Below are 57,214 nucleotides of genomic sequence, written 5' to 3'. Positions count from 1 at the left end.
CTCCAGGGCTGTCCCCCCGCCGGCGGGGCGGGGGACAGCCCTGGTCCGTACGACAGCCGGTCACGCGCTCTGGCGGGAACCGGTGGTCTCCGGCCGCCAGGTGGCCCGTACCAACGCCCGCTCGACGCCCGCCAGATAGACGGCCGCGGCGAGCCACGCCCGTGCGTACCGGTCCGGGTCGGCCTCGCCGGTGCGGCCGAAGACGTCGCGGGTGCGCCGGTCGGCCTCCGCGGTCAGGTCGGCCGCCACGTCCGCGGCCGTGTGGAATCCGCTGCGTCGCAAGGCCGCACCGGCTCCGCTCCGGTCGCCGTCACGCGCGGGTTCGGCGACGGCTCTGCGGCCACCCGACACGGCGACCTCGATCAGCCGCCGCAGCCGCCACAGGGGGGCCTCCGTCAGCGGGTCCGCCGGGACATTGCTCGGGCCGTCCAGCGCGGGCGCGGCCGGCATGGCGTCGAGCGGCGGGAGATGCGCGCCCTCCAGGCGGTCGTAGCCCAGGTCGGCGTGGCCGTGCCAGCCCGCGGGCAGTCGCAGCGTCGCCTCGGTGTCCGGCAGCGGGGCTACCGCCAGCGGGCGGAGTGTGGCCGCGCGGTCGGGGTCCAGACGGCCGATCACCCGGAGCCGTAGACCCGGCCGGGAAGCGAGCCGACGGAAGTTGGCCGTGTGGGCGAGGCCGGGATGACCGTTGGACGGGGCCAGGCGGATCAGGAGACCTTCCGCGTCCGGCTGCCCGGGCGTGAGTTCCCGGGCGATCAGCTGCTCACCGGCCGCCCCGACGAGCACGAGGTCGCAGCCGACCAGCTCCTGCGTCGCCTGCTCGGCCTGTTCCGGGTCGGCACCCGGAGCCACGGCGAGCCGTTCGGCGACGGCCTCGGCGAGCGGGCGGGCGAACAGGGCGGCGAGCGGGCCGGACGTCCACGACTGACCGGCGACCGGGGTTGCCCGTACCCCCTTGCCGGAGCCGAGGCGGCCGTCCGAGGAGACCGTGGCACCGGAGATCAGCAGCCCGCCACGGGCGAGTTGGGCGTGATCGAGGCTCCCCGAGCCGAGCGCGACGGTGGCTGTGCCCGCGCCCTGGGCGCGGGCCGGGCCGCCGGGCTTGACGTCGGCGACCGAGAACCAGCGTCCGTCCTCGGAGACGAGATGGGTGACGACACCGCCGTAGCCGGTGGCCGCGATCACCGGTTCCCGGCACACCCCGTGGACCCGCAGGCTGCCGCCCGGCCGATAGGCGCGGCGGGCGGTGCCGACCAGAGCCTGCTCCGGGTCGGCCGCGGCCAGCAGGACGGTGGTGAGCAGCAGTTCCCGTACGTTCGCGACCAGGTCGGCCAGCCGGTGGCCGTCGTGGCGGGCGCGGGCGCCACGCAGCCCGCGTACGACGCGCAACGCGGCCGCCTCGGCACGGTGCAGCCCGGCGAGCCGGGCGGTGTGCGCGGCCCGGAGCAACTCCGCCTGGGGGACCGCGCCCGCGGCGGGCACTCCGGCGGCGAGCACGGTCGCCGCGGCCGTCCACAGCTCGGCCGCGGCGGTCACCTGGGCATCGGTGAGCGGGACGGTCTCCCCGGGCGGCTCTGCGAGAGTCGCCCTGGGTTCTGCGACAGCCTTCCCTGGTTCCGTGACGGCCTCCTCGGGTGCTGCGACGGCCGCCTCGGCGAGCGGGGCTCCGGAGCTGGTGCCGGTCTGCGCGTCTGCTGCCGTGCCCACCGCGGCCGGGGAGCTCTCCTCCGGTGTGCTGCCGTCCTCGACGGCATCCTCGGCGGCGGTGTCGGCCAGCGGGCAGGCGGCGAGGACGGCGGCCCGGTGCAGACACCGGGGGGCGAGCAGGCAACTGCACACCGCCTGGCCCGCGTCCGTGACGGTGCCGGAGGGATCGGGTGTGAGCGTGACCTCGGCGTCCTCTCCGCACCGCACGCGCCGGACGGGTCCGTCGGAGACGACCGGCAGGGCCGCGTACGACTCGATCGAGGCGTCCAGTCTCTTGCGCAGCCGGGAGGTGAGACTCTCGACGGCGGAGGCAACCACATCGGGCGCCACCGGGGGCAGTTCGGGGTTCATGAGGTCTCTCCGCGGAGGCGGTCGCCCACCCAGCGGGCGAGGGCGAGGGGACTGAGCGCGGCCACGGGCATGCCGGCCGCGACGAGCTGCTGGGCGACGGGCACCGAATAGCGGGGGGTACCGGTGTCGTCCAGGGCGGCGCATCCCATCAGGTGCACCCCGGAGCTCGCCAGGGCCCGTACCTCGCCGAGAAGTCCGCCCAGCGGGTAGCCCTCCTCGAAGTCGCTCACGACCACCACGAGGGTCCGGCTGGGCACGGTGACCAGGGAGCGGGCGTGGGCGAGCCCGGCCGCGATGTGGGTGCCGCCGCCGACCCGTACCTCCAGGAGCAGTGACAGCGGGTCGTCGACCCGGTCCGTCAGGTCGATCACGTCCGTCGAGAAGGCGAGGAAGTGCGTGGACAGGGTGGGGACGCCGCCGAGGACGGCCGCGGTCAGGGCCGACCAGATGACGGAGGCCTCCATCGACCCGGACACGTCGACCACCAGGATCAGCCGCCAGTCCGCCTCCTTGCGCGAGCGGGTGCTGAACACCGGCCGCTCCGGTACGACCACGGTCCGCCCGTCGGCGGTTCGGCGCGTGTGGGCGAGGTTGGCCCGCAGGGTGCGCTGCAGGTCGAGCCGCCCTCCGGGACGCCGAGTGGGACGCGGAGTGGCGAGTCCGGTGAGGGCAGGGCGCATCCGGGTGGCGAGCTCCTTGGCCAGTTCGTCGACGAGACGGCGAACGAGCGGGCGCAGCCCGGCCAGTTGCTGCTCGGGCATTCCGCCCGCCAGGGACAGGACGGAGGCCAGCAGGTCGACCGACGGGCGGACCGCCTTGGGGTCGAGCTCGGCCAGTACGTCGCTTCGGCCTTGGTCGGCGGCGCGTGCCAGGACCTCCTCGCGGACCTCCGCTCCGAACAACGACTCCAGTTCCTCGGCCCATTCACGGGCGGTCGGGAAGGACGCGTCCCGGCCGCCGCCCTGCCCCTGGGCGCCGCCTTCCCGGCCGAGGTCCGAGGAGCCCTCGCCGCGGCCGGTGCCGTACAACTCGTCGAGCGCGTGCGCGTATCGCCGTGCGCTCTGCGGGAGTTTCTCGGTCTCCCGGCCGAGGAGCAGTCGCCAGCGGTCCGTGGGGGTGATGCGGAGCGCGGCGGACGGGGCCGGGGAGGCGAGCGCCGGTACGGAGCGCGGAGCGGCCGAGGCCACGGATACGGGTTGCTCGGTCCCGGCGGTGACCGCACGCATCCCGGAGTCCGTGGGCGCCGCCCCGTTCCCGCCGGTCGGCAGACGCAGGGCGCGGAGGGCGGCGAGGCCCGCCGCGTCCGCGGCCGTCCACAGAGCGAGGAGGTGCGGCGAGGCCGTGAGCGACAGGTCGAGACGGTCGCCGAGCCGTTCGGTCACCGTGTGCAGGAGGCGGTCGCGGCCCGCCGGGCTGAGCGTGTCGAAGCCTCCGCGCAGGGCGGGCAGCCGGTCCAGGAAGCCCTGGTCGGTGAGCGTGTCGATCCGGTCGAGCAGGGGGTCCAGCGCTGTCGGCGCCGACTGCAGCAGGGCGGCGGCACCGCTGAGCAGTCCACCGAGCCGACGGCCCAGCGCCTGCCGGGCGTCCGGACCGGTGGCCGTGTCGATCCAGCCGGCGGAACGCGCGCCTAGGGTGTCCGCGTCGTCGAGGTCGAGCAGGACCCGGGCGGCCAGGGCCGCGCCCTGGATGAGCGGGGAGCCCTCGCGGGCGAGGGTGCCGAGCGCGTCGTCCATGCGCAGTCCGAGACGGTGTTCACCGGCCCGCGAGGCAAGCTCGATGAGCGCGGCCGTGTCCTCCGGCCGGTCACTGCCCGCCAGCCCGGGAAGGGTCCGGACCGCCGACTCCAGGAGGTCGGTGGTCAGTTCGGCGGCGACCTGTCGGCTCTCCGCTGTGGTGCCGGGCAGATGGCCACGGCACAGGGCCTCCAACAGATCGAGCGCGGTGAGGAGTTCGGGCAGCGTGGCGGTGGCGGGGAGCACGCCGGCGGCATCGGCCAGGCGCTCCGACACCAGCGCGGGGAGATCGCAGCGGGCGGCCGCACCGAGCGCCGTGAGGACGTGGGCGCAGGTGGGCCCGCCGTCCGCCGACTGCCTGCGGAAGTCGTCCCGCAGGGTGCCTTCGGCGGCCAGGGCCGCGGTCACGCCTCGTACGCCAGCCAGGTCCAGCCGTACGGGGACGGCCGGAGTCCACGACACTCGCCACCGCGTGGTCAGAGCGGCGGCGTCGCCCGTACCGGCCACCGCGACGGCCTCGCCGTAGCCCGCGCCGCACACGGCGAGGCGCTGGAGCAGGATCTCGCGGCGGCCGTCGAGGGCCGAACGGAGCGGGTCGAGCCGTACCTCCCGCGCTGCCGGGTCGTCCGGGCCGGGCAGCCGCAGCGCGGCGACCTCCGCTTCCCCCCACGGGCCGAGACCGGAACGGGGTGTGCCCGCCGCGATCCGGCCCCGGCCGGTGCCGACCAGGACCACTTCGAGTGCGCGCGCGAGGGCTCGGCCGCGGCCGAGCGGTTCACCCTGGCCCATCACGGTCGTCAGCGCTTCGATCACCTCGCCCCGCCCCGGCGCCGCGAGCCCGCGCACCCTGGCCAGGTCGCAGGCCATCCGCAGGGTCTCGGCGGCCTCGCCCGTTCCGGCGGCGTGCCCCGCCGCTCGGAGCTCCCGGCACACATCGGTGACCGCTCGCGCGGCGGCGCCCCGCACCCGCTCGGGATCACCGCCGGCCTCGAACACCGACTGCTGCCAGCGCGGGTCCCGGATGCCCGCCGGGTAGCCGGAACGGGAGTCCAGCAGGTCGAACGCGTAGGGGACGAGCGAGGTGACGACGCTCGGGTGCTCTCCCGCGCTGCTGTGATCGACGGCTGTCGGCACGGGCGCGCTGTCACCCGGACCCTGATCCCTGGCCGGACCCGCACCCGGAACCGAATCGGGTGACAGGGCGGCGGTCGTCAGCGCCGGGGCGTGGAACGCGCCGACGACGGCCGCGACCCGGCGTCCGTCACCCGTGGCGCGGGCGATCGCCCCACGCATGTGGGCCTCGCGGGCGAGGTCCACCGCGGGTATCCCGGCCGAGGCCGCGGCGTCGCTGCGCAGTGCCCATCCGACGCCGAGGGCGGCGCGGCGGATCGCCTCGGGAGCGGATCCGGGGGCGTGGACCTCGACACAGCGGTCCCACAGATCGTCGTCGTCACGGCCGGTCCCGGACGCGGCGAGCGCGTTCCCGAAGGAGACGGGCGCGGCCGCGGAGACCACGTCGGCGACCGCGGTCCGCGTGTCACCCGACGGCAACGGCTCGTCCGCGTTCCACCGCGGGTCGGACATCGGCAGATCGCAGCAGACGACGTCCGCTCCGCGGTCCCGTGCCCAGCGGACCGCTGCCAGCTCCGGGGAGAAGTCGGCGAACGGATAGAAGCCGAGCCGCCCGTTCTCGCGCGCCCCGGCGAGGGCGACCGGGGCGACGGTGCCCGGCGCGGCCAGATGCGTGAGCCACGGCTGGAAGTCGGCGGGCAGCTCCACGCACACGACCTCCGCCCCGGAGGCGTCGAGCAGAGCGGGTACCGCCGCGGCGAGCGCCGGGCTGTGGTGCCGTACGCCCAGCAGGTACGGCGCCACGGAACCGGCGAGGGCGGAGACGGCCGCCCGTGGATCCTGGGTGTGCGTCACCGAAGGTTCTCCCGCAGGTCCCAGAGACGGCGCCACAGGGCGGAACCGTCTTCGGCGCGGCGGCGCACCGGACCGTCCCAGTAGCCGAGCAGACGCGCGTGGTCGGCCGGGTCGTCCTTGCGGACCACGCCCAGGAGGTGGCCGGGCACCAGATCGAGGGAGTCGGCGCCGGGAAGGTACGCGGCGGCCACCCCGAGGGAGACGGCGACCTGCACGGCCTCGGCCGTCGACATCACCGTGCCGGGTCGTTCCACGTCCCAGCCCTCCGCGGACCGCCCGGCCCGCAGGTCACGGAACACGGTGACCAGTACGTCCAGCACCGCGTCGTCGACGCCGAAGGCGGCGCCCGCCCGCTCGACGGCCGCCACGGCCTGCCGCCGCACGAGCGCGGTCTCGGCGTCGACGTCGGCGATCGGGTGCACCGTCTCGAAGTTGAAGCGGCGCTTGAGCGCCGCGGACATCTCCGAGACACCGCGGTCGCGGAGGTTGGCGGTGGCGATGACGGTGAATCCGGGGGCGGCCGAGACCTGGGCGTCGTCCGTGCCGGCCAGCTCGGGCACGCTCATCCGACGGTCGGACAGGATCGACACCAGGGCGTCCTGCACTTCGGGCAGACAGCGGGTGATCTCCTCGACGCGGGCCACCCGGCCGGCGCGCATGGCGTTCAGCACCGGCGAGTCGACCAGCGCCTGCGGGGTGGGGCCCTGGGCGAGCAGCAGGGCGTAGTTCCACCCGTAGCGCATGGCGTCCTCGGTGGTGCCCGCGGTGCCCTGCACCGTCAGCGCGCTGGTGCCGCAGACGGCGGCGGACAGCAGTTCGGAGAGCATCGACTTGGCCGTGCCCGGCTCGCCGACCAGCAGGAGGCCGCGCTCTCCGGCGAGGGTGACTACGCACCGTTCCACCAGGGCGCGTTCGCCGACGAACTTGGGGGTGATGATTAGGCGGTCCGGCAGCGCGCCGTGCGGCTCGGGGAGCTTGAGGGTCTCGCCGCCGCTGCCGCAGACGAAGGTGATCACGGAACGCGGTGTCAGCCGCCAGCCGGGCGGGCGGGGGCCCGCGTCGTGGGCGGCGAGGAAGGCGAGTTCGGTGGCGTGGCGCTCTTCGGCGGGCAGGGTCTGCCGGGCCGGAAGGGCCGTCGCCGTGTCGGTCGGGGGCATGCGTGTCCTTGTTCGGTAGGTCGGTCTGTCGTCGTTGCGGGGAGGTGCCGGGGCGCCCGCCGGTCGTGGCCGGCGCCCCGGAGATACGTCAGCGCCGGCGTCCCCGCCGCACCTTGAGCTCCTCGAACCGGGGGCCGCCGCTCTCCCGGACCCGCTGCCAGGCCCTGCGGTACAGCTCGGCGGCCGGTTCGGCCGGCACGATCACACCCAGCAGAGCCTCCTCGCCGCTCAGCAGGTCGCCGAACAGCGGCAGCTTCCACCGCTCCAGCGGAACGCGCGGAGCCTTCGGGTCGATCCATCCACCGGGCAGGAAGAGCGAACGTCCGGCCCTGGTGCGGGTGGCCTCCACCACCAGGTCGGTGCCGGCCAGTTCGGCACGGGCCGCCTTGAGCCGGGCCGGCTTCCAGCCCGTCCACCGGGCCGTCATGCGATCGGTCGGGTCGGGCATGGCGAGCAGCATGAGATAGAGCGTCGCGGCGTCCTCGCCGACGCCGTACTCCTTGGCGGCCTCGGTCACCAGATCCGGCACCGAGCGGCCCGGGTCCTGCGGCCACCAGGTGCCGTCCTTGCCCCGCTCACCCGCCAGCGGGTCGCCCGGATCGGCGAGGAGGGCCGCGAACTCGGGGGAGCGGGCCAGGCGCATCGCCACTTCGGCCGCATTGGGGCGTTGGCCGTCCTCGCGGAGCGCGGGCAGATACGGGTCCTGGCCCGCCTCGTCGAGCAGGGCGACCTGGATGCCGGGGGAGGGCTGGTCGTCGTGGGTGGCGAGGATGACGGCGCCGTAGCGCTCGAAGCCCTTGCCGACCTCGGTCGGTGCGCCCGCGGTCTTCCGGAAGGTGGGGAGATGGACGTACTCGTCGAGGTCGAGCACCAGTCCGGGGTGGGCCAGCCGGTCACGTACGGCACCGAGCGCGGTCGGCAGCGTGGCGCGGACCGGGTCGCCGGCGGGCAGCCGGTGGGCGAGCCAGGCGGCGAGGCCGATGGAACCGACCAGCGTCTGTCCGGTGAATCCGACCGTCTCCTTGCCGACGGGCTTGACCCGGTCGCCGTCGACCGCCCACTCCAGGTCCCGGGTGAGCCGGGGCTCGCCGGCCGGGTGCAACAGCGCGGGCAGTGCCTGGCGGACCTCCCATCCCCGGCGCTTGAACGTGCGTACCGCGTCGCTGAGCAACTCCTCGGGTACGGCGGTCCGGCGGCCCATCCGGTTGTTCCAGACCTCGGCCGCGGCGGCCCAGTCCGGTCCCTCGGTCCACAGACGGGCGGGCTCGGCGGGCAGCAGCGCGGCCACGACCGCGGCACGGGTCGCGGGAACGACATCGCGCAGCTCGTCCTTCGCGACGGCCGCCGGGGCCGCCTTCACACCGATGACATCGCGTGCCTGCGTGGTCAGGAACGTCCGCTCGTAGACGTCGACTTGGGGCAGACCGGCCACGATCAGCCGGGCCATGGTCTCGGTGACGCCGGTGAGCCGGGCGAACTCCTCTGCGGCCTGCGGGAACCAGGGCGCCGGTCCGCGCGCGGCCAGCTCGGTGAGGAACGCGCCGAGGCGACCGGCGGGGCCGTCCTCGCCGAGCGGGGCCGACGCCCGGAGCGTGTAGGGCTTCGGCGTCTCGAAGCGCCCGGCCGGATCGTGGAAGTATCCGGTGAACACACAGCCGTCGTCATCCTGCGAGGTGCGTTCCACGACGGCGATGAAGGCACCGCCGTCCAGCGGCAGCAGCCCGTTCCACGCGCCCTCGCGCCAGTCGCCCGACGGGGTGCGCAGCGGGCCGGCATCGAGGTGCAGGTCAACCTTGCGCCAGTGCGCGGGCTCGGCGGCGGGCACCAGGCCCAGCGCGTCGAACTCGGCGAGCAGCGCGTGGAGCGCCTCCCGGTGGTCCTCGGAGGTGGTGGAGGCGGCTGTCCGGAAGGCCACGGCGCTGACGCGGTCGAGCAGCGTGTCCAGGCCGGGTTGGCCGACGGGAAGCCGGCGTCCGTCGAGGTGGAGGCGAGCGGTGGGTCCCTCCACCGGGGCGACGTCGCGGAGTTGGGCCGCCCGCTTCATCTCGCGCAGGGCGCGGAACACGGTGTCGGCCTCCTTGTCACGGTTCCACCAGTAGCCGGTGGATCCGTAGAGACCGCTCATCGCGTCGAGGAGCACGGCGTCCGCCGGTCCGGCCTGGCCCTCGTCCTGCAGGCCGCCGTCGAGAGCGCGCGTGAGCCGGGCGGCCACCGCGTCCAGGACGGCCTGCTGGCCGGCCGCGTGGCGCACGACTCCGGCGATGCCCGCCACCAACGCGGAGTGGCTGACCGGGAGGAGGGAAAGGATCGCGTCGGGCAGCACCTCCTTGTCCTCGTGGGCCGCGGCGGTCAGCAGGGCCGCCGCCGTGCCGCGGTCGATGTGCCGCAACGCCTCGGAGCCCTCCGGGTCGCGGGCCGTCAGGCACTCCCAGTACTGCACCGGCGGCAGCAGCAGCGAGCCCTCGCCGAAGACACCGGGCGCGCGGTCGGTCTTGGCCACCGAGGTGACGACGCCGTCCGTGTCCACGATGGCGAGCTGCCAGCTGTTGCGGACGACCGCGCTCGCCCCGTCGGCGCCGGGGAAGACCACGAGAGTGGAGGGCCGGCCGGCGTCCGCGGGCAGGGTGACGCTGTGTCCGGCGAGATCCTGGGCGCGCACGGACCCGTCGGGCAGCTTCACCAGGCGCAGACCGACCAGGCCGTCCACGGGCGCGGAGGCCGGCGCGACCCCGACTGTCGGCGAGGGGAGCAGCCGGCCGCCCTCGAAGCCGCTGCCCTCGGGGGCGTCGCGCAGCGCGTCGGCGAGGAAGGCGGGCCTGCTCATGCGGCCCCGCTCACCCGTCACCGGGTCGTACTCGTACCAGCCGTGCGCCTTGTCGTCCTCGTCCTCCGCGTGCCACACCCAGTACGAGACGCCGTCGCAGAGCACCTGCCGCTCCGCGGGCAGAGTGGTGTCACCGGCGTGCAGAACGCCGCCGCCGGTGGTCCGGCCGCCGCCGGGCAGGGGCAGCGTGACCGGCATGTTGGCCTGGTACCAGTCCATCTGGGTGCCCCGGGTGTTCCGGGCGCCCTCCAGGGACTGAGGACGATCGGCGCGGGTGTGCCAGTAGCCGCGCAGGCCGTCGTTGCGGTCGTTCCAGTAGACGAGGAGCTCACCGTCCACGTGGTGGAAGCCGGGATCGCCCCAGGCTCCGTTCGCCGGGATCCTCAGGTCGTGGGTGAGGACCGTGCCCTCGGCGCCGATGACCCGGGCCTGGGCGGCGCCCGCCACGATGAGGTGGGGCCAGGCGTCGGCCACGATCACGTCCTCGATGTCCGCCTTGGGGACGAGGGCGGCGACCGCCTCCTCCCAGGCGGGCCAGCCGAGTTCGTCGAAGAGCCCGGCCCGCAGGGTGCGCTGCAGCACCGGTGCGAGGTCGGTGCCCGCGGCAGCACGGACCTCGTCCTCGGCCAGCGCCAGGGCCTCGGCGGGCAGCCACTTCAGCCGGGCCAGCGCGTCGGGGAGCTGGGGCAGGCCGACCGCGGTGAACCGTCGTACGACGGTGCGCACCCAGTCCGCGAGCAGCGGGCCGCCTCCGGGCGACGCGGCCAGCAGCCGGATCGCCCGCAGGACGTGGTCGTCGTTGCCGAACCGGTCGGCGCCTCGCCGGAACGCCTCGTGGAAGCGGGTGTCGGCGGCCAGCGACAGCAGGTCACGGTGTCCCTCGCCCGGGGCCCACTGCGTCAGCAGGAGAGCCTCGTCCTTCTGCGGGGCGGCCACCGGAACGTCCAGGTACAGCAGCAGGTCGATCAGGTCCAGGTCGTGCAGGACCTTCAACCCACCTCCGGACGCGGCGAGTTCGGACCGGAGCCGGTCCGCCGTCCGCTCCACCAGCGGATACAGCTCAGGCATGCGACTGGAGTCGCGCCACGACCGGGCCCGCTCCCGGTAAGCCAGGAACCGCCCCAGCCAGCCCGCCGCACCGTCCCGAGGCCGCTGCTCCTCGGGCAGGGACGCGTCCCACAGGCCGGCCGTGGCACCGGAGGCCTCCAGCAGCCCCAGCCACATCGCGGGCATCTCGTTCTCGTGGCCGGCAGGGATCAGGTCGAGCAGGGTGCCCCGGACGCGCGGCTCACGCGCGGCCAGCGCCACCAGCGCCGTACGGTGCCCCTTCCACCAGCCGGCCGCCGCGCGCAGGGTGGCCGGCAGACCGAGGAGTTCGGCCAGGTACTCCTGCTCGGTGAGGTTCGCGTCCTGGCCCGCGGCCCGGGCCAGCTTGCGCAGGTCGTTCGCCATCTGCGCCGACGGCGGCAGCCCGCCCGCCGTACGGCGCAGACACAGGCGGGTGAAGCGCCGCAGCGCCTCCTCGGCGGGCACCCGCGCCGCCAGTTCCCTCGCGTAGGCGGACAGCACCTTCACGGGCAGGGCACCGGCCAGCGCGAACTCCAGGAACACGGCGTCCAGCCGCTCCTCCTGGACCGTCAGCCCGTGCTCCGCCTCGGCCTTGCGGGCGCGGGTGAACAACTGGGCGGCGTACGTGGCGTTCTCCTCCGCCAGGAACACGCGCCCGGCCTGTTCGTAGAACGTCGGCAGGAAGTGCGGCACCGAGGCCGCCAGCCGGTCTCCGAGTTCCACGAAGGCGTCCAGCGCGGTCTTCGGACGGGACTTGGCCTGCCGGGCCGCCCGCTCCAGATCCGGCACGACGCCCAGCGCGTGATGTCCGTCCTCGGGGTGATGCACGAGTACCCACTCGGGAAAACCCAGCGACTGACGCAGCCCGAACCCGACCACGGCCGGCTCGGCGTCCTGCTCCAGGCCGAGGAATCCGGCGGCCAGATCCTCAGCCGCCCCCAGTTCGCCGGCGACCAGCCGCACCACCACCCGGTCGTCGAGCCCCGGGTGACGGTACGTCCGCGCCGTCAGCGGCACCCCCCGCTCACCGACCTCTTTCGCGTCGGGCGGCAGCACCGCCCCCGCCGTCAGCAGTTCCTCGTACGACACCTGCGTCCCCCCGCTCATGCGTTCTTGCCCTCCTCGATGACGCGGCCGGCGTACAGTGCCGCGGCCATCCGCATCCCCTCCGACCAGGCGACCGGTCCCACCTCGCGCAGCGGCAGGGCGCGCCCGTCCTGGTCCTGCCAGGTGAGGGCGCCGGTCTCGACCGAGTCCTCCCAGTACGGCTCGCCGATCCAGACGCAGGCCTCGACGGTGCGTCCGCCGTCCCGCACCCGGGCGGTGGCGTACCCACCGGACACGCGGTATCCCAGCGAACTGGCGCGCGCGGCGAGTGCGAAGCGGGAGCGGAACGAGCCCCCGGTGAAGTCCCGCACCTCGGTGGCCTTGGCGTCGAGGCCCTCCGGCCGCCGCCACATCGCCCGGTGGATCTGCTCGACGCGCTGCACTATGCCCAGTTCGGCCGCGAACTCACGCAGGTCGTCGAGGTCCGGCAGCAGCACCGGATGCGGCAGCGTCACCGTGCGCGGGGCCATCCGGACGGTCTCGCCGTCCAGGTTCACCAGCCGCAGCTCACCGGCTTCGGTGGCACCCCGCAGGAAGCCCACCTCATCAGGGTCGTCGCCGACCACGGCCAGATCGCGCAGCGCAGACTGCCAGGCTTCGTCGGGCCACACGCGGGCCAGCAGCCCGGTCGGTACGGGAAGCGACGACACCATCCACGCGTCGACCTGCGCGACACACGCCGCGGCATGCCGGTCCAGCCACTCCGCGAACCGTCGCAGCCGGTCCACCTCCGGGTGGTCCTTGAGCGCGCGCGGCAGTGACTTCAACTGCCGTCCCGCCGCCCGGCCCGAGGTGGCACGCGCCGCCACCCGCCCCTCCACAAGGGCGACTTCATACCCGTCGCCCGCCGACAGCCAACCCACGCGCCACAGCCTTCCGCGTCAAGAACCAAGATGGGAGCACAGTTCGGCCAGGGAGTCCGTCCCTGGCCGAGTGCGACTATGCGCGGAACGCTAGCGTCGACCACTGACAACGAGCCTTCGGCCCCAGGGCGCGGGTACGCCTGCGAGGCCCGAGACGCTCGCAGTGTTCGAGCAGCAGCTTCGCCCGGGCACGGGCGGCATACCCTGAGCCCTGTCCGCACTATCTGGGAGAGTCATGACAAGTAGGTTCACCGAGTTGGCCGTTGACTGCCACGATCCGGAGAGGCTCGCGGCCTTCTGGTGCGAGGTCCTGGACTTCAAGGTGATCGACCGGAGCGAGGGCAAGGTCGAGATCGGCTCCTGGGTGCCGACGGTCGAGGATGTTCGGGCCCGTCAGATGTCGCCCTCTCTGACGTTCATCCAGGTGCCCGAGAGCAAGACCGTGAAGAACCGGCTGCACCTCGACGTTAGCCCGATCGACGGCAGCACCGAGGACGAGGTGACCAGACTGCTCGGCCTCGGCGCCACCAAGACGGATGTGGGCCAGGGCTCGGATCGAACCTGGGTGGTCATGGCAGACCCCGAGGGCAACGAGTTCGACGTCCTGCGCAGCCTGGCACCGCAGAACTAGGCCGCGAGCGGGCACCGGCACCTCGTCACACACTGCAACCGTGACATCGCCGAGAAGACCTCAATCGGTCCCACGGACTGTGGACGGGTCACGTCCCCGCCGGTCCATGGCCGGAGCCCGTCCCCACCTTCGCCTGGGAGCGCCGGCGAGACTCCTCGCGCTGTGTCGGGGGAGGCCCCCAGTACTGGTGCGGCCTCAGCCGCCTCAGCCGCCTGCGCGGCGTGGGGTTGTCGGCGGGCAGCCAGGAGCCCGGCCGGCGATCAGATGACGCGGGCCGCGATGGCTCGCGCGCACGCCAGGGACTCGGTATGTGTCGTGTCCACCTCCAGGTCATAGAAGACGCCCTGGTGAACCACCTCCGCCTGCAACGCCGCCATGCCCTGAACGCGATCTCCTCGCGCCACCTCCCGGCCCGCGGCGACCGAACTCTCACATCGGACGCCGACCCACAACACGCCCAGTCCGCCGAGAGCCGTCCGCCACCGCCGCTGGGAAGCCGTTCCGCCGAGGAAGACGTCATCGATGATGACCCTGGCGCCTGCACGAGCCATGGCCACGATGCCCTCCGTCCAGGCCACCTCCAGGGCCCGGAACTCCGCTCCGACGCTCACCCCGCCGTCCGCCGCGACATCGATCCCTCCGTCCGATCCCTGCATCCTGGCGGGCATGGAGTCGACGAAGGAGTCGCACCCGAACGCCAGCCACGGATCGGGCAGTTCGGCCTGCAGGCACCGTACGATCCCGGATTTCCCCGAACTGGATCCGCCGTTGAGAATGATCATCTGAGTCGTCACCGCGCCACGGTAAGGCGCTTCTCGCACGGCACGAAACCCATTTCGGCCCAGGCCGCTCCACGGCTCCTCCCCGCACGCGCATCGGCATCCGCCGTACGAAGGGCATCTGCGCGCGGGGAGCCCCACATGCTCAGCGGGGAGCGCAAGAAGACGGCTCTCGCGCGGGACTCCCGGCGGAGACGGGATCGGCGGGTGTCTGACCCTTGCCGCGCGGGCCGTTGCGCGCGGGGCGGCCGAGCACGACCCCGGCCAGGACCAGGATCAGTCCGCCCAGCTGCTGAACGGTCAGCACCTCGGCCGCGACCACGGTGCCGAGCAGCACGCCCGTGACGGGGTTGAGCAGTCCGATCAGGCCTACGCTCCCTGCGGGCAGATGGTGCAGCCCGGTGAACCAGGCGGTGAAGGCCAGCGCGGTGGCGACCAGGGTGACATAGCCGAACGCGAGCAGCGCCGGGGTGGAGAAGGCCGGGGGAGCGCCCTCCACGGCCATGGCGGCCGGGAGGAGGAAGAGGCTTCCGGCGATGAGCTGCCACGCGGTCGAGGCGAGCACATCGGTGTCGGCGCTCCACCGTTTGGCCAGCACGTGACCCAAGGACGACACGAGCACGGCGGCGGTCGCGGCGAGAACACCGGGCCAGCTCACCCGCTGCGCACCGGTGAGCAGCATGAGGCACACCCCGGCGAGCCCGATGGCGGCACCGGCCAGGTGGGCGGTCCGGGGCCGCTCGGCCACCAGAGGCCAGGCTATGAGCATCATCGTCAGCGGGGACACGGCCATGACGGTCGAGGCGACGCTCGTCGGCAGCAGCTGGGAGGCGACGTAGACGAGGACGAAGAACACGCTCACGTTCAGTAGCCCGAGCACCGCCGACCGCCACCACCAGGCGCCGCGCGGCCGCTGCCTGCACAGGGCCAGCAGGACCAAGCCGGCGGGCAGGGCCCGCACGGCGGCGCCGTAGAACGGGCTGTCGGCGGGGAGGTACGCGTGCGTGACGAAGTAGTTGGTCCCCCAGGCCACCGGTGCGATCGCGGTCACCGCCACCCATCGTGCATTAGCTTCCATGGAAGATAATATAGCTTCTGTGGAAGCTATCCTGGTGTTCATGGAAGACCGGCAACCACGGGACCGTGTGGCCCGCATCCAGGCGGACTGGCGCCGCGAGCGGCCCGACCTCGACGTATCCCCGCAGGGGGTGATCGGCCGACTGCACCGCCTGGCGGGCCGGCTCACCGAAGAACTCTGCCTCGTCTACGGTCGCTACGGCCTGAGCGAGGGAGAGTTCGACGTCCTGTGCGCACTGCGTCGCGCCGGTGAGCCCTACGAACGGGCACCCGGCGAGCTGGCCGCGCACACCATGGTCACCACGGGCGCGATGACGAAGAGGATCGACCGTCTGGAGCGAGCCGGACTCGTCACGCGCCGCCGCTCGGACGACGATCAGCGTGGCCGGATCGTCGCCCTCACCGGGCCTGGACTCGAACTCATCGACCAGGCGTTCACCGACCACATCCGCAATGAACACCAGCTCCTGGATCTGCTGACTCGCGCCGAGGCGCAGGCGCTCGAAACGCTGCTCACGACCTGGCTCTCCCGAATGGACCAGCCGCGCGCCCCGGGCGGCGGATGATCCGTCCTCGGTGGTCGCGCCACGGTCTGCTCCGGCGGAGCGGCCGGACCGACCGGGCAACACGGTGCCGTACGGCCGTTTGCCCGCCCTCCCGGACGCGATCCGTGTGAAGATCCTCCGGGGCATCGGGCCCGAGCCGGACGGTATGACGCCCGCCTTTGGCGTAGTTCCGTCCGGCCGAGGCCGTCGGCGCGAGGGGCTGTCCCTCGGCCCGAGCAGGTCGTACGAGGATCGGGAGCAGGACACCGGATGAGCGCACGTTTCGAGGAGATCGACTGGCGGCCGACGCCCATGGGCGAGATCAGCCTGCGTCGTCGGCGAGATCCGTTGTCGGGCGACGACGTGTACGAGGTGAAGCTCGGGGACGAGTACCTGATGTCCAGTCTCTTCACCACCGGGGAGGTCGAGTTGACCAGACTCGGCCTGGCGGAGCTGCCCCCCGAGGGCGGGCTCGACGTCGCCGTGGGCGGACTCGGCCTCGGGTACACGGCCCGGACGGCGCTGGACGATCCGCGCGTGCGCTCGCTCGTCGTCGTCGACGCGCTGGCCGAGGTGATCGACTGGCACCGGCGCGGGCTCGTACCGCTGGGCGCGGGACTGTCGTCGGACCCCCGGTGCCGGCTGGTGCGCGGGGACTTCTTCGCGATGGTCGCCGGGAGCGCGACGGCGGGCGGAACACCGTCCGCGGAGGATACGAGAACGGACGCTCCGGGGGCCGTGGAGGACAAGGCCGGTGACGCCGGCGCGACGCCGCGCGGTCTGGACCCCGAAACTCCTGGACGCCGTTTCCACGCGATCCTCCTGGACGTCGACCACTCGCCGCGGCACGTCCTGCATCCCAGTCACGCCGGGCTCTATCGACCGGCCGGCCTGGCGGCGCTGGCCGAACTGCTCTATCCAGGCGGAGTATTCGCGCTGTGGTCGAACGACCCACCGGACGAGGAGTTCATCTCGGTATTCGCGGGGGTCTTCGCGGAGACCGCCGCACACGTGGTGGATTTCGACAACCCGCTTCAAGGCGGGACCGCGGCCAACACCGTCTATGTCGGCCGAAGGCGCGATGGCTGAGGACCTGGCGAGGACCGGCGGTGGCGTGCGGCGGCCGATCCGAGTCCGGTAGATGCCTGGGGCCCACTGTCAGCGACCGCCTGCGGCGGTCATGCTTCCGACGCGAGGAGATCGAGCAGATCCCGGCCGGCGGCGCTGTCGCGTTGAGCGAGCATGGCGTCGGGGAGCGCGGCCGCACGCGCGCCGTCGGGTACGAGGGCCAGCACTTCGCCGAGGGCGCGGTCACCCACACACTCCTCGTCGTACTTCTGCGGACTGTGGACGAAGGCCAGGGTCGCCGCTGCCAGCACGCCCGGTACATCGCGGCGGCGTGACTCCAGACCGGTGAGCAGCCGGCCGATCGCCTCCTCCAGGCCGCCGGTACGGCGCAGGCCGATCAGCGAGCCGAGCCTGGCCCCGCCCAGTTCTGGAAAGCCCGCACCTGCGAGCGCGGCGACCACCGCCTCCGCTTCCCCGTCTCCCGGCTGTTGGCTCCCGAGGGCGGGGAGCGCGCGCGTACCGGGGAGGGGGCCGGAGTCGAGTGCGGCTCGGCAGACGAGCAAGCGCAGTCGGGGCGGCGGATAGGATTCCGTGCCTGTCCCGGTAGTTGCCCCCGCGGCGGTGATCATGTCGCCGAGCGCCCACACATAGGCCTCTCCACACGCGAGCGTCGCGCACACATCGGCGAAGACCTCGCCCAGCCATGGCTCCCAGAGGGCGATGCGCTCCTCCGAAAGCCCGGAGTGTTCCCGCAGCCGGGTGCGCAGGGACTGGGTGAGGGCGAAGTCGTCCTCGATGTGATGGCCGGTCTCATGTGCGACGGACAGGAGCGTCGGCAGGTGGTGGCTCGCGGACCAGGGGATGCCGATGAGCGGGAACGGCAGGTGCCGGCTGGCTTGACGTCCGCCACGCGTCCGCTGCCTGCCGGCCGGGAGCAATTCCTCGAAGTCGCTGCCCCGGGGAGCGGCGAAGGGCACGGGTTGCCGGTTCGGGAAGGCGAGTGGAGGTTCCTTGAGGGCGATGCTGTTCGGGGCGGCGCCGCGCACGGGGTCGTAGACGGACCAGGCGAGTTCGTCCGCCGCGTCGAGGAAGGCCTTGTAGCGCGGGATGCGGCGGGCCAGTAGCTTGCTGCGGAAGAAGTCCCACAGGTGATGCAGATCGAGGACGAGTTCGGGGGCGCGCCGCTCGCGCTCGACGGGCGGCAGCTCCTGAAGGCGCAGGAGCGCCCCGGACACGACTCGTACGGCGCCCTCGATCTGGGATCGGTGCTTCTCCAGCGGGCCTCTGTGCTTCGCCGTGAGGGACCAGTCGTCCAGTTCGGCCTGCAGTCCGCTGGTGAGGTGGCGTACTTCGGCCTCCCGACGGGCGCGGTAGCCGGGGTCGGGCAGCAGGTCACCGGTGAGGGAGGTGGCTGTCATGGAACGTGGGCCGTTTCGGGTTCGGAGACTTTCAGGGCTGCAGGGCTCGCGAACAGCGTGACGCAGGCCGCTTCCAGGATGCCGTCGCCCCAGTCCGCGTCCGCGAAGTCTGCTGTCGTGCCGTCGGGCGGACGACGCAGGTGCGTGCACAGATCCAGCAGCGAGATCTTTCCGAGGGCGGCTCGCGCCAGTAGTTCTGTCTGGCCGCCGCTCGACCGCGCGGTCAGTCCCGTACCGAGCACGGCCGGTGCGAATCCGGAGGCGAAGAGGGTGGCCGCGAACAGGTTGCGGAGGACCACCTGCAGGGGAATGTCGGCGGGGGATGCGGGCAGCGGCGGATCGAGGACGACGAGTGGCTGCGTGCCCGGCTCGAACCGTGCCAGCCATTCCGCGAGCCGATCCGGCGTCAGATCGGCGCCCATGGCCGCCCGGTCCAGGCGTTCCCCGTGGCTGAGGTGCGTGGCGGCCAGCTCGAAGCAGGGCAGGTTGCCGCCCTTGAGCCGGAGAGGGGCGCGCACATGTACGACCGCGGGCGAGCCTTTCGGCGTCGGCAGACCGGCGAGTGAGGGGATCTCCCGGACATCGAAGCCGTGCATCCGATAGCCGCCGAGTGCCAGACGGACCGCGGTGGGGGACAAGGGCGACGCGTCGATCTCGGCCGGCTCGTCGCGCAGTACCAGGACCGTTCCCGCTCCGGACAGCTTTTGAGCTCTCTTGCGTGCGATGCGCACGAGACTCCACAGCATGGGCATGGCGGTGACCGTGATCGGTCCGCCCACCACGGCCAAGGCGGCTCCGAGCGCGCTGGCGGCGACCGTTTGGGTCATGCTTCCCCAAACGCCGTCGGTCACGAGTTTCCTGTCTGCCCTACCCGCGTTGAGTACCGCTTGGACCGCCCGCACGTCGACGGACTCGGCAGCCTGGGGCAGCGTGCGGTACAGGGCGGTTTCCTCGGATCCGAGCGTGAGTTCCCAGGGGAAGGCGTGCAATCCGGCGTCGTCGGCCTGGATCCGCACGGTGTCGACCGGGTGGACGCCGAAGGCTCGTTGGCGAAGGGAGGCGGAATTGGCGGACACGGCATTGCGCCAGTTCGCGTACAGGGCGTGAGCCGTGGGCAACGGTGCCGCGGTGATCCGGAAGGAGGCGTCCACGTCGTACACGTCCTCGTGTGCGGAGCGCGCGAGCTCCACCGAGGGCGCGGAGTCGTCCTCCGGGGGGTAGCCGAGGGAGGCCGACATACGCAGCGCCGCTTGGAGGGTCGCCTCGTCATCGTTCACGAGGGCGATCGATCTCAGAATGTACTGCGCCCACAGAGAGGGTCGGTGCACCTCGCTCACCTGTTCCGAGGCATGGATCAGCAAGGCCCGTTTGTCGCCGACGTCGTTCTCCGTGAGGGCCTGCAGCCAGTGCGCCGTTGCCTGCAGCAGGCGAGGCAGCGCTGCGGTGGCGTTGACGCAGATCGAGCGGCTGACCGACCCCTCCGGGACCCCGTGCACGCGAATCTGGGCTTGCGCCCAGGTCCATGCGGGGAGCGGATCACCGTGGTCCGCCGATGCCGTGAGCACCGGGTAGGCCTGTGCCACCAGCCGGGTCGCCTCATGGTGGCGACCCGACACGCGCTCGAACTCCGCCAGCGCGGCCAGTCGAAGACAGTGATCGACGTTCGTCCGCGGCCCGTCCGCCAACGAGGCGAAGAGCGGGCGAAGCCGCTCGAGTTCGGGCTCGGGGTCGCCTTCGGGAGCGCCGCACCCCGCCAGGGCGCTCAGCGCGCTGAGGCGGGCCTCGGGCGGCTCCACGGCGGCGAGTGCCTTCGCCAGGGCGAGGGCGCGTGAGGGGTCGGCGACGACCGCGGCCACACCACCGTCGAGCAGGTCCTTGCGCGAGCGCAGGGGGACGTCCAGGAGTGAGGTGTCGTGCACGTCGTAGCCCCGGCGGGCGAGTTCGCGCCACAACAGCGCCGTGGGAACGGCGAATTCACCTGTGGTGTCCACCGACCGCAGCTGGTCGAGGGTGTTGGCGGCTCGGTGGAGATCACCCAGGGAGCGAGCGAGGAAGCGGGCGTACTGGAGAAGGGTGGGGGGATGGCCGTCCGGGTGCCCCAGATCGCTCCAGAGTCCCGCCGCCCGCGCGAAGGACCGCTCCGCTTCGTCCACCGCCAGCAGCCGCCCCTGGGTGACTCCGCGAAGCACGGCGACCTCCGCCAGACCGTGGTAGCGGGTGGAGTCGTGGATCTCCTCCAGGCACGTCTCCTCCGCTCTGCGCAGGGCCTCGAAAGCGCGCGCGGAGTGCCCCAGGAGGAGATGGGCCCGTGCCTCGGCCATGCAGGCGTCGACCCGTTCGGTGGGACTCAGCGGCCTCAGGTCGACGTCCCGCAGTGTGCACAGCGCGGCACTCGGAGAGAACGACGCGATCTCGGCACCCGCTCTGCGCAGCAACGCGCGGTTCTGGAACCTCGTGGAGACCACATGCGAACCGATCATCGAGCCCACCTGGTTGTGGAGCACGACGGCTTGATCGATGCGGCCCTGATCCTGAAGATTCTGCGCCAGTTCGAGTGAGATCCGTGCCTCGCTCTCGACCACACCTCGAGTCCGCGCGGTGTCGATCGCGGCTCGGTAGCTGGCTTCGGCCCGCGGATCGCTCGCCCGGACCTGGATACGGGAAAGCAGCACCTGCAGGTCTTCCCGCAACTCGTCACCGACTCCCGCCTCCAGGCTGCTGCGAACGACCCGCGCCGCCTCTTCGACGTGGCCGCGGCCGTAGAGGACGAGCGCGTGCAGATAGGCCTCGCGGTCCCGGGTGTCGAACGCTTCGTTCGTCGCCAGGCGCAGCTCGCGCACCGATGCGAGCCTGCGTTCGACCTCGTTCCAAGCGGGGTCCGAAGGGTTGACGGAGGGAACGTCCAGATATCCGCGTGCCGCCACCGCGGCGATGGCCAGGTGGGCGTCGGCGACAGATCTGTGACTGATCAGGGGCTGCTCGTCGGCGCGGAGCCGGGGCAGCCCTTCGTCGAGGTACTCGTCGCCGAGAACCTCTTCGCACAGCTCCAGGATCTGCTCCGACCGGCTGCCGTCCTCGTTCACCCTCTGGACGGCGCTCGCCCACATCTGGGCGGCATGCGGGTCCCCCGCCTGAAACCGGTGGTACGTCGCCTCCTTCATGTAGGTGACCCACTGCTCGGGGCGCGCCTTCGCCAGCTCGTCGAAGCGCGCGACGAAATCCCGATGCAGCTGGTTGAAGACCTGATGGCTCGAGACCAGCAGGCGCATCGGGGCCAGCACCTTGGCATGGAAGATGACGGTGCCGTCATCACCCGCGTGCCGTGAAACCCATGACGAGCTTCCGGCGTAGTCGAGCAGCCGCTGCCAGGCGCGGTCCAGTTCCTCGTCGGTGGGCTCGGTGGCCGCGAAGGGGAAGACGTCGTCGCTGCCCTGCAGGTGGTGGTCGTCCCGACGGGGGTCGTCGGCCTCGGACCTGTCGGTGATGCCCCGGGCCAACCAGGGGCGCATCACGGTGAACACGTCTTCTCGACGCAGCCGCCGGGGGATCACCCCGTAGCGCAGCAGCCAGCGCACCGCGGGGTCGTCGATGCGCCGGACCACCCGGTCGATCAGATAGCGGACCAAGGGCTCCTGACAAGCCTGGAGCTCCTCGACACCGATCGTCGGATCCTGCTCGATGAGATCCGCGAACAGCGCCAGTGTGAAGGGAAGCCCCGCGGCCTTGCGCGCGGCGACCCGCACCAGCGCGCTGTTCGTGATGCCCCTCAGACCCGTGAGATAGGCGTGCGCCTGGGCCTGGTTGAACTTGCGGACCTGGATGTGCTGAACCTGTTTGCGGGGGAAGGCCTTGAGCGCTTGGGGAAGGTGTTCCCGCAGGTTGTAGCGGCCGGCGAGGACCAACCGGAGGTTCGGGCAGAGCTGGAGGAGCCGGCCGAACATCCGCAGCGTCCGCTCTGTCTCACCGTGGCCGTGCAGCAAGAGTTCTTCGAGCGTGTCGACGACCACTACCACCGGACGATCGGGGCGTGCGCGGTTGAGACGCTCCGCGAACGTCTCCAGCACCTCCTGCTCCACCGCCTCGGCGTCGAGCCCGTCGATGCGTGCGGAGACTTCCCGTGCCGGGGCGGAGGAGCGGCGGTCGAGGAGAACCCTGTACGCGGCATAGGAGTCGAGCCGTTCGAAGGCGCGGCCCGGCAGCCTGAGTTCGAACTGCTCGGCGATCTCCAGCAGCAGAAGCCAGGGATGGCGGCCCACCGCGTGGGTGTTGATGACGTCGAAGTCGATCCGAGCGCACAGGACATCGTGCTCCTCCGGTACGCAGAACCGGGCCACCAGCCAGCGCAGCTGCATGGTCTTGCCGGCTCCTCCGGGGGCGTACATCTGCCAGACCCGCCGCTGTCCAGCAAGCAGCCGTTCGGCGTTCCGGATCAGCCCGGTGGGTTGCAGGAATTGGGCGGAACGCGAGTAGTCCGCTGCCCAGTGGTCGCGTGCGCGCACGTATCCGGCGCGGTCCAGGCGCAGTTCGGAGATCACCGGGTCGGCGAACGGGAGCCGGTCGGGATCTCCGAGCGCGTCCACCAGATCCTGGCACGCGGCGAAGTCGCGCCGGGCGTCGGCCGCCGCGAACCGCTCGCGAAAGAGCGCGAGGGCATCCTCGGGGCGGGCCGTCAGCAGATGCCGTACCTCCTCCGCGTGGTGGCGTGCCCGGCGGTGGACTGCGGCGATCTTGTTCTCCAGTGCCAGGAGTTCGGCAGGCATCACTCCGTCGGCCGACTCCTGGGCCCAATCGAGGAAGTAGGCGTTTCGGTTGGCTTCCGAGAGGGCGAGCCTGCCCGGTTCTGAGCCGACGGATTCCACCGCGTGGGCGCGAACAAGCTCCTCCAGCGTGGGAGTTGCCGGTTCTTGGGCGAGGGCGTGCGGACGCAGCACTTCCTGGTACAGGGCCGCGTCGAAGGTGCGGGCGACGGCGCAGGCGCGCAGGACCGCTGTCCAGTGCGCCGGGCGCAGGGCACGGCTTATGGCCTCCAGGCTCTCGCCCGAGGCGAGCCGGCGGGCGATCTCCGCCAGGACGTCGGTCATCGCCATGCCCCCTGCAGATCGGCCGCACCCCATTGAGGCAGAATCCCTGCCAGCTGCGCGAAGAGTTCCACACTGAAATGCTGATTCAGGGCCTGGTGAATTCCCTCCAGCGCTCTGACGACCGTGTCATCCGTGGGGACGCCCAGACGACTGCCGTACAGCCGGGCGAGCCGCATGAATTGCGCGCTGTCGAAGTCGCCCACCCTCACGCGGGTGATCATGTGAGAGTCCGCCTCGGGCAGCGTCGGACCCACCCACGAGTCCGGGGCGACCAGAATCAGGCGCAGGGGCGGTGCCTGCCCGTAGGCGATGGGGCGCACCAGCCACTTGTAGAGCACCTGGGTGAAGGCGCCCTGCATGATGCTCTCGGCGTGATCGAGGGCGATGACGAGAGGCCTTCCATCGCTCGCCTTCTGCAGAGCGTGCAGGAACGCGCCGACGATGCGCTCCTTGCGTCGGTCGTACGGGTCGCCGATCTCGTCGTCGAACCGGCGTCCCTCGTCGTCGGCCGGCTCCAGGGTGCCGTTCGGCAGGACCGGCGCCTCGACCAGGTGATTGAGAACGGCGTTGAACTCACCGAAGGCCTGCGCGGGCAGGGGACACAGCTGGTCCGGGGAGGTGGCCTCCTGCCGGATCAGCCGGAGCGTGGTGAGCCAGTCCTTGTGCTTGGTGTACGCGTTCGAGTCACCGACCTGAAGCGAAGGAACCGGCTGCGCACCCAGGTTGACCGAGACCACGCGGTGCCCGCGCAGGAACCACGTGATCAGACACCAGTTGGTCAGCCAACTCTTGCCCGTTCGAGCGAAGTTGGCCTGGGAGTGGCCGCTGATCACCAGCAGCGGGCGGTCGGCGCTGTCCGGCGACTGCCCGGGACGGTCGAGTGCCCACCAGGCCTGCCGCCGCTCGTCGGTGCGTCCCACGAACCGCCCGAGGTCGACGTACTGCTTACAGCGCAGAATGTCCTGCACAGAGGCGGTGGGCGGCGGCGCGTACGCGATCGGGAGGACGGACCGCGGATCACCCGACGTCAGAAGGACCGGCAGTGCCCACGCCCCGCTCCTGGGCGCACGCCTGGCCAGTTCGGAGCGTGCGGCGGCCACGGCCTCGTCGACAGGCCGGTCGGCGCCCAGCTGTTCGTAGAACGTGCGCGAGAAGGCGACGGCACACGGTGAGGCGATGTCGTCCTGCATCGAAACGACGGCCCTGGCTCCTGCGGCCAGGAACGCCTGAGCCATTCCGCCCACCCAGTCGGCCGGATCGGCTTTGCCTGTGTGGCAGGCGTTGAGTACCACCAGCAGCGGTTTCCATGTCGTCAGGTCGGCGATCGCCCCGGCTTCCAACTCCCACGTACCGACACCCGAACGTCCCGCCTCGGCCGGGGCGAAGACGAGCACGGGACTGCCCACTCCGGCCCGAGGCATTCCGTGACCGATGTAGTGCACGACATGCGGCTGGAGTCGGTCGATGCGCTCGGCCAGCACCGCGGCGTCCGCGGGAGCGTCGAGGACCTCCAGATAGGTACGGCCGGGCGATCGCTCCAACGCCCCCGACACCGTGGCGAGTTCCTGCTCCGCGAGCAGACGGTCGTCATGGGGCGGAGTGCAGATCACGACCAGGACCCGCAGCGGACCGAGCTCCGCATCAGGGGCGGGGCCCCGCGGGCCGGTCCCGCAGCCGCGTCTCCACACCACTTCGGGACGCCGCCACAGCCAGCTGCCCTGGTTGCGAAGCAACTCCCATGGAAGAACGCGCAGTTCAGGAGGTTCCACCTCCAGGCGCACCCGTCTTCGCAGACCCTCCCCAGCCGCCGAGAGCCACTCCCGCGCGAGAGCCCCGCCGAGCAGGGCCGTGTACAACTGCTCGCCCGCGCTCTCGCGATCCTCCTCGCCGGTCCCGGCCTCGAAGACCTTCGAGAGTTCGCCGATCTCCTCCAGGGGACCCAGGTCGGCGGACATCGCGCAACCGCCCTGCGCCGACAGGTGAACGACATAACCCGGCGAGCCGTCCGCGGCCAGGGCGATCCGTAGTTCTATCTCGTCCGAACCGGCGTCGGGGTGTGCGCCGCTTGCCATCATGATCCTCGCGAACTGCCTACGCGGCGACGAAACCGAGCGGAGGCTGCTCGCTCGGGGGAACGTCCTCCAGCACCGCACTCGGATCGTCCTGCGCCTCCTCCAGCAGCACGGGCGGGACGGGGACGGGGGCGGCACCGCGACCCGGTTGGCGAGGCCCGTAGTCCTTCTTCACCTTGCCGAACCAACCCTTGCGCAGTCGGACCACCTGGAAGAAGGGGGTGAGATCGCTGCCCAGCCACTCGAGGCCGAGCGCACGGCGGCCCTCGATGGACGCGCTGCCCGCGAGGTCGGCGAGGACCGGCTGTACCGGCCCGGCACCCGCCTTCACCCGCAGCTCGGCGTAGCCCCCGCTCTCCACGGTGGTGAGCACCGTCCCTGAGGCCGCCTCGACGACGCCGGTGACGGCGAGCAGGGACCCGTCCCAGTCGTCCCATCCACGGCTCACCAGCGCGGTGGCGAGCCCCCGCGCATCGGCGACCGTGGTCTCGGTCAGTCCGTCGTAGACGATGAATGCGGTGTCGCCCTTCGTGAACCCGATCCGGGCGCCGGCGTCGGCGACGGCTAGGGAGGCGAAGCCGTCCGCGGCGGATCCCGCCGCCTTGAGGGCCACCGATACGGAACCCTGCGCGTCGTGTCTGTAGGCGTTGCGGGGCGTACCCGGACGCGGATCGAACCCGATACCCCGGTCGGCGAGCGTGCCCGCGGTCCGGACCCTGCCGTCCGCGTTCTCCAGTACGTCGCCGAGCGCGACGCGCCGGGACAGCGGCCAGGAGACCCACCAGCCCTTCCACACGTCGTCGACGGCGTGACGGTACAGCTCGTAGAAATCCTTCATGGCGCCCCCGTCGCATGTGCTGTCCCTGCAGGGCAGGGTACGCGCGGCCGTACTCGGAGGAGCCAATTCCAGTGCAATAAGGCGCAGTTGCGGGTTGTGGGGTATACGCGTGGCCCGTCCCCGGGCACGCCGGACGCGCCGAGGGGAATTCGTGCCGGGCCGGGCCCTCAACCGGCGGGGCAGTAGCGTGCGATGACCTCGTCGAGCTCCTCGATCCAGGTGTCGAGCCGGTCCTCGTCCTTGGTGGTCACGCGGCAACGGCGCGCCTGGCCGTCGGTGAGGGTGACCGTGACGGTGAGACCGTAGCCGCGGCCGGTCTCCCGGTGGGTGACCGTGTGAACGATCGGCCAGGGGAAGTCGACCGGGCGGCCGTTGACTCCCAAGGAGATGCCGTGGACGTCCGCGATCACGGCGTTCTTGTGGTCCATGGCCAGGAACTCGGCGCCCTGGGACGGGTTCTCGTCAGGGGCGGGCACGGGTGGTGTGGTGACGGTCGGGGGGTAGAGCGGGGGCGGCGGGATGGACGGCGCGGACAGGATGGTGGGCGTGTAGCCCGCCGTCGCCGCAGCTGAGGCGGTGAAGACGTCCAGGAGGTGTTCCGGAGTCGGGCGCAGCGTCGGCTCTTTCGCCAGACAGGCCTCGACCACGGGTCGCAGGGCGACGGGAACGGCAGTGAGGTCGGCCTCGTGATGGACCGAGCGGTACATCAGCGCCATCGATGTCCCGTGCCCGAAGGCGCTGCCGCCGGAGGCGGCGACCAGGACGGAACCGAGCGCGAACACGTCCGCCGCTCCGTTCACCGGATGGCCTTCGGCCTGCTCCGGAGCCAGAAAGCCCGGGGTGCCGACGCTGGCGCCGGGCACCGTCAGCCGTGCGTCCTCTGTAGCGCGTGCGATACCGAAGTCCACGACCCTCGGTCCGTCGACGGCCATGATGATGTTCCCGGGCTTCAGATCGCGATGGACCAGACCACAGGCGTGGATTGCCTGCAGCGCCTCTGCCAGTGCCGCACCCAGCGCCCGCAACGCCTGCTCGTTCATGGGGCCTTGGGCGTCCAGGGCGTCCGCCAGGGTGGGGCCGGCGATGTAGGCGGTGGCCAGCCAGGGCAGCTCGGCGTCGGGGTCGGCGTCGACGACCGGCGCCGTGTGGAAGGCGCCCACGCGGCGAGCGGCGTTCACCTCGGCCCGGAATCTCTCCCGGAACATGCTGTCCTGGGCCAGCTCCGGCCGCGCGACCTTCACCGCCACCAGACGCCCACCCCGCGAGCGCGCCCGGTACACGACGCCCATTCCCCCTGCGCCGAGCACCCGCTCGACGGTGTAGGGGCCGATACGGTCCATTTCCCACCTCCCTGATCGTTCGCATGCCACGGTAAGCCAGTAGCCGCATGCAGTGACCAGCGGGGAAGGGGAGGTGGGCGGCTCACGCGGCCGCAGCCGCAGCCGTCACCGGTCGGACGGGAGCAGGCATGGAGGTAGGGGCCTCGCGGTTGTCCGTCAGTGCTCGTACCGCAACGCTGCCTGCCGTGCCTGCCGGCCGGCTCAGTCGCTTGGTGTGGCTATGGGCGGGGACCTCTACTGCCGCAGCTCGAGGGTCAGGTGCGCGGACAGCGCGCGGAGGAAGTCGACCGCGTCGAAGATCTCGCCGGCGGAGGCGACCCCGACCGTTCTGGTCCGCCCTGTGAGGATGCGGTCGACGGCTTCGACCGCGAGCGGCGCGGTGATGGCGTAGATGTCCTGGCCTCTGGCCACGGCTCGCCGTTCGGCGCCCTTGGAGCGTACGACGACGTCGACGAGGAAGGTCTGCGCGGACCGCCCGTGCTCGTCGACCGCGCTGGGCGCTGGGGTGTCGGAGGCCGAGAGGTCCGTGGCCGCCTCGACGGTCATGTAGTTGCGTACCTCAGGGACGGCGAGGTGACTGGGCACGGTGACCACGTCGGCCATCGAGAACTCCCCGATGACGGATCGCGGGCCCATCGGGTCGGGGAACGGCCACTCCAGGGTGGGCGCGGCGTCCTGGCGGTACTCCAACTGCCCCTGCGTGTACCGGACACGTCGGCCATCTCGCCGCTCCCGGGAGACCGCACCTGCCGCACGAGTCCCGGCGGTGGGGTGCCAATCGCTCAGTCCGTACGCGATGTGCGCCTCGTCGGCTGCCGTCCAGTCGCCCATCGCGGCGGTGGCCAGCAGGTCGCCGAGCCCGCCGTAGAAGGCCATCGCGGGGACGATCACCCCTCCCGCCGCTCGGGCGCGGTCCGTGAAGTGCTCGAACGTGTCGACGTTGGCCTCGATCTCGGCCGCCACATCCACATAGGGGATTTTGGCGCGCAGTGCCGCCTCGATCACGGGGGCAGCCGTCGTGGCGAACGGCCCGGCGCAGTTGATCACAGCCGCCGCTCCGGCCAATGCGTGGTCGAGCGCGGCCGGATCGTCGACCGACGCCGGGCGGACGTCGAGTTCGGGATGGGAGGCCGCCAGCGCCTTCAGCTTCTCGGGGTCCCGGCCGGAGAGAACCGGCACGAAACCGCGCTCCCGCAGCTCCGCCACCACGAACCGCCCGGTGTGCCCGTACGCGCCGAACACCGTCACTACCTGCCCCGACCCCATGGGTTTTCCTCCGTGTCCAAGTGATCTGCCGTGATCCGTAGGGACATCCTGACGGGGGCGGGCGGCTGGCACGAGTGTCCGGAACGCCATGCCTCGTACAATTCCGGACATGGACACTGTCGCGCTGGCCGTCACCGACGGGATGCTCCACTTCGAACTGGCCCTGGCCTACGAGGTCTTCGGCTCGGCCCCGGACGCGGTGCCGGGCCCCTGGTACGACATCGCCGTCTGCGGGCCGCGCCCCGTGCGGGTCGGACGGTTCCTGCTGGAGCCCGACCACGGCCTCGAGCGGCTCGCGCGCGCCGACACGGTCATCGTCCCGGGCTGGGCGGATGTCGATCAGGACCCACCGACCGACCTCGTCGACGCGGTGCGCAGAGCCCACGAGGCGGGCGCCCGCATCGCATCCCTGTGCACCGGCGCGTTCGTCCTGGCCGCCGCCGGTCTGCTGGACGGCAAGCGCGCGACCACACACTGGGCGCACACCCAGGAGCTGGCCGTCCGCCATCCCCGGGTGCAGGTGGACCCGGACGTCCTCTACGTGGACAACGGCAGCGTGCTCACCTCCGCCGGCAAAGCCGCCGCGATGGACCTGTGCCTGCACCTCGTCCGCCTCGACCACGGCTCGTCGGTCGCCAACACGGTCGCCCGCCGCCTGGTCGTGCCGCCCCATCGGGACGGCGGCCAGGCCCAGTTCGTCACGACGCCGGTGCCCGCGCCGGACAACCACCCGCTCGCCGAGCTGCTCCCTTGGGTGATCGAGCGCCTTGACCATCCGCTGACCGTCGAGGACTTGGCCCGCCAGGCGCGGATGAGCTCGCGGAACCTCGGCCGTCACTTCAGGTCGGTGACCGGCACCACCCCGCTGCAATGGCTGCTGACCCAGCGGATCCGCCACGCCCAGGAGTTGCTGGAGACCACCGACGCCGGCGTCGACACCATCGCGGCGGCCACCGGCATGGGCACCGCCACGACGCTGCGCCGTCACTTCAACCGCACGGTCGGGGTGCCTCCCGACGCCTACCGTCGCACCTTCCGTGCACGGACCCGCCCCGGTCCGGATGACGACGGCGACCACGGCCGACAAGGCCAACACCACTGACTGGGCCGCTGGTTCGGTTTTCCCACGGAGTTGCTCTCCGGCGGCTGGGCGCGGTCGGGGTGGTCACGAACTCATCACTCCCACACGGCGCGTACCGTGTGCCCATCACCATCGCGCGTATGTCAGACACAGCCGCTACGGGTCGGCGCCCGTCGCGTACTCAGAGGATGACCGCCACGTTACTGCTGTTGCTGCTGCTCCTGGTGTGCACGATCGCGGCCGACTCCTGGACCGAGAAGGGCTGCCATCTGAGCCAGGGATACCTCTACGTTCTGTCGCACGGGGGCGGTCCGGACAGGCACCAGGGGTGTGATCCCGAGCCGGGCGGCCCGGTGTACACCGACCAGTACTACGGCTGACGGGGCTCGCAGGGACAGTGGAGACCTCGCCGCAGGGGTCTGCCCTCCCAGGTGGTGCCGAGGTGCGTGTGAACCCTGGACAGGCACACCCGCCCGTGCTGTCATGTCCACTGCATCATTTCCAACGTTGTACAGAGCCGTGGAACCGCCCCTCGGGGGAGTCGCTGCGGAGCCACGTCCGGATGGTCCGGAGGTTGCTCGATCGGCGGGAGACAACGTTGTCGCACTGCACGTCGGCCCTTCCGGAAGGCAGGTCACCTGCATGTCCATGAGCAGACGAGAACTCCTCGGTATCGGGTCCGGCACCCTGGGGGCCGCGGCTCTCGGAGTCGCGTCCGGGGGAGTCGCGGCCGCGGCTGCCCGTCCGCGAGCCGAGACGCGGATACCCGACAGATTCCAGAAGCTGCCGCCCGGCAGTGTCGTGGCCCGTGGCTGGCTCGCCGGCCAGCTCCGGTTGCAGCTCGACGGTCTGTGCGGCAGGTACGAATCCTTCTCGCACTTCCTCGACTTCTCGACCTCCGGCTGGGTGCACCCCGAGCACGACGCCTGGGAGGAACTGCCGTACTGGCTGCGCGGCTACCTGCCGCTGGCCATCGCCACGGGCGACCCGCACGCCCTGACCCGGTCGCGCGCGTGGGTGGAGGCGGTCCTCGCGACCCAGGAGAGTGGCGGCTTCTTCGGACCGCGTGCCTTACGCACCGCACTCAACGGCGGTCCCGACTTCTGGCCCTTCCTGCCGCTCCTGCAGGCCCTGCGGACACACGAGGAGTACAGCCACGACCAGCGGGTGGTGCCGTTCCTCCTCCGCTTCTTCCGCTTCATGAACGCTCAGGGGCCGGGCGCCTTCAACACCAGCTGGGTGTCCTACCGTTGGGGCGACGGTCTCGACGTGGTCGTGTGGCTCTACCGCCGTACCGGCGAGGCGTTCCTGCTCGATCTGGCCGCCAAGATGCACACTCACGGCGCCGACTGGACCGGCGCGACACCGAGTCGGCACAACGTGAACATCGCCCAGGGATTCCGGGAGCCCGCCCAATACGCCCAGTTGACCGGCTCCGCCGACCCCACCCGGGCCACCTATCGCGCCTACGACGCCGTGATGGACCCGTACGGACGGTTCCCCGGTGGAGGCATGGCGGGCGACGAGAACGTCCGGCCCGGGTTCGCGGACCCCCGGCAGGGCTTCGAGACCTGCGGCATCGTCGAGTTCATGGCCAGCCACGAGCTGCTGACCAGGATCACCGGAGATCCGGTCTGGGCGGACCGCTGCGAAGACCTCGCCTTCAACCTGCTCCCGGCCTCCCTCGACCCCGACGGCAGGTCCGTTCACTACATCACCAGCGCCAACGGCGTCGACCTCGACAACCGCCCCAAGACCCAGGGCCAGTTCCAGAACGGCTTCGCCATGCAGGCCTTCCAGGCCGGTGTCGACCAGTACCGGTGCTGTCCCCACAACTACGGCATGGGCTGGCCGTACTTCACCGAGGAACTCTGGCTCGCCGGCGCCGACGGCGGTCTGGCCGCGGCGCTCTACGCTCCGAGCCGGGTCCGGGCCACGGTCGCGGGCGGAACGACCGTGACCGTCACCGAAGAGACGGGCTATCCCTTCGAGGACACGATCACCTTCACCATCTCCACGCCCCGCCCCGTGCGCTTCCCCCTGCAGTTGCGTGTGCCCGGCTGGTGCCGAGGCCCCCGGCTCCGGGTCAACGGCGCTTCGGTGGCGGCCCCGGACGGACCGTCCTGGGCGCGGGTGGAGCGCACCTGGCGCGACGGCGACGTCGTCCGCCTGCAGCTGCCCCAGCAGGCCCAGTTGCGCCACTGGCCCGGCCGGCACGGTGCGGTCAGCGTCGAACGAGGCCCGCTCGCCTACTCGTTGAAGATCGGCGAACGCTACGACCGCTACGCGGGAGACGAAGAGTTCCCCGCGTACGAGGTCCACGCCACCACCGCGTGGAACTACGGCCTCCTCCCGGAGACCCCGCTGAACCCCGCCCGGACCAGTGCTGTCGTAACGGACCAGCCGTTCACTCCGGACACCTCACCTCTGCGCATCTCGGCACAGGCCCGGAAGATCCAGGAATGGGTCGCGGACGACGAACATGTCGTCGCGCCGCTCCAGGACGGCCCCGCCCGCAGCGACGCCCCGGTGGAGACGGTCACCCTCATCCCCATGGGTGCGGCGCGGCTTCGCATCACGTCCTTCCCCACGGCGGCACCCGATGGACGGCCCTGGACGCCGGAACCAGCGTTCCGAAGAATCGCGAACAAGAACAGCGGCAAGGTCCTCGCCGTCGACGGAATGTCCACCGAGAACAGCGCACGCGTGGTGCAGTTCGACAACACGGGGACGGGCGACCACGCCTGGCAGCTCGTCGACAAGGGCGACGGCTGGTATCTGATCCGCAACGGCCAGAGCGGCAAGGTGCTCGGCGTCGACCGCATGTCCATGGACGACAGCGCGATCGTCGTGCAGTTCGAGGACAACGGAACGGCCGACCACCTCTGGACACTGCTGGACAGCGGCGACGGCTGGTATCGCATCCGCAACAAGAACAGCGGCAAGGTCCTCGGGGTGGACCGCATGTCCACCGGCAACAGCGCGCAGGTTGTGCAGTTCGACGACAACGGCACGGCCGACCACTTGTGGCGCTTCCTGTAAAGGCCTCAACCGGTCGGTTCGGTGGACACATGATGGACGAGGAGCACTATGACCGGGCCGCTCTGAGCGACGACATCCGGTTCGACTGCTGGCTGGAGCCGTAGCGGGCGACGAGCGGGGCGAGCAGCGGGTCCCGGGCGACCAGGGAGGTCGGTCAGGTCACGCACACGTTCCCGGCGGTCGAGACGCTCGCCCAGCTCGCGCCGCACGAGCAACCGAAGCGTGCCGACCGGGCCTTGCCGAGGCGCCCGCATCGTGGCGGCGCTCTCCTCCAGCCTCCGCCGACGAGCAACTGGACGCGCTGGAGCCGGAAGTGAGGTCGCCGTCGGGCTCCGAGGTCGCATCCGGCGCGGGAACTCGTCGAGCCTCACCGGCGGGCCGGTACCGGCAACCCGGCATTACGGGTCACAACGTACGTCTTCATCATCAAGGCACCGCAGGCGGTGGTCGATCTCTGGATCCCGCTTCAAATCTTGAGCACAAATTGCACACACACCTCTCTTCAGACGGGCCCCGATGGTCTAGATTGACCGTGCTTCTTCACATGCTGGGACACGAGGCGACAAATCATGATCTATTGGTCAGACGTTGCGGGCAGCCGGTAGCTGTGTCTCCGCCGTCCGACGTGGGGGTGAGTAGTTCTTTGAGCCGCAGAGGGGGCTTTGGGTGCGGGGAGCATCCGAGGTTTCGAACGGTTCCCGCGCAGCTCGAGAGTCTGGCGGGACCTGCCTGTCGCCGCCAGGGTGGGCTGTTCAAGTAGCGCCGAAATAGCTGTAAATGTCATGCGCGGGGGGCGAGGGGCTTCCTGGGTGAGTAGCAGCGCGGCGTCGGGGCGGGGGCCTCTTGAGGGGGAGGAACAGTGTCGGGCGAGCACGTCGTACCACTGGGGACCGGGGGGGTTCTGTGCGGCAGGGGGGATTAGTCGGCCCGCTTCCGTCGGCGCGCGGGGGTTTGGCGAACGGGGCAATCAGCCGGCCGGTGAACGACTGGGAGCAGCGGTACCGCCGTACCGTTATCACCAGCGATACCGTGGTCACCGCCTTGGTGGTGGCGGCGATCGGCAACTTCTTCGGGGCCCGGGACGCGGCCAACTGGCATGAGAAGTGGGGGATTCTCGCATTCGGCACCGAGCTGCTGGTGCTGGGAGCACTCGCGGTGAGCCGGTCGTGGGCGCCGGCCGTACTCGGCCAGGGCGCCGAGGAATTACGCCGGCTCGGACGCTCACTGTTCACGGCGACCGTCGTACTGGCGCTCGGCGGGATCGCCCTCACCTCACGCAACATCAAGCTCTGGATCTTCGTCGCGGTCCCCGCGATCGCGCTCACCACCATGACCGAGCGGTATCTGCTCCGTCTCTGGCTGCACAAACAGCGCAAGGAAGGACAGTGCCTGAGACCGGTGCTCGCTGCCGGGAGCCTGGCCACCGTGCGCGACCTGATCACCCGAACCCGCAAGCTTCCGCACCTCGGGTGGCGGGTGGACGCGGTGTGCACGACGGACGGTCTCGGGTTCGACGGTGACCAATTGGACGGAGTGCCGGTCGTCGGGCAACTGGCGGACGTGGCCAACCATGTCAGGCGCGACGGCTACCGTGTCGTCGCTGTCACACCGGACCCGCACTGGTCACCGGACCGGCTGCAGCGGCTTGCCTGGAACCTCGAAGGCAGCGACGCCGAGATGGTCGTGGCCCCCGTGCTGATGGAGGTGGCCGGCCCGCGGCTGCACGTCGACGCGGTGCTCGGGATACCGCTGCTGCGAGTCAGCATGCCGACCTTCACCGGAGGTCGCCGGGCGATCAAAGGGGTCGTCGACCGGATGGGCGCGGCGGTCCTGCTGATGCTGTTCGCACCGCTGATGGTGTTCGTCGGGCTGCTCGTGCTGGTGGACAGCAGGGGTGGGGCGTTCTACCGCCAGCGCAGGGTCGGCAAGGACGGCCGCGAGTTCACCATTCTCAAGTTCCGCACCATGGCCGCCGGGGCTCACGGGGCGCGTGCCGAGCTGGCCGACCGCAACGAGGGCGCCGGCCTGCTGTTCAAGCTCCGCCGGGATCCGCGGGTGACCCGGGTGGGAGCAGTGCTGCGCCGGTACTCGATCGACGAGCTCCCGCAGCTCTTCAACGTACTCACCGGATCGATGTCGCTCGTCGGTCCGCGGCCTCCGTTACCGGAGGAGTCCGCCGCGTACGGTCCGGACATCCGGCGGCGGCTGCTCGTCAAGCCCGGACTCACCGGCCTGTGGCAGATAAGCGGTCGCAGCGACCTGCCGTGGGAGGAGGCCGTCCGCCTCGACCTGCGGTACGTGGAGGACTGGTCGCTCGCCCTCGACACAGTGATCCTGTGGAAGACGCTGCGTGCGGTGCTCCACGGGCAGGGGGCCTACTGATGCGCGGGGGACGTCGTCCGGTCGGCGCACGGACCGCAGGCCAAAAGGGCCTGCCTGGGGGGAGGAACGGGTCATGAGAGTCAGCGTCCTGGGGCTCGGCTACGTGGGCTGCGTGTCGGCCGCGTGCCTGGCCGGCCAAGGTCACGAGGTCATCGGAGTCGACGTGAACCAGGCGAAGGTCGACCTGGTCAACGACGGCAAGGCCCCGGTCGTCGAGGAGCGGATCGGCGAGCTCATAGCCGAGGTCGTACAGGCCGGAGCGTTACGCGCCACCGGCGACGTCCGCGAGGCGATCATGTGCAGTGAGGTTTCCCTGGTCTGTGTGGGCACACCGTCGGAGCCCAACGGCAGCCTGTGCACCACGTACTTGGAGCGGGTCACCGAGCAGATCGGTGCCGCGCTGGCCGAACGGGGCGGGCGGCACACCGTCGTGTTCCGCAGCACCATGCTCCCGGGCACCTGCATGAACCTGCTGGTGCCGATCCTGGAGAAGTACGTCGGCGGCACGGCCGGGGTGGACTTCGGGGTCGCGGTCAACCCGGAGTTCCTGCGCGAGGGCACGAGCGTGCGGGACTTCTTCGACCCGCCCAAGACCGTGATCGGCGAGATCGATCCGGCGAGCGGCGACGCGGTGGCGGCGCTGTACGACGGCTTGCCCGGCGAGGTGTTCCGGGTGCCGGTCCCGACGGCCGAGGCGATCAAGTACGCGGACAACGCGTTCCACGGCCTCAAGATCGGCTTCGCGAACGAGCTGGGCGCGGTGTGCCAGGCCCTCGGGGTGGACTCGCACCAGGTGATGGACGTGTTCCTGGCCGACCGCAAGCTGAACATCAGTCCCGCCTATCTGCGGCCCGGCTTCGCCTTCGGTGGTTCCTGCCTGCCCAAGGACCTGCGCAGCCTGGTCCACGCGGCGCGGCGGGCCGACGTCTCGGTGCCCATCCTCGCCCATGTGCTGCCCTCCAACTCCGACCATCTGCAGCGCGCGGTGGACCTGGTCGAGCGCACCGGCAAGCGCCGGGTGGGTCTGTTCGGGCTGTCCTTCAAGTCCGGCACCGACGACCTCCGCGAGAGCCCGCTCGTCGAGCTGGCGGAGAGGCTCTTCGGTAAGGGGTACGACCTGCGGATCTACGACGCCAACGTGAGCCTCTCCCGGCTGATCGGCGCGAACCGTGAGTACATCGAGACCCGGCTGCCGCACCTCGGGCAACTGCTCGCGGACTCCGTCGGCGAGGTGCTCGAGCACGCCGAGGTATGCCTGGTCGGGACCAGCGATCCGGCCGTACTGTCGGCGCTGCCCCATGGTGAAGGACCGGTGCTGATCGACCTCATCCACCTTCCCGACGCCGAGGCGCGCCGGGCCGAACCGGGGTACGTGGGCCTTGCTTGGTGACACATCGACTGAAGACATGACCGGCGGCGACCGGCCGGACCGGCGCGCGCTGATCCTGGTGGAGAACCTGTCGGTGCCGTTCGACCGGCGGGTGTGGCAGGAGTGCACGACCCTGCGCGACGCGGGCTGGGAGGTGCACGTCATCTGTCCCCGGGGGGAGAAGCGGGACACGGAGCCGGAGGCGGAGATCGACGGGGTGCGGATCCACCGCTACCCGTTGCGCGCGGCCACCGGAGGACCGGTCGGCTACCTGCGGGAGTACGGATCGGCGCTGTGGCATACGGTCCGGCTGGCCCGCAAGGTCGGCCCGGTCGACGTGGTCCACGCCTGCAACCCGCCCGACCTGCTGTTCCTGCCGGCACGGTGGCTGAAGCGGCGCGGCGCGCGGTTCGTCTTCGACCAGCACGACCTGGTACCCGAGCTGTACCTCTCCCGGTTCGACCGCGGCGAGGATCTGCTCTACCGCGCCGTGTGCGCGCTGGAACGGCTGACCTACCGGGCCGCGGACGTCGTGCTCGCCACGAACGAGAGCTACCGGGACGTCGCGCTGCGCCGGGGCGGTCGGCGGCCGTCCGACGTCTTCGTGGTGCGCAGCGCGCCGCAGACCGACCGGTTCCAACCGGTGCCGCCCGAGCCGGAGTTGAAGCGCGGCAAGCCTCATCTGCTGTGCTACCTCGGCGTCATGGGACCGCAGGACGGCGTCGACTACGCCTTGCGCGCCCTCGCCAAGCTGCGCGACGAGTTCGGGCGGACCGACTGGCACGCGGTGTTCGTCGGTTCCGGCGACGCCTTCGACGCGATGGTGGAGCTGTCCCGGCGGCTCGGGCTCTCCGAGCAGGTGCAGTTCACCGGGCGCGTTCCGGACGCCGACCTGGTGCGCTACCTGTCCACCGCGGACGTGTGCCTTTCCCCCGACCCGCTCAATCCGCTCAACGACGTGTCGACCATGAACAAGGTCCTGGAGTACATGGCGATGGGCCGGCCCATCGTCTCGTTCGACCTCCGGGAGGCGCGCGTCTCCGCCGGTGAAGCCGCCCTCTACGCGCCCGCCAACGACGAGGCCGAATTCGCCAAGCTCGTCGCGCTGCTCCTCGACGATCCGGAGAAGCGGGCCCGGATGGGCAAGATCGGCCAGGAGCGGATCAGCGGAGAGCTTTCCTGGCGGAACTCGCAAGCGTCGCTGCTCGCCGCCTACGCCGCCGCGTGCGGTGACGACGTCCCGGTGTCGGCGGGCGACCCGGTCCGCACCGGGAAGAGCACAAGGAAGAGCACAGGGAAGAGGCAGCGCCGTTGAGCGATGACACGATCCGCCTGGTCACGATCGGGCGGATTCTCCGTCGACGATGGCGGCTTCTCGCCGTCCTCGCCCTGGTGGGCGCGCTCGCCGGCTACGGCACCTCGGTGCTGTTCCCGCCGCGGTACACGGCGTCGGCATCGGTACTGCTGCCGGGACAGTGGGAAGAGCGCGAGCTGCTGACCCAGGTGGATGTCGCGACCAGTTCGACGGTGGTCGACCGCGCGGCCGCCGCTCTCGACTGGAGCGGAGTCAGCGGCACCGAGCTGCGGGACCGAGTGAGCGCCAAGGCCGCCGACGGGAACATCATCAAGATCTCGGGAAGCGCCGACACCCCGGAGCGCGCGCAGCAGCTCTCCGACCGGATGGCCCAGCAGTTCGTCAAATTCGCCGCGCGGATCGCAGGCGGCAGCACCGACCCCGACGCGGCCACCGGGACCGAGGCGCTGCGGCAGAAGGTCGTGGAGACCAACCGCCGCATCACCGACCTGGCCAGTGCGGCCGATCCGGGGCAGACCGTGGAGGGCGTGCAGGCCCGCACCGAGCTCGAGAAGCTGCGCACCTCGCTGGAGGAGGCCATGACGAAGCTCGACCAGGCCGACCCGGCGAACGACAAGGCCGGCATGGTCGTCATGGGACCGGCTGCCCGGCCGACCGGTGAGGCGCCGCCGACGAGGACGCAGCTCATCGTCGCCGGGGCGCTGCTGTTCTTCCTGCTCGCGGTCATCGGCCATCTCGTCGCCGTACGGGTGAATCGCCGACTGCGCACCGAACCGCAGATCGCCGCGGCGCTGGGCTCGGCGCTCCTCGGCACCGTCGACGTGCCCGGTGAACAGAGCGCGTACCGGCCAGAAGGCCGTGGCCCGCGAGCCCGGATCCGCCGACTGCTCGGCGTCGACACCCGGTGGGACCTACCGGTCCCGCAGAGGTCCGGCGACGAGGCCGGCACGCGGATCCGCTACCGGCGGGTGTGCGCTCGCCTCCGGGACCAGCTGCCGGCCCCCCGGCGGCTGCTGGTTGTCGTACCGGACGGCGACGAGGTTGCCCGCCGGGCCGCCGAGCAGCTCGTCGCCGAGGCCAAGGGCGATCCGCTGCTGCGCGTGGTGGAGGTCTCGGTGGACCGGCCGACGGTTCCGGACCGCGACACCGAGTCCGGTGCCCTGGTCGTGCTCAGCGCGGGCAGCTGGACCGCTGAGGAGCTCGCCGGCATCGCCGAGGCGTGTGCGGACGGCAGGCATGAGGTGGTCGGCATCGTCGTCGCCGACACGGTCCGGGCCCGTCCGACGCGATCTGCCGGCCAACCTCCGGACAACGCCACCGTGGCGTTCGCGGTTCGCGGTCACGCGACGGGAGGTTCAGTGTGACGACAAGCACGAGTTCGGAGTCGTCTGTAGTCACTCCACTCTTCGACCTGCAGGCACTGGTGGTGGCGGTGCGCAGGCGCCGTCGCCTGTGGTGCTCCCTGGCGCTGCTGGGGCTGCTGGTCGGCGCGGCGGTGGCGATCCTGCGGCCGCCGCCGCCGGCCGCGGTGACCAAGGTGCTGGTCGCGCATCAGGAGGATCAGCCGAACGACCCCGGAACGCTGATCCGCACCGACGTCGCGCTGCTGCAAACCACGCGAATCGCCGGTAAGGCCCTGCAGTCCCTCGACTCCCCTGAAAAACCAGAGGACTTCATGCGGGACTACGGGGGTGTCGGCCTGACCAACAACCTGCTGCAGATCGATGTGACGGGTGACAGCGACGCGGAAGCGGTGGCCCGCGCCAAGGCACTGGCCGACGCGTTCGTCGCGGACCATGTGAGGCGGATACAGGAAGCCGCGAACGCCGAGTCCACGGGCCTGCTCGACCAGCGTGACCGCATGCGGGACGAACTCGTCAAGGTCAACAAGGCGATCGAGAACGGATCGCCGGAGAGTGGGCCGACGGCGTCGGCGGACCTGGAGTCGCTCTTCGCCCGCCGGGCCGAGCTCACCTCGCGGATCACTGATTTCACCCAGCGCGCCGCGGAGGCACGCATCGGCACCCCCCAGCTCATCGCCGGCACACAGATCGTGGACGCCCCGCGCGCGGTGCAGCACTCCCTGCCCGGAGCCGCTGCCACCAACGCCGCGATCGGGCTCGTCCTCGGGCTCGTCCTCGGGCTCGTGATCGCCGCGGTCGGCACGGTGGTGGCGGACCGCCCCGTGCTGCGCCGGGACATCGCGGCGAACCTGGGGGCCTCGGTCATCGCGGAGCTGCCCCGCCGGTCGGGCAGGCTGTGGCAGCGCCGACGGACCCGGGTGGCCCGCGAACGGCTCACCGCGACCCTGGCCCGCACCGTGCGCGGCTCCGCGGAACCGGTGTCGCTGCTGGAACTGGGCTGTGCGCGCAGCACGAGCGTGATCGCCCTGGACCTCGCCGAGGCACTGGCGGCGGAGGGGCCCGTGGTCATCATCGACGGTCTGCCCGGCCCGCAGCTCGCACGCCGCCGCCCGAAGCCAGGAGACCCGACCGTGGTCAGCGGCGAGCATGCCGCGGCCGTGTCGCATCAGGAGCGCCGAGTCGGTGTCGGCTCCGTGGCGCCCGGCACGGCGTGGACGGCCCTCGAAGACCTCGGTACCCAGACCGTGCTCGTCGTGCGTGCCGGGCACGGCAGCGCCGCATGGCTGCACACCGTGGCGCGGCAGCTCGCGGACCTGCTCATTCCGGTGATCGGTGTGGTGCTGATCGACCCCGACCCGCGGGACCGGACCGACGGCACCCTCTGGGACGGGCTGCACACCGCGCTGCGCGGCCACAACGAGCGGCTGGCCCGGGAGAACGTGACGGGCCGGCCGCGGACGGAGCGGCCGTCATGGGCACGAGTCCCGGACATCGACCAGGAGGCGCGCTAAGACATGTGCGGCATCGCAGGCACGTACCACTGGCCGGACGGGAAGGTCGTGACCGACCGGCTCACCGATACCCTCGCCCACCGCGGTCCGGACGGGGCGGGCCGGTACGGCCACCCCGTCGGTGACGGCGAGGTGCACCTCGGGCACCGCCGCCTTGCCATCATCGACCTGTCCGAGACCGGCGCTCAGCCGATGGTCTCGGACGGCCTCGCCCTCACGTACAACGGCGAGCTGTACAACGCGCCCGAACTCCGTGCCGAGTTGGCCGCCGCCGGGGTGCGCTTCCGCGGTACCTCCGATTCCGAGGTGCTCCTTGAGGCCTGGCGGCGCTGGGGCACGGACTGCCTGCCCCGGCTGCGCGGCATGTTCGCGTTCGGGATCTTCGACGAGCGAACCGGTGAACTGGTGCTCGCCCGCGACCAGCTCGGCATCAAGCCGCTGTTCCTGCTCCGGCGCGGCGAGGGCCTGGTGTTCGCCTCCGAGCTCAAGGCGCTCGCCGCCGCCACCGGTGGTTCGCTGGAGGTGGACCACGCGGCGCTGGTGGCCTCACTGCTGTACTACTGGGTTCCGGACTCACGGTGCGCGTTCCGCGAAGCGGAGAAGCTGCCGCCGGGGAGCTGGCTCCGGTGCCGGCCCGACGGCCGGGTGGAGCGCGGCCGGTACTGGAACCTGAGGGACGTCGCCGCCGAGGGCCAGGAGCGGGCCCGGGCCGGCGAGCAGCCGGACCTGGCCGCCATCGTCGAGGAGTCGACCCGGCGGCACCTGCTCTCCGACGTACCCGTGGCGACCTTCCTCTCCGGCGGTCTCGACTCCAGCTACCTGACCGCGCTCGCGGCGCGCAGGCAACCCGGGATCTCCGCCTACACGATCGGGTTCCGCGCCGAGGACGCCAAGTTCGAGGCGATGCCGGACGACCTGCACTTCGCCCGGCGGGTGGCCGAGCGGTTCGGCGTCGACCTGCACGAGATCGAGATCGCTCCGAATGTGCTCGACCTGCTGCCGCAGATGACGTACCACCTGGACGAGCCGATAGGCGATCCCGCCGCGATCAACACCTTTCTGATCTGCTCGGCAGCCCGAGAGGCCGGGGTCAAGGTGATGCTCTCGGGGATGGGTGCCGACGAGCTGTTCGCCGGCTACCGCAAGCACCTGGCCAACCTGCTCGCGCTGCGCTACCAGCGCGTCCCGCGGCCCCTGCGGCGCGGCCTGTCCAGGGCCGTCGACCGGCTGCCGGTCGCCACGGCCCGCCGGGGGTACCGGTCGGTGCGCTTCGCGAAGCGGTTCCTCTCCTTCGCCGACCTGCCGGAGGAGACCGCGTTCCGGCGCAGCTACACCATGTACGACCAGGACGAGCTGCTCGCCCTGGTCGATCCGGACTTGGCCGGGACGGTCGAGGACGTGCTGACCGAGCACGCGGACGTCTACCAGGACAACGACCTCGACGACTTCGTCAACCGCATGTGCCTGGGCGACGCCCGGATGTTCCTGCCGGGCCTGAACCTCGCCTACACGGACCGGTCGAGCATGGCCGCCTCGACCGAGGTGCGGGTGCCGTACGTGGACGTCGAGGTGGTCAAGGCGGCGTTCGCCGTGCCCGGCGATCGCAAGATCGTCGGACGGCAGGGCAAGGCCGTCCTCAAGGAGGCGGCCACCTCGATCCTGCCCCGGGAGATCGTCTACCGGCCCAAGGGCCTGTTCAGCGCCCCGCTGCGCGCCTGGATGAGCCGGGATCTGGCACCGCTGGTGCGCGAGGTGGTCAACGACGGCGTGCTCGTGAATTCCGGGCTCCTGCGCCGCGACGCGCTGGCGCGCATGGTCGCCGAGGACGCCGCCGGGCAGCGGGACTTCTCCAAGCATCTGTGGCATGTGCTGACCCTCGAGTACTGGTACCGGGACGCGACCTCCGGGTCCGGCCGGAGCACTCGCTCGGCGGCGTAGCGGACGGCGTAGACAACGGCGCAGAAAACGGCTTAGGAACAAGGGGACTTGGGTGAAGCAGGTTGTTCAGAACTACAAGAGCGGCGAGCTGGCGGTGCTCGACGTGCCGATGCCGGGGTGCAAGCCGGGCGGTGTACTGGTCCGCACCGCCTACTCGCTGATATCCACCGGGACCGAGCTCATGAAGGTGTCCGAGGCGGGCATGTCGATGCTGGGCAAGGCCCGCTCCCGTCCGGACCAGGTGGCCAAGGTCATGCAGAGCGTGGCCACCAACGGGGTGCCCGCCACGTACCGCAAGGTGATGGGCAAGCTGGACTCCTACACGCCGCTGGGCTACTCGCTGTGCGGGGTGGTCGAGCAGGTCGGCGCCGGGATCGACGACGTGAAGGTCGGCGACCTCGTGGCCTGCGCCGGCAACGAGCACGCGCTGCACGCCGAGCTGAACTGGGTGCCGAAGAACCTCTACACCCCGGTGCCGGACGGCCTCGCGCCGCGGCACGCCGCCTTCGGCACCGTCGGATCGATCGCGATGCAGGGCGTGCGCCAGGGCGAGCCGCAGCTCGGGGAGGTGGCGCTGGTCATCGGCCTCGGGCTGATCGGGCAGCTCGTGGTGCAGCTCCTCACCGCCGCGGGGGTCCGCGTCGTCGGGGTCGACCCCGACCCGTCGCGCTGCGAGCTCGCCGAGCGCCTGGGCGCCGCGGCCTGCGGCGATCCCGCGTCCGCGGCCGTGGAGGCGGCCGTCGCCGAACTCACCGGCGGTCACGGCGTGGACCAGGTGTACCTGGCCGCCGGTGGCGGCAGCAACCAGCCCGTCGAGCTGGCCGCCCGGCTCTGCCGGGACCGCGGCCGGGTCGTCGACATCGGCAAGTGCCGCCTGGACCTGCCCTGGAACGCGTATTACGAGAAGGAGCTCGACGTCCGGTTCTCGCGCTCGTACGGCCCCGGGCGCTACGACCCGGAGTACGAGCTCGAAGGGCGGGACTACCCGATCGGCTATGTGCGCTGGACCGAGCGCCGCAACCTGGCGTGCTTCCTCGATCTCCTGGCGCGCGGCAGCGTCGACGTGGAGCCCTTGGTCTCCCACGTCGCCGACTTCGATGACGCCGTAGAGACGTACCGGCGTCTGAAGGACGGTGAGCTGAAGGCCGTGGCCGTGCTGTTCCGGTATCCCGAGCAGAAGGAGGAAGCGGGGGAGGCGGAGGCCCCGGCGGTGGCGGTCCCCGCGGTGCGACGCGGCGGCGGAGCGTCCACCCCGGCCCGGGCCGCCAAGGCGCCGGTCCGGCTGGCGTTCGTCGGCGCGGGAAACTACGCGACGTCGATGCTGCTGCCGCACCTGGCGCAGCGCGACGGCGTCGAGTTGTCCACGGTCGTCACCACGACGGCGCTGTCCGCGGCCAACGCGCAGCGAAAGTTCGGCTTCGCCGAGGCGACCACCGATCTCGACGCCGTGCTCGGCGACAAGTCCATCGACGCGGTGTTCGTCGTCACCCGGCACAGCTCGCATGCCGAACTGACCCGCAAGGCCCTGCTCGCCGGCAAGACCGTGTTCGTCGAGAAGCCTTTGGCGCTCACCGAGGACGAGCTGGCCGGTGTGCTCGCGGCGGTCGAGGAGTCCGGCAACGACCGGATTCAGGTGGGCTTCAATCGCCGGTTCGCGCCGCTGCTTCAGGAGGCCAAGAACCGGTTCGGCGCCCGGACCGGTCCGGCGAGCCTGCGCTATCTGGTCAACGCGGGCCGGCTGACCCACGGGAGCTGGTACCTCCAACAGGGCACCGAGGGCTCGCGGTTCGCGGGCGAGGGCGGACACTTCATCGACACGGCGAGCTGGCTGCTCGACGCCGACCCGGTCTCGGTGTACGCGGTCGCCGCGTCCGGCAACGAGGATCTTCAGGTCGTCCTGCGCTACCCGGACGGGTCCACCGCCACCATCAGCTACGTCACCACCGGCGCGGCCGGCTTCCCCAAGGAGACGCTGGACCTGGTCGCGGACGGCAAGGTGCTGCGGCTCGACGACTTCGTGCGGGCCTCGCTGTATTCGGACGGCAGGGGCGGCCGCAAGCGGTGGGTCAGTTCGCGGCTTCCCAAGGCCCGGGACAAGGGCCAGTCCGCCGAACTGGCCGCGTTCGTCAAGGCCGTTCGGACCGGCGGTCCGATGCCGGTGCCGCTGGAGTCGCTGGTCGCCACCACGGCGGCCACCCTCGCCGTGCAGGCCGGCCTGGCCGGCGGCGCGCCGGTGACGCTGGCGAGGGCACGATGACCATGAGCGCGGGCTGGTACCTGCGGCGGCTGTCCCGGATGGGCCCGCGGGAGGTCGGCGGCCGGGTGGGCGACGCGGTGCGCAGGCGGCGCTGGCGGTCGGCGCGGCCGGACTGCCCGAGCGTGACCGGCGCCCGGTTCACCGCCGTGCTGCCCGCCGGGACGATCGCCGCGATACCTCCGGACGCCGCGAAACGTCTCATCGCCGAGGCGGACCGGCTGATGTACGGGCACGCCGAGTATTTCGGGGTGGTCCGCGACGACCTGGACGACCCGGACTGGTGGTGCGACCCGAAGACCGGGCGCCGGGCTCCGTGGGGCTACGCCTTCGACGTGCCGTACCGGAACGAGGACGCGGTCGGGGACATCAAGCAGATCTGGGAACCGTCCCGGCATCAGTACCTCACCGTGCTCGCCGCCGCCTACGCGATCACCGGGGAGGAGCGGTACGCCGAGCGAGTGGCCGAGCACCTGCGGTCGTGGTGGGCGGCCAACCCACCGCTGCGCGGCGTGCACTGGATCAGCGGCATCGAGCTGGGCATCCGGCTGCTGTCCTGGGTGTGGATCCGACGGCTGCTCGACGGCTGGCCGGGCGCGGCCGATCTGTTCGAGGACAACCCGGTGGCGCTGAACCAGATCTGGCACCACCAGCGCTGGCTGGCCGCCTTCCCCAGCCGGGGGTCCTCGGCGAACAACCACGTCATCGCCGAGGCCGCCGGGCAGTTCGCCGCGGCCTGCGCGTTCGGATGGTTCCCCTCCTCGGCGCGCTGGCGAGCCGGCGCGCTGCGCTCGCTGGAGCGGCAGCTGCGCGCCAACACCTTCGACTCCGGCCTCAACCGCGAGCTGGCCACCGAATACCACGGACTTGTGCTGGAGCTCGGCCTGGCCGCGGTGGCCGAGGCGGATGCCGCCGACGTACCGGTCCCCGCGTCGATCCGGCTGGTACTGCTGCGGATGACCGACGCGCTCGCGGCCGTCGTGGACAGCCGGTTACGGCCGCCGCGCCAGGGGGACGCGGACGACGGGCACGGTCTGGTCGTGGACGGCGCGGGCACCGACCGCTGGGCCTCGCTGCTCGCCACCGGGGACGCCGTGTTCGGTCGGCTCGCCTGGTGGCCGACGGTGACCGGCACCGATGTGCGCACCCCGCTCCTTGCCGCGCTCATCCGGCCGTACTCGAACAACGAAACCGCGCCGGCCGTGACCCGCCCGGCAAGCCGGCCGGCTCATTTCGCCGACGCGGGCATGACCATCCTGCGCGGTCCTGGGGAGATCTGGGCCCGCTGCGACGGTGGTCCGCACGGCTTCCTCTCCATCGCCGCGCACGGCCACGCGGACGCGCTGTCCGTCGAGGTCCGGCACGACGGGGTCGACGTGCTCGCCGACCCGGGAACGTACTGCTACCACGGGCAACCCGAGTGGCGGCAGTACTTCCGGTCGACCCTCGGCCACAACACCCTGCAACTGGACGGCAGTGACCAGTCCGTCTCCGGCGGCCCGTTCCTGTGGACCCGGCATGCCCGCAGCCGCGTCCTGGCCGCGGACACATCCGGCGAGGGGGTCGCCCGCTGGTGTGCCGAGCACGACGGCTACCAGGGCTCCGTGCACCGCCGCCGGGTGGAACTGACGGCCGCGAGCCATGAGTTGCGGGTGGTCGACGAGGTACGCGGCGATCGCCGGGCCGCGCGGCTGGCGTTCCACCTCGGCCCGGCGATCACCGCTGACCTGGCGGGCAACCGGGCCGTGCTCACCTGGACCCGGGACGGCGAGGACCGCTCCGCGGAGCTCGACCTGCCCGGACAGCTGTCCTGGCGGGCGCATCGTGGCGAGAGTGACCCGCCGCTGGGCTGGTACTCCGCCGGATTCGGGCGCAAGGAACCCGCCACCACGCTGGTCGGCACCGGATTCGTCGACGGCGCGGAGGACTTCACCACCGTGCTCAGGTTCCGCGGCTAGTGGGGGCACGCGTGGAGATCAAGAGGCCGCACCGGGCGTGGGTGGTGGCACCGCTGGCGCTCGCCCTGCTGGCGGCGGCCGGATGCGAGAGCACGCCGGGCACCGGGGCGGAGCCGAAGGCCGCGCCGTCCACGCCCGCGGCCCCATCCGTGGCCCGGGTGTGCGCCAAGCCCGTGGCCGGGCCGGCGAAGGCGCCGGCGGGCGCGGTGACCATCGACCCCGCGAAGGTCGGCGACCTGGCAGCGAAGACCAAGAGCAGCCCCCCGAACACCACGTTCTGGCTCCGACCGGGCAAGCACAGGCTCGACCCGGACCGCTACGCCCAGGTCATCCCCAAGGAGGGGGACCGCTACCTCGGTGCGCCGGGCGCGGTGTTCGACGGCCGGAAGAAGAACCAGTACGCGTTCGGCGGCAGCGCCCGCAACGTCACCATCCGCCACCTGACCGTGCAACGTTTCGTGGCGCCGCCCGACGAGGGCGTGGTCAACCATGACTCGGCCGACGGGTGGGTGATCGAGCACGCGACGATCCAGGACAACTCCGGCGCCGGGCTGATGGCCGGTGCCCGCCAGCAGGTCCGCTCCAGCTGCCTGCGCGACAACGGCCAGTACGGCATGAACGCGTACAAGGCCAACGGCCGTATCAAGGGCCTGGTGGTCGAGGGCAACGAGATCGTGGGCAACAACACCGGCGACTGGGAGCGGCGGCGCAAGGGCTGCGGCTGCACGGGAGGCATCAAGTTCTGGGCCGTCAACGGCGCCGACGTACGCGGCAACTGGGTGCACGAGAACCACGGAACCGGGTTGTGGGCGGACACCAACAACAACGACTTCCGCATCGAGAACAACGTGCTCGAGGCCAACGACGGTGCCGCGCTGATCTATGAGACCAGCTACAACGCGGTCATCCGGGACAACACCTTCCGGCGGAACAACTGGGTCGAGGGCCGCAGGGAGGCCGACCGCGGCGACAACTTCCCGTACGCGACCATCTACCTGTCCGAGTCCGGCGGCGAACCACGGATCCGAGCCCGCACCGACAAGATCGAGATCTACCGGAACGTGCTGGAGGACAACTGGTCCGGGATCACCCTGTGGGAGAACGCCGACCGGTTCTGCAACAGCCCGGCCAACACCTCGTCCGGTGACTGCACCTTGCTGGTGCGGGACACCGACCGCTGCGCGAAGCCGGCGATCGCCACCGCACCGCTCTACGCGGACTGCCGGTGGAAGACCCAGCGGGTGGACATCCACCACAACCGCTTCCTGCTGGACAAGTCCGTGGTCAAGTGCACGGTGAAGTGCGACCGCATGGCGGTGCTGGCCAACTACGGCACCTATCCGGACTGGTCGCCGTACCAGGGCGAGCGGGTGGCTGAGGCGATCACCCGCAAGCAGCACAACCGCTGGCACGACAACGTCTACCTCGGACCATGGAAATTCGTCGCCCACGACCCGAGCCGGGTGCTCGACTTCGGGCAGTGGCAGGTCACGCCCTACGAGCAGGACACGGACAGCACCCTCGACCCACGGGCCGGTGGTTGAGATGGGCGGGGACCTGCGGAGCGATGGGCTGCCGGGCGGACCGGCTACGGCGGGCACACGGCCCGGCGCCGAACCGCGCCCTGTCGGCACACCGAAGACCGTCGGGATCGTCTGGGGGTTGCTGGTCCTCAACACGCTCGGCTCCGCCGGGGCGAAGACCATCATTCCGCTGCCCCGCTCCGTCATCCAGATGGTCACCATGGGCGCGCTGGTCGCCGCGTTCGCGCTGGCGCTCGCGGTCAATCTCCGGCTGCGCATCCGAGCCAGCGCCTTCGTGCTCCTGCTCACCCTGCTGCTGGTGCCGAGCCTGATCTCGAGCGTGAACCTGGACTCCGGGTTCGGCGCGCTGTTCCGCTGCTCCCGGCTGGCGCTCTTCATCGGCACCTTGTGGCTGCTCAGCCGCTGGTGGGACGGCAGCCTGACATTCGTCCGGCACCACATCCGGACGTACTTCGCGGTGCTCGGGTCGGTGGCCGTCGGCCTGATCGTCTCACCGGGCGCGGCCCTGCCCGAGCTCTACGGCGGACGGCTCGTCGGCGCGTTGTGGCCGCTCACCCCGCCGCAGATCGGACAGTACGCCGCGGTGATCATCGGGCTCACCGTGCTGCTCGTCCTCGGGCGCCGGACCGACGGGGTCAGCGCGGCGGTCGTCATCGTGCCGTCACTCGTCCTGCTCGCGCTGACCCATACCCGGACGGCCACGCTCGGTCTGCTCATCGGCCTGGCGCTGGCGATCTGCTCACTCATCCTGACCAGTGCCGCCGCCCGCCGGTTCTTCACCTGGACGGTGCTGTGCGCCACGGTGGCCGTGGTGGGGTTCAGCTCCGCGCTGCAGGCGTGGTTCCTGCGCGGGCAGAGCCAGGAGAATTTCTCCAACCTCACCGGCCGGGCCAAGGTCTGGGACGCCCTGCTGGCAGCGCCCCGGACGACCTCGGAGCAGTTGTTCGGCATGGGCCTGGGCGACAAGTCGTTCGGCGGGCTGCCGATCGACAACAGCTGGCTGGCCGTCTACCAGGAGCAGGGTCTGACCGGCGTCACCCTGGTGGCGGCGATCATCATCGTCCTCGCCGGCGTCGCGTTGCTGCGGCCACCGTCGCTGCAGAGAGCCTGCGCGATCTTCCTGATCAGCTACTGCGCTATCGCGTCCTACACCGAGGCCGGCCTGGGCGACGCCTCGCCCTATCTGCTGCATCTGGCCCTGGCCGCCTCACTGCTGGCGGCACCTGCCACGGCCACTGCGCTCCCGACGCCCGCAGTCCCTCGACGACGCATCCCACGATGAGCCCGGAGACCGGAGGTGAGCTGACCATGCACGTCCTCGTGGTGCACAACCACTACGCCTCGGCACAGCCGAGCGGGGAGAACAAGGTCGTCGACCAGGAGGTGGAGCTGCTGCGCGCGGCCGGCCACCGGGTCGAGGTGTTCGAGCGGCGCAGCGACGACATCGCCGCCCGGTCCCTCCCTGCCAAGGCCGCGGTGCCGCTCCTCGTGCCGTGGAACCCGGCGGTCCGCGCGGAACTCACCGCCCGGCTGCGCACCGAGCGGCCGGACGTGGTCCACGTCCACAACGTCTTCCCGCTCCTGTCGCCCGCGGTCCTCGCCGCCTGCGCCGACGCCGGCGTGCCCGCCGTCGCCACCCTGCACAACTACACCCAGGTCTGCCCTCCCGGCACGCTGCAGCGGAACGGCCGGCCGTGCACCGAGTGCGTCGGGACGGCGCCGCTGCCCGCCGTCCGCCACGGCTGCTACCGGAACTCCCGCCTTGCGACGGTGCCGCTCGCGGTCAGCCTGTCGGTCAATCGGCGGCGCTGGTGGTCCGGTGTGGAGCGATTCTTCTGCATCTCCGCGGCGCAGCGCGACGTCCTGGTGCGGGCCGGCATGCCGGCCGAACGGCTGGCGGTGAAGCACAACTTCGTGCCCGACCCGGGCGCCCGCCGAGAGGGCGCCGGCGAGCATCTGCTCTATCTCGGCCGGCTGGCGGAGGCCAAGGGCGTGCGGGTGCTCATGGCCGCGTGGGACGAGATCGCGGCGGACGGCGGTGTGGGCGTACCGCTCGTGGTCGCCGGCTCGGGGCCGCTGGAGCGAGAGGTGACCGCCTGGGCGGCGGGTCGGGACGACGTGCGCTACGTCGGCCTGTACGACCCGGCCCAGTGTCGGGAGGCCCTCGCGCGGTCGGTCGCCGTGGTGGCCCCCTCGACGTGGCTGGAGGCGTTCGGCCTGGTGGTCGTGGAGGCGATGGCGGCGGGCGTCCCGGCTGTCGCCGCCGGTCATGGCGCCTTCGTCGAACTCGTCGAGGACGGGGTGACCGGGCTGCTGCACCGGCCGGGCGAGTCCGCCTCGCTCGCGTCGTGCATACGCCGGATCGCGGCCGACCCGGCCCGCAACCAGGAGATGGGCCAGGCGGCCAGGCGCAGTTACGAGCAGGGGTTCACCCCGGCCGTCGGCCTTGAGCGCCTGGTGGAGGGGTACCGCACCGCGATCGCGGGTCGGTCAGCACTGGCTCGCGGTGGGGACACCCGCGCGAGCAGGGATGGGGGCAGTAGATGACACGATGCCGACTCTGCGGCTCGGCGACGCTGGCGAGCGTCGTCGATCTGGGGGCGACCCCGCCGTGCGAGAGCTTTCTCGCCGCGGACCAACTGGACACGCCGGAACCGGCGTACCCGCTGCACCTGCGGGTCTGCACCGACTGCTGGCTCGCGCAGATCCCTCCGCTGATCACGCCGGAGGAGACGTTCAAGGAGTACGCGTACTTCTCCTCCTACTCGACCTCCTGGGTGGAGCACGCGCGGACGTTCGTCCACGGCGCCGTACAGCGGCTGGATCTCGGCACCGACGCCTTCGTGGTCGAGGTGGCGAGCAACGACGGGTACCTGCTGAGGCATGTGGTGGACCGCGGGATCCGCTGCCTCGGCATCGAGCCGTCGGTGAACGTCGGCGCCGCGGCGCGGGACGCGGGCGTGCCCACGCTCACGGAGTTCCTGGACCCGGCCACCGGCTCGGCCGTCCGCGAAGAGCACGGCCCGGCGGACCTGGTCGTGGCCAACAACGTGTACGCGCACATCCCCGACGTGGTCGGGTTCACCCAGGGGCTGCGCGCCCTGGTCGCCGACGACGGCTGGGTCTCCATCGAGGTGCAGCACCTGCTGACCCTGATCGAGGAGAACCAGTACGACACGATCTACCACGAGCACTTCCAGTACTACACGGTCGCGTCCGCGATCCGTGCGCTGGCGAGCGGCGGACTCACGCTCGTGGACGTCGAACTGCTGCCCACGCACGGCGGCTCCATCCGGCTGTGGGCCCGGCCGGCCGAGGTGGCCGGCGAGCCGTCGGCGCGGGTGGCCGAGGTCCTTGACCGGGAGAAGGCCGCCGGGCTGCAGGAGCTGTCCGGGTACACCGAGTTCTCCGCCCGGGTGGCCAAGGTGCGCCGGGACCTCCTGCGGTTCCTCATCGATGCGGCCGAGCGCGGCGAGACGGTCGTCGGCTACGGCGCCCCCGGCAAGGGCAACACGCTGCTCAACCACTGCGGCATCCGGCCCGACCTGCTCCCGTACACGGTGGACCGCAACCCCTACAAGCACGGCAGGTTCACCCCGGGCACCCGCATCCCGATCCTGCCGCCCGATCAGATAGCCGCCGACAGACCGGACTACGTCCTCGTCCTCCCGTGGAACCTGCGGGCCGAGCTGGTCGAGCAGTTGTCCTTCGTGCACGAGTGGGGCGGCCGACTGGTCTTTCCGATACCGGAACTGAGCATTGTCGAGGTCAAGTCATGAAGGTCGTACTGTTCTGCGGCGGCTATGGGCTGCGGATGCGCAACGGAACCTCCGACGACGTGCCCAAGCCGATGGCGATGGTCGGTCCGCGGCCGCTGATCTGGCACGTCATGCGCTACTACGCGTACTTCGGGCACACGGAGTTCATCCTGTGCCTCGGCTACGGGGCGCACCACATCAAGAACTTCTTCCTCAACTACGAGGAGACGACGTCCAACGACTTCGTGCTGCGGGGCGGGCGGACCGAACTGCTGTCCACCGACATCGCCGACTGGACGATCACGTTCGCGCAGACCGGCATCGAGTCGCCGATCGGGGAGCGGCTGCGCCGGGTGCGGCACCATCTGGACGGCGACGAGATGTTCCTCGCGAACTACGCCGACGTGCTCACCGACGCCCCGCTGCCGGAGATGATCGACCGGTTCTCCCGACGCGACGCCGGTGCGTCGATGATGGTCGTGCCGCCGCAGTCGTCGTTCCACTGCGTGGACCTGGGCGAGGACGGCCTGGTGGGGGGAATCACCGCGGTGAGCGACATGCCGCTGTGGGAGAACGGCGGCTACTTCGTGCTCCGCCAGGAGGTCTTCGACCACCTACCGGAGGGCGGGGACCTGGTCGCCGACGGATGTGCCCAACTGGCCAAGCGCGGACGGCTGGTGGCGCATCAGCACCGCGGCTTCTGGAAGCCGACCGACACCGTGAAGGAGCGGGCGGCGCTCGACGACGCGTACGCCCGGGGCGACCGCCCGTGGGCCGTGTGGGAACGGGACGGCGCGGAGGCGAGCGCGACCGGCAGCAGGGGCGCCGCCGGAGCGAGAGCGTGATCCGGCTCGGCGCCGGGCGCCTGGAACGGATCGCCGCGGTGGGCGCGCACTGCGACGACATCGCCATCGGCGCCGGCGGCACACTGCTGACGCTGTGCCTCGCGCGGCCGGGAATCCGCGTCGACGCGCTGGTGCTCTCCGGCGGTGGCAGCGAGCGGGAGCAGGAGGAGAAGGCCGCGCTCGCGGCCTTCTGCCCGGGCGCCGATCTGCGGCTGACCGTGCTCAAACTGCCGGACGGCCGGATCCCCGCACACTGGGACGAGGCCAAGGCCGCGGTCGAGGAACTGCGTCTGCAGACCGATCCGGATCTGGTCCTCGCGCCGCGTACCGAGGACGCGCACCAGGATCACCGCGGCCTGGCGCGGCTGCTGCCCACCGCATTCCGCGACCACCTCGTGCTCGGCTACGAGATCGTCAAGTGGGACGGCGATCTCGGCCGTCCGGCGGCGTACCAGCCACTGTCGCCGGAGATCGCGGAACAGAAAGTGCGGCTGCTGCAGGAGCACTACCCCTCGCAGCGGCACCGGCCCTGGTACGACCGGGAAGCCTTCCTCGGCCTCGCGCGGATCCGCGGCATCGAATGCCACGCGCGCTACGCCGAGGCGTTCGCCGTCACCAAACTAACTCTCGACCTGGGGGAATGAACCTTGCGCGTACTGCTGACCGGACACCAGGGCTATCTGGGCACCGTTATGGCCCCGGTCCTCGCGGCCGCCGGGCACGAGGTCGTCGGTCTTGACGCGGGCCTGTTCGCCGACTGCGTCCTCGGCCCGCAGCCCGCGGACCCGCCCGGGCCGCGGGTGGACCTGCGCGACGTCACGGCCGAGCACGTGGCCGGGGTGGACGCCGTGATCCACCTGGCCGCGCTGTCCAACGACCCGCTGGGATCGCTGGCACCCGACCTCACCTACGACATCAACCACCACGCCTCCGTACGGCTGGCCCGGCTGGCCCGCGACGCCGGGGTGCGGCGCTTCCTGTACGCGTCGACCTGCTCCGTCTACGGCGCCGCCGGCGGGGACGACCTGGTGACCGAGGACGCCCCGCTGCGCCCGGTGACGCCGTACGCGGAGTCCAAGGTGCGGGTGGAGGACGACCTGCACGCGCTCTCCGACGGCGACTTCAGCCCGGTGTTCATGCGCAACGCCACCGCCTTCGGCTACTCGCCCCGGCTGCGCGCCGACATCGTGCTGAACAACCTCGTGGGCCACGCGCTCCTGTCCGGTGAGGTGCTCGTGCTCTCCGACGGCACCCCCTGGCGCCCGCTGGTGCACGCCGCCGACATCGCACGGGCCTTCACGGCCGCGCTGACCGCGCCGCGCGAAGCGGTGCACGACCGGGCGTTCAACATCGGCAGCGAGATCAACAACGTCACGGTCGCCGAGATCGCCGAGCAGGTCGCCGAGGCGGTGTCCGGCTCGAAGGTGGTGATCACCGGAGAGAACGGTGCCGATCCGCGGTCGTACCGGGTGGACTTCTCCCGGTTCCGCGCCGCGGTGCCCGGCTTCGAGTGCGAGTGGACGGTGAAGCAGGGCGCGCTCGAACTCGCCGACGCCTACCGCGAACACGGGCTGACCCGGGAGGACTTCGAGCAACGCTTCACCCGGCTGGCCGTGCTGCGCGCGGCGTCCCACGCCGGTGCCGTCGACGAAACCCTGCGGTGGCGCCGGTGACCGCGGCCGGCGAAGAGATGCACGCCCTGGTGGAGCGGTTGTACCCGCTGTGCCGGAGCATCACCGGCGACGGTGTGCGCGCCACCCTGGAGATCGTCGGCGAGTACATCCCGCTGCAGGTGCACGAGGTGCCGACCGGGACTCAGGTCCTCGACTGGACGGTGCCGCAGGAGTGGAACATCCGGGACGCCTACATCGCCGACACCGCCGGCAACCGGGTCGTCGACTTCGCCGCGTCCAGCCTGCACGTGCTCGGCTACAGCGTGCCGGTGTCGGCGACCATGCCGCTGGCCGAGCTCCGCGCGCACCTGCACACCCTTCCGGACCACCCGACCTGGGTGCCGTACCGCACCAGCTACTACACGCCGGAATGGGGATTCTGCCTGGCCCAGGAGACCTTGGACGCGCTGCCGGACGGCGAGTACGAGGTGCGCATCGACTCCACCCTCGCGGACGGTCACCTCACCTACGCCGAGCACGTGGTCCCCGGGCAGGTCCCCGACGAGGTGATCGTCTCCTGCCACGTCTGCCACCCGTCACTGGCCAACGACAACCTGGCAGGCATCGCGGTGGCGACGTTCCTGGCCCGGGCGCTGGCCGAGCAAACCCCGTACTACACCTACCGGTTCATCTTCGCGCCCGGCACCATCGGGGCGATCACCTGGCTGGCCCGCAACGCGGAACGGATCAATGGGGCACCCCCTGCTCTGGGGGCCCCTCCCGGCCCAAGGCTGGGGGAGGAGACGAGAGCTGGGGGAAGGGTCAAGCACGGCCTTGTGCTGGCCTGCGCCGGCGACTCGGGCCGGCTGACGTACAAGCAGAGCAGGCGCGGCGACGCGGAGATCGACCGGGTGATGCGCCATGTGCTGGCCGCCTCCGAACGCCCGCACCACGTCGCCGAGTTCACTCCGTACGGCTACGACGAGCGGCAGTTCTGCTCGCCCGGGTTCGATCTCGGCGTGGGCTCGCTCAGCCGGACCCCGTACGCCGGCTACCCCGAGTACCACACCTCGGCCGACAACCCGGACTTCGTCCTCCCGGAGGCCATGGCGGACACGCTCGCCGTCTGCCGCGAGGCATTCGCCGTCCTTGACGCCAACCGGCGGTACGTCAACCTCAGCCCCTACGGCGAACCACAGCTGGGCCGACGCGGGTTGTACGACTCGCTCGGCGGCCGCAGCGACGCGAAGCAGGCCCAGATGGCCATGCTCTGGGTGCTCAGCCTCTCCGACGGCGAGCACAGTCTGCTGGACGTCGCCGAGCGGTCCGAGCTGCCGTTCGACACCGTCGCCGCCGCGGCCGACGCCCTGCACGGCGCCGGGCTGATCAAGGCATGACGCCGATGACCACCGCGGGGGCGAAGACGACGACACCGGCCGGATCCGCCCGGCGGGCCATCGTCGGCCGGTTGTCCTGGGGACTGGCCGACCAGGCGGCCTCCAGCATGACCAACTTCGCGGTGGGGATCTACGTGGCCCGCTCGCTGGGCGTGACCGCGTTCGGCGTGTTCGGCCTGGCCTGGGTGACCTACGGCGTGGTGCTCAGCGTCTCCCGCGGGCTGGGCACCGACCCGCTCGTGGTGCGCTTCAGCGGCGTGTCGGACGCGTCCTGGCGCGGGGCGGTGGCCCGGTCCTCGGGTACCGCGCTCGGCGTCGGTGCGGCCATCGGCCTGGTGTGCCTGGCGGGCGGCCTCGCCCTGGGCGGCAGTGTGGGGCCCGCGTTCGCCTGCCTCGGCGTCATGCTGCCCGGGCTGCTGCTGCAGGACGCCTGGCGGTACGCGTTCTTCGCCGCCGGCACCGGTCGGAAGGCGTTCGTCAACGACCTCGTGTGGGGTGTCGCGCTCGTTCCGGCCATGGTGGTGGCGGCCCGCGTGGGCAGCGTGGCCGCCTTCGTCCTCGCGTGGGGCGTGTCCGCCGCGGTGGCCGCGGTGTACGGCTGCCTCCAGTCCGGCATCCGGCCCCGGATGACCGGTGCGCGCGGGTGGTTGCGCGAGCAGCGCGATCTCAGCTACCGGTACCTGGCCGAGAACGTCGGCGTCAGCGGCGCGAGCCAGCTGCGGGCGTACGGGCTCGGCGCGATCGTCGGGGTCGGCGCGGTGGGTGCGGTCCGCGGCGCGGAGCTGCTGCTCGGCCCGTTCCTCGCCGTGCTGATGGGCCTTTCGCTGGTGACCGTCGCGGAGGCGGCACGGGTGCTGCGGCGGGCCCCGCACCGACTGGCCAAGTTCTGCCTCCTGCTCGGTGCCGGGCAGGCCGTCGCCGCGCTGCTCTGGGGCGCGGCACTTCTGCTGGTGCCGGACCGGCTCGGTGAGTTGGTGCTCGGCGACGTCTGGAGC

At 71.5% G+C, this 57,214-nt stretch carries 36 protein-coding genes; 23 read left to right on the top strand and 13 right to left on the bottom strand.

Annotated elements, in window-relative coordinates:
* Positions 1-60: 60 nt before the first annotated feature.
* The 5 genes from ACFWBT_RS11930 to ACFWBT_RS11910 form a co-directional block, all read right to left on the bottom strand.
* Positions 61-2,055: a hypothetical protein gene (locus ACFWBT_RS11930; protein WP_385698455.1), complete on the bottom strand. Its 1,995-nt coding sequence runs from the start codon at positions 2,053-2,055 to the stop codon at positions 61-63.
* Positions 2,052-5,714 (bottom strand): DUF5682 family protein, encoded by a 3,663-nt coding sequence (locus ACFWBT_RS11925; protein ID WP_385698452.1) that lies wholly within the window; start codon positions 5,712-5,714, stop codon positions 2,052-2,054. The genes ACFWBT_RS11930 and ACFWBT_RS11925 overlap by 4 nt, the downstream gene beginning before the upstream one ends.
* Positions 5,711-6,871 carry an AAA family ATPase gene (locus ACFWBT_RS11920; protein WP_385698450.1) on the bottom strand — a complete coding sequence of 387 codons (1,161 nt, stop codon included), beginning with the start codon at positions 6,869-6,871 and terminating at the stop codon, positions 5,711-5,713. Before ACFWBT_RS11920 ends, ACFWBT_RS11925 begins: the two co-directional genes overlap by 4 nt.
* Positions 6,872-6,959: 88 nt before the next feature.
* A complete protein-coding gene (locus ACFWBT_RS11915) occupies positions 6,960-11,870 on the bottom strand; it encodes a DNA-binding protein (protein WP_385698448.1) in 4,911 nt (1,636 codons plus the stop codon).
* On the bottom strand, positions 11,867-12,733 hold the full coding sequence (locus tag ACFWBT_RS11910) for a DUF4132 domain-containing protein (RefSeq protein ID WP_385698446.1): 867 nt from the start codon (positions 12,731-12,733) through the stop codon (positions 11,867-11,869). Before ACFWBT_RS11910 ends, ACFWBT_RS11915 begins: the two co-directional genes overlap by 4 nt.
* 235 nt (positions 12,734-12,968) lie before the next feature.
* Here ACFWBT_RS11910 and ACFWBT_RS11905 point away from each other — a divergent pair, with 235 nt between their 5' ends.
* A complete protein-coding gene (locus ACFWBT_RS11905; RefSeq protein WP_385698444.1) occupies positions 12,969-13,364 on the top strand; it encodes a VOC family protein in 396 nt (131 codons plus the stop codon).
* Between the two features lie 260 nt (positions 13,365-13,624).
* Here ACFWBT_RS11905 and cpt read toward each other — a convergent pair whose 3' ends face one another.
* Entirely contained in the window at positions 13,625-14,158 is a 534-nt protein-coding gene (gene cpt, locus ACFWBT_RS11900; RefSeq protein WP_385698441.1) for a chloramphenicol phosphotransferase CPT, read from the bottom strand.
* Between the two features lie 130 nt (positions 14,159-14,288).
* Entirely contained in the window at positions 14,289-15,221 is a 933-nt protein-coding gene (locus tag ACFWBT_RS11895; RefSeq protein WP_385698440.1) for an EamA family transporter, read from the bottom strand.
* A 40-nt stretch (positions 15,222-15,261) separates the two neighbouring features.
* Between ACFWBT_RS11895 and ACFWBT_RS11890 the strand changes: the two genes are divergently transcribed.
* Positions 15,262-15,786 (top strand): MarR family winged helix-turn-helix transcriptional regulator, encoded by a 525-nt coding sequence (locus ACFWBT_RS11890; RefSeq protein ID WP_385698437.1) that lies wholly within the window; start codon positions 15,262-15,264, stop codon positions 15,784-15,786.
* 249 nt (positions 15,787-16,035) lie between these two features.
* Positions 16,036-16,854, top strand: coding sequence for a spermidine synthase (locus ACFWBT_RS11885; RefSeq protein WP_385698434.1), 819 nt, complete (start codon positions 16,036-16,038; stop codon positions 16,852-16,854).
* Positions 16,855-16,943: 89 nt separating this feature from the next.
* On the opposite strand, the gene ACFWBT_RS11880 is transcribed toward ACFWBT_RS11885, so the two are convergent.
* From ACFWBT_RS11880 to ACFWBT_RS11855, 6 genes are all read right to left on the bottom strand, one after another.
* A complete protein-coding gene (locus ACFWBT_RS11880; protein WP_385698433.1) occupies positions 16,944-18,251 on the bottom strand; it encodes a hypothetical protein in 1,308 nt (435 codons plus the stop codon).
* A complete protein-coding gene (locus ACFWBT_RS11875; RefSeq protein WP_385698430.1) occupies positions 18,248-23,332 on the bottom strand; it encodes a tetratricopeptide repeat protein in 5,085 nt (1,694 codons plus the stop codon). Before ACFWBT_RS11875 ends, ACFWBT_RS11880 begins: the two co-directional genes overlap by 4 nt.
* Positions 23,329-25,404, bottom strand: coding sequence for a CHAT domain-containing protein (locus ACFWBT_RS11870; RefSeq protein ID WP_385698429.1), 2,076 nt, complete (start codon positions 25,402-25,404; stop codon positions 23,329-23,331). The genes ACFWBT_RS11875 and ACFWBT_RS11870 overlap by 4 nt, the downstream gene beginning before the upstream one ends.
* Positions 25,405-25,423: 19 nt before the next feature.
* A complete protein-coding gene (locus ACFWBT_RS11865) occupies positions 25,424-26,242 on the bottom strand; it encodes a hypothetical protein (RefSeq protein ID WP_385698427.1) in 819 nt (272 codons plus the stop codon).
* Between the two features lie 167 nt (positions 26,243-26,409).
* On the bottom strand, positions 26,410-27,582 hold the full coding sequence (locus tag ACFWBT_RS11860; protein ID WP_385698425.1) for a serine/threonine-protein kinase: 1,173 nt from the start codon (positions 27,580-27,582) through the stop codon (positions 26,410-26,412).
* Positions 27,583-27,816: 234 nt separating this feature from the next.
* The gene (locus ACFWBT_RS11855; RefSeq protein ID WP_385698423.1) at positions 27,817-28,848 is read right to left on the bottom strand and encodes a saccharopine dehydrogenase family protein; all 1,032 of its coding nucleotides are present in this window, start codon (positions 28,846-28,848) and stop codon (positions 27,817-27,819) included.
* A gap of 109 nt (positions 28,849-28,957) precedes the next feature.
* On the opposite strand from ACFWBT_RS11855, the gene ACFWBT_RS11850 reads away from it, so the two are divergent.
* From ACFWBT_RS11850 to ACFWBT_RS11755, 20 genes are all read left to right on the top strand, one after another.
* Positions 28,958-29,950 carry a helix-turn-helix domain-containing protein gene (locus ACFWBT_RS11850; protein WP_385698420.1) on the top strand — a complete coding sequence of 331 codons (993 nt, stop codon included), beginning with the start codon at positions 28,958-28,960 and terminating at the stop codon, positions 29,948-29,950.
* Positions 29,951-30,117: 167 nt separating this feature from the next.
* Positions 30,118-30,309 carry a hypothetical protein gene (locus ACFWBT_RS11845; protein ID WP_385698417.1) on the top strand — a complete coding sequence of 64 codons (192 nt, stop codon included), beginning with the start codon at positions 30,118-30,120 and terminating at the stop codon, positions 30,307-30,309.
* 262 nt (positions 30,310-30,571) lie between these two features.
* Positions 30,572-32,971 (top strand): beta-L-arabinofuranosidase domain-containing protein, encoded by a 2,400-nt coding sequence (locus ACFWBT_RS11840; RefSeq protein WP_385698414.1) that lies wholly within the window; start codon positions 30,572-30,574, stop codon positions 32,969-32,971.
* A 903-nt stretch (positions 32,972-33,874) separates the two neighbouring features.
* Positions 33,875-35,353, top strand: a complete 1,479-nt coding sequence (locus tag ACFWBT_RS11835; protein WP_385698412.1) for a sugar transferase — start codon at positions 33,875-33,877, stop codon at positions 35,351-35,353.
* A gap of 73 nt (positions 35,354-35,426) precedes the next feature.
* A complete protein-coding gene (locus ACFWBT_RS11830) occupies positions 35,427-36,743 on the top strand; it encodes a nucleotide sugar dehydrogenase (protein WP_385698411.1) in 1,317 nt (438 codons plus the stop codon).
* Between the two features lie 16 nt (positions 36,744-36,759).
* Complete coding sequence (locus ACFWBT_RS11825; protein WP_385698409.1) at positions 36,760-38,037, top strand: glycosyltransferase family 4 protein; 1,278 nt, start codon at positions 36,760-36,762, stop codon at positions 38,035-38,037.
* A complete protein-coding gene (locus tag ACFWBT_RS11820; protein WP_385698407.1) occupies positions 38,034-39,401 on the top strand; it encodes a Wzz/FepE/Etk N-terminal domain-containing protein in 1,368 nt (455 codons plus the stop codon). Before ACFWBT_RS11825 ends, ACFWBT_RS11820 begins: the two co-directional genes overlap by 4 nt.
* Positions 39,398-40,912, top strand: coding sequence for a Wzz/FepE/Etk N-terminal domain-containing protein (locus ACFWBT_RS11815; protein WP_385698405.1), 1,515 nt, complete (start codon positions 39,398-39,400; stop codon positions 40,910-40,912). Before ACFWBT_RS11820 ends, ACFWBT_RS11815 begins: the two co-directional genes overlap by 4 nt.
* Positions 40,913-40,915: 3 nt before the next feature.
* Positions 40,916-42,850: an asparagine synthase (glutamine-hydrolyzing) gene (asnB, locus tag ACFWBT_RS11810; protein ID WP_385698403.1), complete on the top strand. Its 1,935-nt coding sequence runs from the start codon at positions 40,916-40,918 to the stop codon at positions 42,848-42,850.
* Between the two features lie 52 nt (positions 42,851-42,902).
* Entirely contained in the window at positions 42,903-45,107 is a 2,205-nt protein-coding gene (locus ACFWBT_RS11805) for a bi-domain-containing oxidoreductase (RefSeq protein ID WP_385698400.1), read from the top strand.
* Positions 45,104-47,062 carry an alginate lyase family protein gene (locus ACFWBT_RS11800; RefSeq protein WP_385698398.1) on the top strand — a complete coding sequence of 653 codons (1,959 nt, stop codon included), beginning with the start codon at positions 45,104-45,106 and terminating at the stop codon, positions 47,060-47,062. The genes ACFWBT_RS11805 and ACFWBT_RS11800 overlap by 4 nt, the downstream gene beginning before the upstream one ends.
* Positions 47,063-47,073: 11 nt before the next feature.
* Entirely contained in the window at positions 47,074-48,606 is a 1,533-nt protein-coding gene (locus ACFWBT_RS11795; RefSeq protein ID WP_385698396.1) for a right-handed parallel beta-helix repeat-containing protein, read from the top strand.
* Position 48,607: 1 nt separating this feature from the next.
* Entirely contained in the window at positions 48,608-49,888 is a 1,281-nt protein-coding gene (locus ACFWBT_RS11790) for an O-antigen ligase domain-containing protein (RefSeq protein ID WP_385698461.1), read from the top strand.
* Between the two features lie 26 nt (positions 49,889-49,914).
* Complete coding sequence (locus ACFWBT_RS11785; protein WP_385698458.1) at positions 49,915-51,153, top strand: glycosyltransferase; 1,239 nt, start codon at positions 49,915-49,917, stop codon at positions 51,151-51,153.
* A complete protein-coding gene (locus ACFWBT_RS11780; protein ID WP_385698393.1) occupies positions 51,150-52,385 on the top strand; it encodes a class I SAM-dependent methyltransferase in 1,236 nt (411 codons plus the stop codon). Before ACFWBT_RS11785 ends, ACFWBT_RS11780 begins: the two co-directional genes overlap by 4 nt.
* Entirely contained in the window at positions 52,382-53,209 is an 828-nt protein-coding gene (locus tag ACFWBT_RS11775; RefSeq protein WP_385698390.1) for a glucose-1-phosphate cytidylyltransferase, read from the top strand. The genes ACFWBT_RS11780 and ACFWBT_RS11775 overlap by 4 nt, the downstream gene beginning before the upstream one ends.
* Positions 53,206-53,853 carry a PIG-L deacetylase family protein gene (locus ACFWBT_RS11770; protein WP_385698387.1) on the top strand — a complete coding sequence of 216 codons (648 nt, stop codon included), beginning with the start codon at positions 53,206-53,208 and terminating at the stop codon, positions 53,851-53,853. Before ACFWBT_RS11775 ends, ACFWBT_RS11770 begins: the two co-directional genes overlap by 4 nt.
* 3 nt (positions 53,854-53,856) lie before the next feature.
* A complete protein-coding gene (locus ACFWBT_RS11765) occupies positions 53,857-54,882 on the top strand; it encodes an NAD-dependent epimerase/dehydratase family protein (protein ID WP_385698385.1) in 1,026 nt (341 codons plus the stop codon).
* Complete coding sequence (locus ACFWBT_RS11760) at positions 54,870-56,219, top strand: DUF4910 domain-containing protein (RefSeq protein WP_385698384.1); 1,350 nt, start codon at positions 54,870-54,872, stop codon at positions 56,217-56,219. The genes ACFWBT_RS11765 and ACFWBT_RS11760 overlap by 13 nt, the downstream gene beginning before the upstream one ends.
* A partial coding sequence (locus tag ACFWBT_RS11755; RefSeq protein WP_385698382.1) for a hypothetical protein occupies positions 56,216-57,214 on the top strand: 999 nt, incomplete at its 3' end. The genes ACFWBT_RS11760 and ACFWBT_RS11755, both read left to right, overlap by 4 nt.

Origin of the sequence: Streptomyces sp. NPDC060027 (genome assembly GCF_042737005.1) — a bacterium.
In the GTDB taxonomy this organism is placed as follows: domain Bacteria; phylum Actinomycetota; class Actinomycetes; order Streptomycetales; family Streptomycetaceae; genus Streptomyces.
Note: the sequence above shows the minus strand (reverse complement) of the source record. Positions and strands in the feature narration are given on the sequence as shown.

What these genes read in the sequence shown, in the direction of transcription:
- ACFWBT_RS11865 (WP_385698427.1), bottom strand. Translation starts at nt 26,242, where the DNA reads ATGAAGGATTTCTACGAGCTGTACCGTCACGCCGTCGACGACGTGTGG.
- ACFWBT_RS11875 (WP_385698430.1), bottom strand. Translation starts at nt 23,332, where the DNA reads ATGACCGACGTCCTGGCGGAGATCGCCCGCCGGCTCGCCTCGGGCGAG.
- ACFWBT_RS11840 (WP_385698414.1), top strand. Translation starts at nt 30,572, where the DNA reads ATGTCCATGAGCAGACGAGAACTCCTCGGTATCGGGTCCGGCACCCTG.
- ACFWBT_RS11845 (WP_385698417.1), top strand. Translation starts at nt 30,118, where the DNA reads ATGACCGCCACGTTACTGCTGTTGCTGCTGCTCCTGGTGTGCACGATC.
- ACFWBT_RS11905 (WP_385698444.1), top strand. Translation starts at nt 12,969, where the DNA reads ATGACAAGTAGGTTCACCGAGTTGGCCGTTGACTGCCACGATCCGGAG.
- ACFWBT_RS11870 (WP_385698429.1), bottom strand. Translation starts at nt 25,404, where the DNA reads ATGGCAAGCGGCGCACACCCCGACGCCGGTTCGGACGAGATAGAACTA.
- ACFWBT_RS11855 (WP_385698423.1), bottom strand. Translation starts at nt 28,848, where the DNA reads ATGGGGTCGGGGCAGGTAGTGACGGTGTTCGGCGCGTACGGGCACACC.
- ACFWBT_RS11775 (WP_385698390.1), top strand. Translation starts at nt 52,382, where the DNA reads ATGAAGGTCGTACTGTTCTGCGGCGGCTATGGGCTGCGGATGCGCAAC.
- ACFWBT_RS11785 (WP_385698458.1), top strand. Translation starts at nt 49,915, where the DNA reads ATGCACGTCCTCGTGGTGCACAACCACTACGCCTCGGCACAGCCGAGC.
- ACFWBT_RS11895 (WP_385698440.1), bottom strand. Translation starts at nt 15,221, where the DNA reads ATGGAAGCTAATGCACGATGGGTGGCGGTGACCGCGATCGCACCGGTG.
- ACFWBT_RS11825 (WP_385698409.1), top strand. Translation starts at nt 36,760, where the DNA reads ATGACCGGCGGCGACCGGCCGGACCGGCGCGCGCTGATCCTGGTGGAG.
- ACFWBT_RS11880 (WP_385698433.1), bottom strand. Translation starts at nt 18,251, where the DNA reads ATGACAGCCACCTCCCTCACCGGTGACCTGCTGCCCGACCCCGGCTAC.
- ACFWBT_RS11830 (WP_385698411.1), top strand. Translation starts at nt 35,427, where the DNA reads ATGAGAGTCAGCGTCCTGGGGCTCGGCTACGTGGGCTGCGTGTCGGCC.
- asnB (WP_385698403.1), top strand. Translation starts at nt 40,916, where the DNA reads ATGTGCGGCATCGCAGGCACGTACCACTGGCCGGACGGGAAGGTCGTG.
- ACFWBT_RS11800 (WP_385698398.1), top strand. Translation starts at nt 45,104, where the DNA reads ATGACCATGAGCGCGGGCTGGTACCTGCGGCGGCTGTCCCGGATGGGC.
- ACFWBT_RS11780 (WP_385698393.1), top strand. Translation starts at nt 51,150, where the DNA reads ATGACACGATGCCGACTCTGCGGCTCGGCGACGCTGGCGAGCGTCGTC.
- ACFWBT_RS11790 (WP_385698461.1), top strand. Translation starts at nt 48,608, where the DNA reads ATGGGCGGGGACCTGCGGAGCGATGGGCTGCCGGGCGGACCGGCTACG.
- ACFWBT_RS11860 (WP_385698425.1), bottom strand. Translation starts at nt 27,582, where the DNA reads ATGGACCGTATCGGCCCCTACACCGTCGAGCGGGTGCTCGGCGCAGGG.
- ACFWBT_RS11890 (WP_385698437.1), top strand. Translation starts at nt 15,262, where the DNA reads ATGGAAGACCGGCAACCACGGGACCGTGTGGCCCGCATCCAGGCGGAC.
- ACFWBT_RS11930 (WP_385698455.1), bottom strand. Translation starts at nt 2,055, where the DNA reads ATGAACCCCGAACTGCCCCCGGTGGCGCCCGATGTGGTTGCCTCCGCC.
- ACFWBT_RS11915 (WP_385698448.1), bottom strand. Translation starts at nt 11,870, where the DNA reads ATGAGCGGGGGGACGCAGGTGTCGTACGAGGAACTGCTGACGGCGGGG.
- ACFWBT_RS11885 (WP_385698434.1), top strand. Translation starts at nt 16,036, where the DNA reads ATGAGCGCACGTTTCGAGGAGATCGACTGGCGGCCGACGCCCATGGGC.
- ACFWBT_RS11920 (WP_385698450.1), bottom strand. Translation starts at nt 6,871, where the DNA reads ATGCCCCCGACCGACACGGCGACGGCCCTTCCGGCCCGGCAGACCCTG.
- ACFWBT_RS11850 (WP_385698420.1), top strand. Translation starts at nt 28,958, where the DNA reads ATGGACACTGTCGCGCTGGCCGTCACCGACGGGATGCTCCACTTCGAA.